The 57,671-nt window shown below is 43.9% G+C and carries 55 protein-coding genes (2 of these 55 only partly in view); 19 read left to right on the top strand and 36 right to left on the bottom strand.

From position 1 onward, the window contains the following. The 12 genes from ACTXGL_RS07145 to ACTXGL_RS07090 form a co-directional block, all read right to left on the bottom strand. Nucleotides 1-792 carry the 5' portion of a TatD family hydrolase gene (locus ACTXGL_RS07145; RefSeq protein WP_443526056.1) on the bottom strand. The gene continues 162 nt to the left of window position 1, outside the view, so 792 of the gene's 954 nt are visible here — the first part of the coding sequence; it begins with the start codon at nt 790-792; the stop codon falls past the left edge of the window. Between the two features lie 183 nt (nt 793-975). Continuing rightward, nucleotides 976-1,146, bottom strand: a complete 171-nt coding sequence (locus tag ACTXGL_RS07140) for a hypothetical protein (RefSeq protein WP_443525850.1) — start codon at nt 1,144-1,146, stop codon at nt 976-978. Between the two features lie 214 nt (nt 1,147-1,360). Beyond that, nucleotides 1,361-3,604 (bottom strand): type II secretion system secretin GspD, encoded by a 2,244-nt coding sequence (gene gspD, locus ACTXGL_RS07135; RefSeq protein WP_443525848.1) that lies wholly within the window; start codon nt 3,602-3,604, stop codon nt 1,361-1,363. Between the two features lie 78 nt (nt 3,605-3,682). Then, nucleotides 3,683-4,579 carry a type II secretion system protein N gene (locus tag ACTXGL_RS07130; protein WP_443525846.1) on the bottom strand — a complete coding sequence of 299 codons (897 nt, stop codon included), beginning with the start codon at nt 4,577-4,579 and terminating at the stop codon, nt 3,683-3,685. Continuing rightward, entirely contained in the window at nt 4,580-5,425 is an 846-nt protein-coding gene (gene gspN / locus ACTXGL_RS07125) for a type II secretion system protein N (RefSeq protein WP_443525845.1), read from the bottom strand. A gap of 229 nt (nt 5,426-5,654) precedes the next feature. Then, nucleotides 5,655-5,978 (bottom strand): H-NS histone family protein, encoded by a 324-nt coding sequence (locus ACTXGL_RS07120; RefSeq protein ID WP_201607544.1) that lies wholly within the window; start codon nt 5,976-5,978, stop codon nt 5,655-5,657. Nucleotides 5,979-6,323: 345 nt separating this feature from the next. Continuing rightward, complete coding sequence (locus ACTXGL_RS07115; RefSeq protein WP_201607542.1) at nt 6,324-6,761, bottom strand: BLUF domain-containing protein; 438 nt, start codon at nt 6,759-6,761, stop codon at nt 6,324-6,326. Nucleotides 6,762-6,818: 57 nt separating this feature from the next. Beyond that, nucleotides 6,819-7,337 carry a BLUF domain-containing protein gene (locus tag ACTXGL_RS07110; RefSeq protein ID WP_201607541.1) on the bottom strand — a complete coding sequence of 173 codons (519 nt, stop codon included), beginning with the start codon at nt 7,335-7,337 and terminating at the stop codon, nt 6,819-6,821. A gap of 140 nt (nt 7,338-7,477) precedes the next feature. Further along, on the bottom strand, nt 7,478-8,125 hold the full coding sequence (locus ACTXGL_RS07105) for a hypothetical protein (RefSeq protein WP_443525842.1): 648 nt from the start codon (nt 8,123-8,125) through the stop codon (nt 7,478-7,480). Nucleotides 8,126-8,738: 613 nt separating this feature from the next. Beyond that, nucleotides 8,739-9,362, bottom strand: coding sequence for a single-stranded DNA-binding protein (gene ssb / locus ACTXGL_RS07100; RefSeq protein WP_443525840.1), 624 nt, complete (start codon nt 9,360-9,362; stop codon nt 8,739-8,741). A gap of 374 nt (nt 9,363-9,736) precedes the next feature. Next, on the bottom strand, nt 9,737-10,294 hold the full coding sequence (locus tag ACTXGL_RS07095; protein WP_443525838.1) for a DUF3833 domain-containing protein: 558 nt from the start codon (nt 10,292-10,294) through the stop codon (nt 9,737-9,739). Nucleotides 10,295-10,443: 149 nt separating this feature from the next. Continuing rightward, nucleotides 10,444-11,808: an MFS transporter gene (locus tag ACTXGL_RS07090; protein WP_443525836.1), complete on the bottom strand. Its 1,365-nt coding sequence runs from the start codon at nt 11,806-11,808 to the stop codon at nt 10,444-10,446. Between the two features lie 699 nt (nt 11,809-12,507). On the opposite strand from ACTXGL_RS07090, the gene uvrA reads away from it, so the two are divergent. From uvrA to ACTXGL_RS07075, 3 genes are all read left to right on the top strand, one after another. Further along, complete coding sequence (gene uvrA / locus ACTXGL_RS07085) at nt 12,508-15,414, top strand: excinuclease ABC subunit UvrA (protein ID WP_443525835.1); 2,907 nt, start codon at nt 12,508-12,510, stop codon at nt 15,412-15,414. A gap of 319 nt (nt 15,415-15,733) precedes the next feature. Continuing rightward, nucleotides 15,734-16,003 carry a hypothetical protein gene (locus tag ACTXGL_RS07080; RefSeq protein WP_443525833.1) on the top strand — a complete coding sequence of 90 codons (270 nt, stop codon included), beginning with the start codon at nt 15,734-15,736 and terminating at the stop codon, nt 16,001-16,003. Between the two features lie 877 nt (nt 16,004-16,880). Continuing rightward, on the top strand, nt 16,881-18,182 hold the full coding sequence (locus ACTXGL_RS07075; protein WP_443525831.1) for a PDDEXK-like family protein: 1,302 nt from the start codon (nt 16,881-16,883) through the stop codon (nt 18,180-18,182). 137 nt (nt 18,183-18,319) lie between these two features. Here ACTXGL_RS07075 and ACTXGL_RS07070 read toward each other — a convergent pair whose 3' ends face one another. Continuing rightward, on the bottom strand, nt 18,320-18,601 hold the full coding sequence (locus ACTXGL_RS07070) for a DUF503 domain-containing protein (protein ID WP_443525829.1): 282 nt from the start codon (nt 18,599-18,601) through the stop codon (nt 18,320-18,322). A 131-nt stretch (nt 18,602-18,732) separates the two neighbouring features. On the opposite strand from ACTXGL_RS07070, the gene ACTXGL_RS07065 reads away from it, so the two are divergent. The 4 genes from ACTXGL_RS07065 (at nt 18,733) to ACTXGL_RS07050 (ending at nt 21,917) form a co-directional block, all read left to right on the top strand. Then, nucleotides 18,733-19,521, top strand: coding sequence for a threonine/serine exporter family protein (locus ACTXGL_RS07065; protein ID WP_443525828.1), 789 nt, complete (start codon nt 18,733-18,735; stop codon nt 19,519-19,521). Further along, nucleotides 19,522-19,974, top strand: a complete 453-nt coding sequence (locus tag ACTXGL_RS07060) for a threonine/serine exporter family protein (protein ID WP_319051469.1) — start codon at nt 19,522-19,524, stop codon at nt 19,972-19,974. A 176-nt stretch (nt 19,975-20,150) separates the two neighbouring features. Further along, nucleotides 20,151-21,506 carry a glutathione-disulfide reductase gene (gorA, locus tag ACTXGL_RS07055; RefSeq protein WP_443525826.1) on the top strand — a complete coding sequence of 452 codons (1,356 nt, stop codon included), beginning with the start codon at nt 20,151-20,153 and terminating at the stop codon, nt 21,504-21,506. A gap of 249 nt (nt 21,507-21,755) precedes the next feature. Further along, a complete protein-coding gene (locus tag ACTXGL_RS07050; RefSeq protein WP_319051467.1) occupies nt 21,756-21,917 on the top strand; it encodes a hypothetical protein in 162 nt (53 codons plus the stop codon). A 52-nt stretch (nt 21,918-21,969) separates the two neighbouring features. Here the strand turns inward: ACTXGL_RS07050 and ACTXGL_RS07045 are convergent, their stop codons facing one another. Beyond that, complete coding sequence (locus ACTXGL_RS07045) at nt 21,970-22,593, bottom strand: GNAT family N-acetyltransferase (RefSeq protein WP_443525823.1); 624 nt, start codon at nt 22,591-22,593, stop codon at nt 21,970-21,972. Nucleotides 22,594-22,679: 86 nt separating this feature from the next. Beyond that, nucleotides 22,680-24,323, bottom strand: a complete 1,644-nt coding sequence (locus tag ACTXGL_RS07040) for an FAD-dependent oxidoreductase (RefSeq protein ID WP_443525822.1) — start codon at nt 24,321-24,323, stop codon at nt 22,680-22,682. Nucleotides 24,324-24,557: 234 nt separating this feature from the next. On the opposite strand from ACTXGL_RS07040, the gene truD reads away from it, so the two are divergent. After that, the gene (gene truD / locus ACTXGL_RS07035; RefSeq protein WP_443525820.1) at nt 24,558-25,808 is read left to right on the top strand and encodes a tRNA pseudouridine(13) synthase TruD; all 1,251 of its coding nucleotides are present in this window, start codon (nt 24,558-24,560) and stop codon (nt 25,806-25,808) included. A gap of 109 nt (nt 25,809-25,917) precedes the next feature. On the opposite strand, the gene ACTXGL_RS07030 is transcribed toward truD, so the two are convergent. Further along, nucleotides 25,918-27,375 carry a GGDEF domain-containing protein gene (locus tag ACTXGL_RS07030; protein WP_443525819.1) on the bottom strand — a complete coding sequence of 486 codons (1,458 nt, stop codon included), beginning with the start codon at nt 27,373-27,375 and terminating at the stop codon, nt 25,918-25,920. A 290-nt stretch (nt 27,376-27,665) separates the two neighbouring features. Then, nucleotides 27,666-28,547 (bottom strand): PHP domain-containing protein, encoded by an 882-nt coding sequence (locus tag ACTXGL_RS07025; RefSeq protein ID WP_443525817.1) that lies wholly within the window; start codon nt 28,545-28,547, stop codon nt 27,666-27,668. Nucleotides 28,548-28,955: 408 nt separating this feature from the next. On the opposite strand from ACTXGL_RS07025, the gene ispZ reads away from it, so the two are divergent. From ispZ to ACTXGL_RS06995, 6 genes are all read left to right on the top strand, one after another. Next, nucleotides 28,956-29,507 carry a septation protein IspZ gene (gene ispZ, locus ACTXGL_RS07020; RefSeq protein WP_443525815.1) on the top strand — a complete coding sequence of 184 codons (552 nt, stop codon included), beginning with the start codon at nt 28,956-28,958 and terminating at the stop codon, nt 29,505-29,507. Between the two features lie 120 nt (nt 29,508-29,627). Continuing rightward, on the top strand, nt 29,628-29,945 hold the full coding sequence (locus tag ACTXGL_RS07015) for a YciI family protein (RefSeq protein ID WP_443525813.1): 318 nt from the start codon (nt 29,628-29,630) through the stop codon (nt 29,943-29,945). Next, nucleotides 29,942-30,379, top strand: a complete 438-nt coding sequence (locus tag ACTXGL_RS07010) for a hypothetical protein (protein ID WP_443525812.1) — start codon at nt 29,942-29,944, stop codon at nt 30,377-30,379. The genes ACTXGL_RS07015 and ACTXGL_RS07010 overlap by 4 nt, the downstream gene beginning before the upstream one ends. Nucleotides 30,380-30,514: 135 nt before the next feature. After that, nucleotides 30,515-32,587, top strand: coding sequence for an FAD-dependent 5-carboxymethylaminomethyl-2-thiouridine(34) oxidoreductase MnmC (gene mnmC, locus ACTXGL_RS07005; RefSeq protein ID WP_443525810.1), 2,073 nt, complete (start codon nt 30,515-30,517; stop codon nt 32,585-32,587). A 103-nt stretch (nt 32,588-32,690) separates the two neighbouring features. Further along, nucleotides 32,691-33,125: a secondary thiamine-phosphate synthase enzyme YjbQ gene (locus ACTXGL_RS07000; protein ID WP_443525808.1), complete on the top strand. Its 435-nt coding sequence runs from the start codon at nt 32,691-32,693 to the stop codon at nt 33,123-33,125. Nucleotides 33,126-33,204: 79 nt separating this feature from the next. After that, nucleotides 33,205-33,846 (top strand): hypothetical protein, encoded by a 642-nt coding sequence (locus tag ACTXGL_RS06995; RefSeq protein WP_443525806.1) that lies wholly within the window; start codon nt 33,205-33,207, stop codon nt 33,844-33,846. Nucleotides 33,847-34,088: 242 nt separating this feature from the next. On the opposite strand, the gene ACTXGL_RS06990 is transcribed toward ACTXGL_RS06995, so the two are convergent. The 6 genes from ACTXGL_RS06990 to ffh all read right to left on the bottom strand — a co-directional run bounded on the left by ACTXGL_RS06990 (nt 34,089) and on the right by ffh (nt 40,410). Beyond that, nucleotides 34,089-34,748, bottom strand: coding sequence for a DUF4112 domain-containing protein (locus ACTXGL_RS06990; protein ID WP_443525804.1), 660 nt, complete (start codon nt 34,746-34,748; stop codon nt 34,089-34,091). Then, a complete protein-coding gene (ubiA, locus tag ACTXGL_RS06985; protein ID WP_443526054.1) occupies nt 34,741-35,658 on the bottom strand; it encodes a 4-hydroxybenzoate octaprenyltransferase in 918 nt (305 codons plus the stop codon). The genes ACTXGL_RS06990 and ubiA overlap by 8 nt, the downstream gene beginning before the upstream one ends. A 290-nt stretch (nt 35,659-35,948) precedes the next feature. Beyond that, the gene (locus ACTXGL_RS06980) at nt 35,949-36,848 is read right to left on the bottom strand and encodes a class I SAM-dependent methyltransferase (protein ID WP_443525802.1); all 900 of its coding nucleotides are present in this window, start codon (nt 36,846-36,848) and stop codon (nt 35,949-35,951) included. 57 nt (nt 36,849-36,905) lie between these two features. Then, on the bottom strand, nt 36,906-37,748 hold the full coding sequence (locus ACTXGL_RS06975) for an undecaprenyl-diphosphate phosphatase (RefSeq protein ID WP_319051453.1): 843 nt from the start codon (nt 37,746-37,748) through the stop codon (nt 36,906-36,908). Between the two features lie 115 nt (nt 37,749-37,863). Continuing rightward, nucleotides 37,864-38,565 (bottom strand): tRNA (adenosine(37)-N6)-threonylcarbamoyltransferase complex dimerization subunit type 1 TsaB, encoded by a 702-nt coding sequence (tsaB, locus tag ACTXGL_RS06970; protein ID WP_443526052.1) that lies wholly within the window; start codon nt 38,563-38,565, stop codon nt 37,864-37,866. 300 nt (nt 38,566-38,865) lie between these two features. After that, entirely contained in the window at nt 38,866-40,410 is a 1,545-nt protein-coding gene (gene ffh / locus ACTXGL_RS06965; protein ID WP_443525800.1) for a signal recognition particle protein, read from the bottom strand. Nucleotides 40,411-40,926: 516 nt separating this feature from the next. Here ffh and ACTXGL_RS06960 point away from each other — a divergent pair. After that, nucleotides 40,927-41,718, top strand: coding sequence for a cytochrome C assembly family protein (locus ACTXGL_RS06960; protein WP_443525798.1), 792 nt, complete (start codon nt 40,927-40,929; stop codon nt 41,716-41,718). Between the two features lie 87 nt (nt 41,719-41,805). On the opposite strand, the gene purU is transcribed toward ACTXGL_RS06960, so the two are convergent. Together purU and ACTXGL_RS06950 are read right to left on the bottom strand one after the other, a co-directional pair. Beyond that, entirely contained in the window at nt 41,806-42,726 is a 921-nt protein-coding gene (purU, locus tag ACTXGL_RS06955; RefSeq protein ID WP_443525796.1) for a formyltetrahydrofolate deformylase, read from the bottom strand. Nucleotides 42,727-42,927: 201 nt separating this feature from the next. After that, nucleotides 42,928-45,054, bottom strand: coding sequence for an Ig-like domain-containing protein (locus ACTXGL_RS06950; RefSeq protein WP_443525795.1), 2,127 nt, complete (start codon nt 45,052-45,054; stop codon nt 42,928-42,930). A 483-nt stretch (nt 45,055-45,537) separates the two neighbouring features. On the opposite strand from ACTXGL_RS06950, the gene rpmB reads away from it, so the two are divergent. Together rpmB and rpmG are read left to right on the top strand one after the other, a co-directional pair. Further along, a complete protein-coding gene (gene rpmB / locus ACTXGL_RS06945; RefSeq protein WP_057761372.1) occupies nt 45,538-45,774 on the top strand; it encodes a 50S ribosomal protein L28 in 237 nt (78 codons plus the stop codon). 126 nt (nt 45,775-45,900) lie between these two features. Further along, on the top strand, nt 45,901-46,056 hold the full coding sequence (rpmG, locus tag ACTXGL_RS06940; protein ID WP_010201403.1) for a 50S ribosomal protein L33: 156 nt from the start codon (nt 45,901-45,903) through the stop codon (nt 46,054-46,056). Nucleotides 46,057-46,190: 134 nt separating this feature from the next. On the opposite strand, the gene ACTXGL_RS06935 is transcribed toward rpmG, so the two are convergent. The 11 genes from ACTXGL_RS06935 to ispH form a co-directional block, all read right to left on the bottom strand. Beyond that, a complete protein-coding gene (locus ACTXGL_RS06935) occupies nt 46,191-46,502 on the bottom strand; it encodes a hypothetical protein (RefSeq protein WP_443525793.1) in 312 nt (103 codons plus the stop codon). 250 nt (nt 46,503-46,752) lie between these two features. Then, nucleotides 46,753-47,064 (bottom strand): hypothetical protein, encoded by a 312-nt coding sequence (locus ACTXGL_RS06930; RefSeq protein WP_443525791.1) that lies wholly within the window; start codon nt 47,062-47,064, stop codon nt 46,753-46,755. A 113-nt stretch (nt 47,065-47,177) separates the two neighbouring features. Continuing rightward, complete coding sequence (locus tag ACTXGL_RS06925; protein ID WP_443525789.1) at nt 47,178-47,555, bottom strand: hypothetical protein; 378 nt, start codon at nt 47,553-47,555, stop codon at nt 47,178-47,180. A gap of 63 nt (nt 47,556-47,618) precedes the next feature. Then, on the bottom strand, nt 47,619-48,311 hold the full coding sequence (gene rpe / locus ACTXGL_RS06920; RefSeq protein ID WP_319051446.1) for a ribulose-phosphate 3-epimerase: 693 nt from the start codon (nt 48,309-48,311) through the stop codon (nt 47,619-47,621). Between the two features lie 100 nt (nt 48,312-48,411). Then, on the bottom strand, nt 48,412-48,693 hold the full coding sequence (locus ACTXGL_RS06915; RefSeq protein WP_443526050.1) for a TIGR03643 family protein: 282 nt from the start codon (nt 48,691-48,693) through the stop codon (nt 48,412-48,414). 223 nt (nt 48,694-48,916) lie between these two features. Continuing rightward, nucleotides 48,917-49,807, bottom strand: a complete 891-nt coding sequence (fghA, locus tag ACTXGL_RS06910; RefSeq protein ID WP_443525787.1) for an S-formylglutathione hydrolase — start codon at nt 49,805-49,807, stop codon at nt 48,917-48,919. 139 nt (nt 49,808-49,946) lie between these two features. Then, on the bottom strand, nt 49,947-51,401 hold the full coding sequence (locus ACTXGL_RS06905) for a C13 family peptidase (protein WP_443525785.1): 1,455 nt from the start codon (nt 51,399-51,401) through the stop codon (nt 49,947-49,949). A 335-nt stretch (nt 51,402-51,736) separates the two neighbouring features. Further along, complete coding sequence (gene htpG, locus ACTXGL_RS06900; protein WP_443525783.1) at nt 51,737-53,710, bottom strand: molecular chaperone HtpG; 1,974 nt, start codon at nt 53,708-53,710, stop codon at nt 51,737-51,739. A gap of 546 nt (nt 53,711-54,256) precedes the next feature. Next, nucleotides 54,257-55,072, bottom strand: coding sequence for a thioesterase family protein (locus ACTXGL_RS06895; protein ID WP_319051441.1), 816 nt, complete (start codon nt 55,070-55,072; stop codon nt 54,257-54,259). Nucleotides 55,073-55,107: 35 nt separating this feature from the next. After that, nucleotides 55,108-55,356 carry a hypothetical protein gene (locus ACTXGL_RS06890; RefSeq protein ID WP_443525782.1) on the bottom strand — a complete coding sequence of 83 codons (249 nt, stop codon included), beginning with the start codon at nt 55,354-55,356 and terminating at the stop codon, nt 55,108-55,110. Between the two features lie 56 nt (nt 55,357-55,412). Then, a complete protein-coding gene (gene ispH, locus ACTXGL_RS06885) occupies nt 55,413-56,369 on the bottom strand; it encodes a 4-hydroxy-3-methylbut-2-enyl diphosphate reductase (RefSeq protein WP_443525780.1) in 957 nt (318 codons plus the stop codon). Between the two features lie 375 nt (nt 56,370-56,744). Between ispH and gmk the strand changes: the two genes are divergently transcribed. Together gmk and rpoZ are read left to right on the top strand one after the other, a co-directional pair. Next, nucleotides 56,745-57,371 carry a guanylate kinase gene (gene gmk / locus ACTXGL_RS06880; protein WP_443525778.1) on the top strand — a complete coding sequence of 209 codons (627 nt, stop codon included), beginning with the start codon at nt 56,745-56,747 and terminating at the stop codon, nt 57,369-57,371. Nucleotides 57,372-57,544: 173 nt separating this feature from the next. After that, nucleotides 57,545-57,671: the 5' end (the start) of a DNA-directed RNA polymerase subunit omega gene (gene rpoZ, locus ACTXGL_RS06875; RefSeq protein ID WP_319051436.1), read on the top strand. The gene runs 134 nt beyond the window's last position; 127 of the gene's 261 nt are visible here — the first part of the coding sequence; it begins with the start codon at nt 57,545-57,547; its stop codon lies off the right edge, out of view.

The raw sequence follows: 57,671 nt of genomic DNA, 5'->3' as shown, positions 1-57,671 counted from the left end.
TTCATTATAGGGGCTTTGTCCAGACTCTGAATGCTCATCATGCGATGTTTGACACATCATAGGCGTCATATCTGGGCAGTCAGTCTCTATCACCAAACATGCTATACCATACTCTTCAACAACGGCTGTAATCGCACGGCGGAGTTTTTTGGCATTTGGATTGGTAATCTGACCGGTAACGCCCAGCTTAAATCCCAATTTTACAAAAGCCTTGGCCTCTTGTTCACCGCCGCTAAAGCTATGGGCAATACCGCCCAATTCATGTGCATCATAATCATGCGCTTTTAATATAGCGAGTGCTTCGGCATGTGCCTTACGAATATGTAGCATCACTGGCAATTTATGGGTCACTGCAATATCTAATTGCGCCTCAAAAAAGCGCTTTTGCCTAGCAAATACACTAGGCGCTTTCATCGCATCAGTAAATGTATCTAGGCCGATCTCACCAATAGCTAAAGGGCGGCGCTCTATCACCATCTGTGCCAATGCTATCATGTGCTCGTCAGTATGCTGTTCGATGTAAAAAGGATGCAAACCCAGCGCAATATGAGTATGTATATAAAGTTCGTCCTGATATTGAATATCGCTGGCAGAAGACTGTGATGCTTTTTTGCTCAGTACTTTGTTCAGTACCTGCTCAGTGTCGTACATCCGCTCAAAATACTGATATAAGTAACCTACCAACACTAAATGGCGTACACCTTGACTATAAGCACGCTGTACCTGCCAAGCTCGATCATCATCAAATACTGGCGTATCAAAATGAGTATGTGTATCAATGAGGGGATACATCCTGACTGATGTTTTTTTATCGAGAGTCGATGACTCGGTAGCCGCCATTGATATGCTCCAAAATAACTGTTTTAGCAAAATACCTTATCAATCATCATATTATACCAATGACTATATTAACAGCTGATGCGCTAACTATAAAACCCAATATAAAAAGCCTGCACTGCCTATTTAATACGTGATCTAATTAGCGTTCGTATCATCATGAGAGCTACTTTGATCACTGGCTTTGTTGCAGTCTTTATTGGATACCTCTGTGTCAGCGTTGCGGCTGCTGCGCCGAGGAATGAGCGTCAAAGCGGTAGCAATAGCGCTCAGGACCAGCCATTTCTTAAACATTTTATGATTTGCCATTTTGGCTCCATTTACTACCTGAATATAAATCATATCAACAGATATCGGATACGCGATATTATTCTACTAATGTTTAGTATAGTAGTGGCTATATTGTGAACACGCAAGCCAATGTACGACATAACTATACAATTATATCGTGCATTGGCTCATAGTAATTAAGGGACATTGGCGATCTACAGTAGCAAATAACTAGTAGCGAACTACGTTAGCTTTAACGACTTAGCGGATAGGTCGTTATACCACTATTAGGACTGTCTACCTTGGTAAAACCTTGAGAAGTTGAATTTGGGGTCTGATCACGCTTAGGAATGAGCGGGTTGAGTGGCATTAACTCGTAGTCTGCACTGACATCGCCATCCCAACCTTGTGTACCACTCAGTGGCAGTTGTTTAATCGTGCCGTTTTTGTCAATGACCAGCTGCAGTACACGCATCTGATTGAACTTGCGCTCAGTCACACTCGCTACCGCACCACCATCACGCAAGATAGTTGGCTGCAAAAATATGATCAAATTGCTCTTTTGGGTACTGTCATTATCAGAGCGGAATAATCTTCCAATTAGCGGAACATTACCAAGACCTGGAACTTTTTGTTGGCGCGTGGTGCTGTTGTCACGCATCAAACCGCCTAAAGCGATGGTTTGCTGATCATCTGCTAAAATCGTCGTATTAATAAGGCTTTTATTAGTGATTAAGCCACTAGCATTGCCAGTACTGCCTGGTACGACAGACGAGACTTCTTGAGACACCTCCAAACGTACTGTGCCGTTATCGCCAATGTGCGGAATGACATTAAGGTTGATACCAATGTCTTGACGGTCGATGGTCTGGAAAGGGTTGTTTGAATCATTTCCGCTAGTGGTGAATGAGCCTGTGACAAAAGGAACATTCTGTCCAACCAGAATACTGGCTTTTTCATTGTCTAATGTCAAAATAGACGGCATAGATAGTAGATTGGCACTGGTAGAAGAATCAAGTGCCTGCAAAATAGCACCATAAAACTCAGTATTCCCTTGACTGTCTGTTCGACTGTCACCGATACCGACCAATGCACCAACGATAGAGCTGGCAGCCGCACTTATACCCGTACTGCTCCCTGCCAGTGCAGCGGCAGCCAGCGTCGTTGCACTAGCGCCGACATTATTAAAATTTACAACGCCGTAACCGCTGTTGGCATTGCCAAGCGCCCACTGAACACCGAGCTGAGTCGCATCATCTCCTGAGACTTCTACAATAGCAGCCTGAATCAATACCTGCGCGCGGCGACTGTCTAATTGATTGACGGCATCTTCAATCTCAAACATGAGCTCAGGCGCAGCGTTTACGATAACGGCATTTTGCGTCTCATCAGCAATGATACTAAACGGTCGGCTCACGACGCCTGTACTCGCTACGCCTGCATTGCTGGTGGGTACCACTGAGGGGCTGCTATTATTAATACTTTCATTTGCAGCACTATTGATGGATGCGCCTATGCTGCTTGCATCATTCAAAGAGGCTGATTCTAATGTGGATGTTGCACCAGCGCTATTGATTGACTGATTGGCCAGCAACCCTCTTAGCATATCGGCAATGTGAGTGGCACTAGCATACTTTAGGCGAAAGACACGGAGGCCACTTAGGCGTCTTGTAGGCGTAGTATCGAGCTGATTGACCATCTCCTGAACTTTGGCAATCATCTCAGGACTGCCTTTGACCAGCAGTCTATCGCTTGAGGTATCAGCGATGACCTTTAGCTGATTGTTACTACCTTGCGCTTGACCGCTACCAGCATTTGCGACCAACGCACTAATGAGCTCCATCATACGTTCGGCATCGACGTGACGTAATGGAATCACTTGTAAACTATCATTGACGTTACTGTCCAAATCACGGATAAGCGCTGTCAGCTGATTGAGGCTATCTGCTCGATCCGATAGCACAAGCGCATTTACGCCAGGTACCGCAGCAGCGTGGGCTGACTGCGGCATCAGTGGTCGTATGACCCCTAAAACCTCCGCAGCTTGCGTATTTGTCAAATAGATCACTCGGGTTGCCAATGACTCCCCAACACTGTTGCCACGCAAATCAACAGCAACGCCAGATTGCTTGGCAACATTATCCGGCACTAGCTTGGTCGTCGTACCCGACTCAATCGCCGCAATACCATTGACCTGCATCACACTCAAAAACAGCTGATAGATTTCATCGCGGGATAAGGCTTTGTTGGAGATGACAGTTACGTTGCCATTGATACGAGGATCAAGGACAAAGTTTTGATCAGTGATGGTTGCCACTTCATTGATAAAAGCTTTGATATCGGCATCTTGTAAGTTGACCTTCCAACTCTCAGCACTCGCAAGGCCCATACTGGCTGCCCACAAAGGTACCGCTAGGCAGATAGGACGGCTTAGACGCATCAAGCGCTGCAGAACACGATGTAAAGGTGTGGCTGAAAATTGATGAAAACTTACCATATTTATAATTACCTACAATGATATTGCATAATATGTACTGAGTTTTTAACGAGCAACCTGTGCTAAAAATCCGCCATGCTAGAACTGCTGGCGAATCGTAATGACTTGCTCACCACGTTGAACCTCGATCTGTGCTTCACCTGCTTGCTGTACTTGCTGTAACACGCCCGCATCTTGAGCCGGATTATTACCCACGCTTTGTCCATTTACCGTCAGTACTTTGTCACCCGGCTCAAGCCCTAATCGGTTACGTAGTTTTGACGGCATCGCGGCTGTCACTTGATAGCTCTCACCTGACGCCATTACCCCCATTCTACTCAAATAACTGGCAGGGTTCTCTTGCAGCGCCGTGACCGCCTCCTCAATAGCTGACTGCGGACTACTTTCACTCGTCTCTGCTGCAGGCTCAGAAGGTGTCTCTTGCAATACCTGAGGAGCAGTTGGCAATAGGCTGTTATTAGGCAAGCGCTGATTACTAATGCCACCTGCCAGCATTTTGCTTTGATCTAGTATCATGGCATCCGGCATGCTAATGATGGTTTCTTTATCATCAGTATCAGCGATAATAACTGAATTCCAATCAACAGCGACAAGAATATAGTCGCTATCTTTTAGTCCATCACCGATTCGGTAGTTTTTTACCTCACCATTAATATTAAGTAATGCCGAAGACATAGTCTCAGGTATCGCTAGCAATACCCCTTTGAGCTCAACGTTGGGTGGTGGCTGGACTGCCGCCGCAATGGGATCGGGATCAGCAAATATCGCAAACAATCCACTGTAATCATTGGTAGACTTTGCATTACTTTGCAAAGGGGCTAGCGGTAATGCAGGTGCTAAGGGCGCTGCCAACAATAACCACAAAAGACGGGCGGCTGTCCAACATAGCCAAGCAATGGCGAGCAGCAACAACCATCCTGAAAAACGATTGAGAGTATTGACAATAGGTTTTAGGCTTGCAGTCATATTGGCCATTTAGTTTGCCCCTAGACCAGTTAGCAACGGTTGACGCACACTAACGACTGGCGTATCTTGCGGTGCCTGTCCTTTATACTCAGGCATGTTTTCTAGTAGGCGCTGGGTCAGACTGACATCCAGCATATTATCACCGTCTATATACAGATCACCCAGACGCTTATCCTGATCATTTAACAAGTTGATATGCAACAGGTTTCTATTGTTTTTTTGCTCTGCGCTCAGCTCAGCGCGTAATGCAGGCATAGTCAGATAAAAAACCTTGCCACCACTCGGATAGCCCACCTCACCGCCTACCCATGTCAGTTGCCCCTCTGCAGCACTGAATCCAGTAGTACTCTGAGTAGATGCATTGTTAGAAGTTTCTGATGTTACCTTGTTGTCGGCGTCATCAGATAAGCGCGTCAATGAGACGCCATTGACCTGAATAGGCGTATTGGGTAATTGCCAGTCAACGACACTTTTTAGAGTCTCAGGCGCGATTTTCCCACTCATATCGTCGACTTGCCATGAGTTAAAACCAAGCTTCACCTGTCCATTCAGTCTTGTTTGCTCTGTTTTTATGTTGATATCTGCGCCAAGCTTACCTGTGAGCAATTGCCATGGCTGCCATGACCAGTCGGCCATGCCTATGAGCGGTGTCGATGATATGGGAAGTTGCCAGATAGCAGAGCCCTGCCAGACATTGCCTGATACATGCTGTACATAGGGGGTATTGGGCGCGTATTTCTCAAGTAGCCACGCCGCTGGCATCTGCAACACGGCAAATAGTGCAAACAATACGAACCCGATCAGCCACCAAAGCTTACGAGGACGTTTATGAGACAACTCAGATACTTGGGTCACAGTTGCACAACTCTTATATAAGACCAAAACGTCATTATCATAACAAACAATGGCCTATAGATGACAGAAAAAAAGCCAGTATCTTTTTGCCAAAATAATGGCAACATAGATACTGGCTTCTCTGTTTTGCGGTGCTACGTCACTTACGACTAAATGCTTGTAAATAAACCACTATCTACAAGACTGCTAAGCTCGTCTGCGTGCCATATGACTACCTAGGTCTACACCATTAGATCGCAAAGTCTTCAAGATCACGACCTGCTGCGAGTGCTTCGACCAACCACGTTGGTTTACGTCCACGACCAGTCCAAGTCTCTTCGTTGTTATCCCCATTACGGTACTTAATACTGCGTTTTTTCTCTAACGTCTCACCAGCTTTTAAGATCTCTTCGATAGTCGCGTTGCTCTCTTTTGCAATTTTTTCGAACTGCATATAAGCGTCATATAAACGCTGGTGCTGTTTTTTGGCGATAAGCTGTTGTGCATTTTCAGTAATAGCACGTAGCTCGTCTACGTTTAAGTTGTCTAAATCGATTGCGTTGTTTTTGCTCATAATAAATCCAATTGTATAAAAGTTATTCACCTCAATAGAGCTATCATTCCTATTGAGGACCTGAATGAATATTCATTCATCATTAACACTGTTTTTAACTAAGTCGATATTACATCTTCAAAAATTTGCTTGATTATTCATTTATCAAAAACCATTCGTTGCTGTTTTGATATCTCGTCATACTATCAATTGAGCGTTATTGGCAATGGAGCATTATTGGCCACAACAAATATTCATTATACTAGATATAATCAAAGCCAATCGACTGTTATCCTAATTATTATCTCAAAATATTTTTGATTAACTCTAGGGTAATTGACTGCTATCGAGACCCAGATATTTTATCTATCCTTTTTGAGCACTCAGCTCATTCATCAAGCCATTGGCAGAGTCAGCATTCAGCAAATATGGATTGAACCCATTCGTAGTAGAGTATTTTAGATACACAGCAGCGTTCTCTTCGGTTGGAGATGCGTAATTCATAGACCACTTTGACCATTCTCTGTGCTTTAACTCTCGCGTTTCAATAACCTGTAAATCGTAATGACGCTCATCAGCAATCAGGCTATATAGCAAACGATTAATTTGCGCTCTTGGACCTTCTACGGTCTGCAAAAAATAATCTTTATTAAATGTCAACATGCCAGTAATGCCGTTGGCGGCGTTATTGATCTGTGCTTGCTGTAATATCTCATTGAAGTCAGTAGCCGATACATCTGGGTTTGCGCGACTGGCATAGGTCATGCTCATTAAGATGTGAGCATCTGTATTTACTGATGTCATATTTTTTCTCTTATAAAAAAGTTATGGAAGCAGGTAGACTCTATAGGCATCAACCAATTAGCCAAAAGCATACCAAGGTTTTTTCTTTTGAGAAGTACGCTGTCCTTCTTGCTCTTGAAGCTCCGATAACGTATCAATCAACATCATAATTTGGTTGGTACTCATCAGGTAAGGGTTGAACTCATTACCTGTCGAAAACTTTAGAGCAATCCCTTTGTTCTCATCGCTTGGAATCAAGTATTTCATTGACCATTTGTTCCAGTGACGCTGATCAACTTCGCGGCACTCAACGATCTGTAAAGAGTGGTGGCGATCGTCTTGGACAAGTTTTCTAAGCAGTGCATTGATCACTGGTCTTGCCCCTTCAATACTCTGCAAAAAGTAGTTGTGGTTAAATACTAGAGCACCAGTAATACCATTGCGCTCATTGTTTTGCTGCGCTTGTTCAAGAATACGAGTCACCTCACCGTTGAGATTATCATTGTTATAACGGCTAATATAAGTCAAACGTACAATGAGATGCTCTCCATGTTGCATTTTTTGACGATTTGACTCTGAAAGATCGACTGATTCCATAGGTTTTTCCAATTAGTTTGTTAGGCTTGTAAATATTTAATAGCTTGTAGATATTTAATAGTGTGTACATATTTGATAGCCCAATAAGCAAAGACAGCTTATTTACTTTTGATAATGAGCCAGTTGTTTTATCCACTCTACTACTGAGTTCTTTTAATAAACTCATTCATACCACGTGATAAATTTGCGTTGCTGCTCTTTTGTATCTCTTGTGCCAATCGCAGCAATTGTGAGCTGTCATTGCACTGCTCCAAACTTAACAGATAACCCCAAGCCTCAGCAGGTGGGGCGTTTTTTTCAATATAAGTCGCCAAGTCCGATTTTATCGTTCCATAATTGCTATCAGATACTTTTGACTTAAAAATACCGCCTAGCGATTTTTTACCAGCGTCTATAACGCTGCTAGGTGATTTACTATTAAAAGTACGATCGAACTCTGTCTCGGTACTGGTATCAAACGAGTTTTGTGTTGATTGAGATCGCAAGATCTCTGGCACTTGCGTGCTGCTAGATGCTTGAGGGTCTGTCTTGATACGGGCACGCGTATTTATGGTATTCGCCACTTCGATACACTCGAGCTCTAAAAGCAGCTCAAATAGAGGTGCAACACCACCAAAGTCAGCAAACATTTTGCTATTATCGAGTGTATCTAGGTAGTTTTGGTAGGTTCGCTTACCGTCGATCATAATCAACAACGTTCTTGCCTCTCTTGGTAACACACCAAGACTTTGAGACTTTATCTCTTCTCTACCCACATCACTTTTGCGAAACACATCACCGTCATTCATTCTTTATACTCTGTACTGGCAGTCAGATGAGCACCCTGCCTGTAAGATGCCAACCCAAATAATTTTATGTTTTAAACCATCACATGATCGAACTTTAATTGATTCGTATTTATTGCTAGATAACTTTTTAGTAGCAGCATCAATACTTAAAGTCGTGTGCAGTTTTATTTGAGCTGAGTATATCAATGTCATCGATAAACTGTTAGTCCCAATTAAACTGGATAGAACAAACGGTTTATATGAGGTATGAAAGGTAGTTTTTATAAATTTCAATATAAAAAATGATAATAAAAACAGTCATGAAAAGTAGTTTATGGCATTAATTTTATTTGCAGGTGGCTATTGTCCATTTACTTGTGGCAAAAAAAATAAAGATAATGAATGATTTAAAAATATAAAGTAGGCAAAAACAAACAGAAGTTTTATCTTTATGTATTTCTAAAGATAGATGCTTTTATATGTCTTAGCAATCAACTTGTAATATGACCAAAGCTGATATTAGAATTTTAGCAGTGACTGAGTTTTTAGTTATTTATGATTACACATTAAAAAACCCCGCCAGTGGCGAGGTTCTTTATCTATTTTTATCTTTACGTTCTATGTCTTATCATCATCAGAACGGAATATCATCATCTACAGGACCATCTGGCATTGCTGTAGGCTTAGACTGTGCTGGCTTTTGTGCTGATTGATTAAACTGATTTTGCGGCGCAGGTGCGTTTTGGTTACTAAAACTGTTTTGCCCACCATTCGCTTGGTTATTGTACCCGCCTTGCTGTGCTGGCTGATTATTACCTTGCTGACCATAGTTGTTTTGGCCATTTTGATTGTCATAACCCTGATTTGAGCCACCTTGGTTATTACCAAAACCACCGCTATTGCCTTGTCCCTGTCCACCGCCAGTCTGACCATCAAGCATCTGCATTTGCTCAGCGCGAATCTCAGTAATGTAACGATCTTGGCCGCTTTGGTCTTGATATTTACGCGTACGCAGACTGCCTTCGATATAGACCTTGCTGCCTTTACGCAGATACTGCGCGGCGATCTCACCCAGACGATTGAATAGCGAGATACGATGCCACTCTGTCGCTTCTCTCTTTTCGCCGCTTTGTTTGTCCGTCCACTGCTCTGATGTCGCAACTGAAATATTGGTCACGCTGCCACCATTATTGAACTGGCGTGCCTCAGGATCCGCTCCAAGGTTACCAATGATGATAACTTTATTAACTCCGCGCATGATACCGTCCTTTTATTGATGAATAATTTAATACGTTGTTTTAATCGTTATCTAATAGCAGCATTTGATGCTATCAACTCTTAGTAATATCAATTATATGAGTTTACTTTAACCAATTTTTATCGAAATATCTACAGTCTACTTAGGGTAGACGTCAATCTATGTCGCCTAAATAATTTCTCAAAACTATCGTAGTTCTACACTATTAGGGGTATTTTGCCGTTTTCAAGATGCGCTGAATACTGGGTACTTTTAAGCATATTTTATTGTGCTTAATAATTTATCGCATTATCCAAATTCAGCGCTATCCAGTTATAGTGCTATCCAATCGCAGCCCTATAAACCATTACTTGACAATAGTTATTTGACAGTAGTTATTTATCAGTAGCGTTTTGACGGTGCATACTCAGCGTCACACTGCCCAGCTCCACGCCAAACTTTGTCATCACTGAACGATTGAGCATGACATCTTCATTGATAAGATACATCCAATCGTCAAAATTGACCTTATAAGTCTTGTCTTCGACAGGTAGCTCTAATACATAGTTCCAATGCAACGTATTGCCTACCACCTCCCCTGTTGCCGCGCCTACGACGTCTCCAGCGGTACCAACCCAGCGACCGTCTGATTGTTCAGTCAGACGCCATATGCGCTGAGACTTTGTGCCATCTGCCCATGAGAACTTTTCATTTAAGACGATGACATCATCGCCTTCATGAGTTGCATCGATGTCGACATAAAAACGTTTTTTGACGTCACCATTGCGACCTTGGAACATTCCCCAACCCTCAATTTGACCTGAGAAAAACTCATGCATATCGAGCGTCGGCGTCGTGTTCTGATAGGCTTGAATATTCTGTGTCGCACAGCCAGAAGCCAATAGCGTGGCTGACAGTCCAAAACCCATCGCTAGCTTTTTAAACTTACTCATATCAATTCCTTGTAAATAGAGATAAAGGGTTAATGTCTACTTACTCATAATGGCCATCTATAGGAGTATTGTCTACTCAGCGCTGCACATTTATCTTCGTTTCTACAATAGTCTCGCTTCTACGAATTTATGAGTCTATAAATAACGTACTAAAGATCGAGTGGACTCTGTGCCAAACTTGACAGCTGCTGACGCGAGTCGTCCGTCAATTGCGTCTTATCTAATTTTAAATAAGCTACCTGCTCTTTTGCCATCACGACCAGCTCATCAACGCCATCTACCGCGAGCATTTGACGTGACCACTCTTGGATATTGATGTTTTTGGGTATCGTCACTGTCGTACTTGATAAATAAGGCGGCTGCGCAATCGGAAGAATGATCAATAGCGCGGCGCCCATAATGATAGCCAAGATACCCCATGCCAATAAGTTCGGCTGGTTTAGAAGTATACCACCCATCGCACCGCCAACGAACGCACCAAAGAACTGACTCGAAGAGTTAAGTCCCATTGCCGTTGCTTTATTGGCAACCGGTGCACGCTTAGAGATCCATGAGGGAATGGTGGCCTCAAGTAAGTTAAAGCCCATAAAGTACAGCAGCAAACCCAAGATGATGCCGACACCAACCTGACTGCCCAGCGCAAGTAGCGCCAATGCGGCGGTCATTAGCGCTATCGCTGCCAAGAACACCTGACGCATTTTGCGCTTCTTTTCGGCAATGATGATAAAAGGTATCGCGATTGCAAAACCAATGAACAACAGCGGCAAATATACCAGTCCTTGCTGACGTACTGATAGCCCCATCACTTCGCTCAGCTGATGCGGCAGTATGACAAATATAGCCGTCATCGTTAAATGCAAAGCAAAGATAGCCATATGTAAGCGGTTAAGATCGCCAATCTTGAGGACAGTTGCCAGTTGCTGACCGATGGTTTTATTGTCTAAATTGTGTTTGAGCACACGCATCGGTGTTGGCACGGCAAGCAGCAATAACATCGCCAATACGGCAAACCCTGATGTCAGCCAAAACAGCCCAGATATACCGAGCGAACCGACTAACAATGGACCAAAGGCAAAGGCAAGCATGATAGAGGTCGCAATAGTCAGACCCATGGTCGCCATTGCTTTGGTACGCATCTCCTCACGTGTCACATCGGCTAAGAGCGCCATCAATACCGCAGAGACCGCACCACTACCTGCTAGCGCCCGTCCAATAATTACCTCATATATGTCGGTTGCATTTGCCGCAATTATCCCGCCGATGGCAAACAATACCAATCCCAAAAATATAATGGGTTTACGCGGGAACTTATCAGCAGCAAGGCTCATTGGTATCTGAAAAATAGCTTGCCCCAAACCATATATACCGACTGCCAGCCCAATCAAAAACGGCGTCGCATGCGTATAATTGCTCCCATAAACAGAGAACACTGGCACAATCATAAACAAGCCAATCATTCGCAAGGCAAAGATACCACCGACCCCGAGAATTGCCCGTTTCTCTACGCTATTCATAATTGCCTCACTGGTTAATCACTGCTGGTTTTTCGCTGCTGGCACTTTTACTACACCATGATTTATCACTACTGGTTTATCAAGGCATTAGCCTACAAATCAAGCCCCCTAGTATAAGACATTCGCCGTTTGGTTGCCGAGACTTTTGGGTTTTTGTGCTGACGCTACCATTCAAGCGAACAGACCTTAGAGACGGCTCACGTTCAAGCCATTAATATTACAAGATTATTTTGTTACTAACTGCATCATATACCTTATTACACCTTGAATAATGCTGTCGCCATGACAATAAAGTAAGGCGTCGCAAACGTTATTAGCACTCGACTCAGACGATAATTTAAATGACAAACCCCTTCAAAAAATGACACTTTTGGTCAAAACCATAACAAACGATGCCTGTTACTTAACAGGGATTTGATTTAGATTTGCTTAGACGCACAAGGCAGATATACAGAATCAATTGCCTCGCGAAATAAATAGTAAGTAACCATATAAAGCACTGGTAGTCAGCAGCGAAACTATTAATAGTAAAATTATAAGTGGTAGCACAATTACAAACTGAAAACTTATTCGCATTTTCAACCAACCACTGCATATCTTTAATATGCCACTATCAAATAAACATTGTATTGATCTGTATTTAGCTTTTTATTTGACATATTTTCACTCCCCTTTTAGCAAATAGGAAACCCATAAACGATGGCACATGACCATATCGCAATACGCGGCGCACGTACTCATAATTTAAAAAATATTGATTTAGACATTCCGCGAGATAAGTTCGTGGTAATCACAGGATTGTCTGGCTCTGGTAAGTCTTCATTGGCTTTCGATACCCTCTATGCCGAGGGGCAACGTCGCTATGTCGAGAGCTTATCGGCATATGCGCGTCAGTTCCTCTCGCAAATGGAAAAGCCTGAAGTCGATAGCATCGAGGGTCTCTCCCCTGCGATTGCCATTGAGCAAAAATCAACCAACCATAACCCGCGCTCAACTGTCGGTACGATTACTGAGATTTATGACTATCTGCGCTTGCTCTATGCGCGTATCGGTACGCCGTACTGTCCTGAGCATGGCGAGCCGATGGTTGCGCAGTCGGTCACCGAAATGGTCGATCAGGTCATGGCGTTACCAGAAGACACCAAACTCATGATCTTGGCACCGGTGATTCGCGAGCGTAAAGGTGAGCATACTGTGTTGCTTGAGCAGCTGATTGGTCAGGGTTTTGTGCGCGTACGCGTCGATGGCGACGTCTATGATACCGATGAGCTGCCAACACTAGATAAGAAGAAAAAGCATACCATCGAAGTGGTGGTCGATCGCTTTAAGGTCCGTGATGATTTAGGTAACCGTGTCGCTGAAAGTTTAGAGACGTCGCTACGTTTAGGTCAAGGGCTGGTCACGCTACACTTTATGGATGGCAATCCAAAAGAAGGTGGTGACGATAACCAAGTCATGTCAGCCAAGCATTCCTGCCCTGTCTGTGATCGTGCGGTACCTGAGCTTGAACCGCGTATGTTCAGTTTCAATAACCCATACGGGGCGTGTCCAAGCTGTGATGGTCTGGGCAAACGCCAGTACTTCGCCGCTGAAAAACTCATTACCCATCATGAAAAATCGCTCAATCAGGGCGCTATTAATGGTTGGGACAAACGTCATGCCTACTATTTCGGTTTGCTTAGCACGGTCTGTAAGCATTTCAAAATCGATATGGATATGCCGTGGCAGGACCTTGCCAAAAAGCATCAAGACATCATCATGCATGGCTCTGGCAAAGAAAAGCTCACCTTTAACTTTACTGATGAGCGCGGTCGCAAAACCAACAAGACCGTACCATTCGAAGGCGTGCTGCCTTACCTAGAGCGCCGTTATGCTAAAACGCAAAGTAACCTCGTCCGTGATGAGCTGGCCAAATACTTAGCTGATACCACTTGTAATGTCTGCGATGGCGCGCGTCTGAACGAGATCTCACGCAATGTGCGTGTTGACGACCAGACCATTGCTGACATCGTCAAGCTCTCTATTGGCGACTCTGCGGAATATTATAAAACGCTAAAGATCGGCGGTCATAAAGGCGAAGTCGCGGAAAAAATCTTTAAAGAAATCAATGAGCGCTTAAACTTCCTCGTCAGCGTTGGTCTTGATTATTTGACCCTTGCCCGCTCTGCCGAAACATTATCAGGCGGTGAAGCACAGCGTATCAGGCTTGCCAGCCAAATCGGTGCAGGTCTCATGGGCGTCATGTACGTACTTGATGAGCCGTCAATCGGTCTGCATCAGCGTGACAATGATCGTCTGCTAAAGACATTGACGCGCTTGCGTGACTTGGGCAATACCGTACTGGTCGTTGAGCATGACGAAGATGCCATTCGCCAAGCGGATCACGTGATCGATATCGGTATCGGTGCCGGCGTACACGGCGGTCATGTCATCGCTCAGGGTACGGTCGATGACATCATGGCAAACAAGGAATCGCTCACTGGACAATATATGTCTGGCAAAAAGCGCATCGAGATTCCAGCCGTGCGTCATAAAGCCAAAACCGTGGATATGGAAGTCAAAGGTAAGGCTAAAGCTAAAAAAGTACCGATGACTATCGAGCTCAAAGGTGCATCAGGCAATAACTTGCATGACGTAGATCTGACCATCCCCGTCGGTATCATGACCTGTGTGACGGGCGTGTCAGGTTCGGGCAAGTCAACCTTGATCAACCGTACGCTTATGCCATTGGCAGCGACGCAGTTGAACAATGCTTCAACGCTGATTGCCGATAAGTTTGAAAGCATCAGTGGTCTTGAGCACTTGGACAAGATGGTCGATATCGATCAAAGTCCTATCGGTCGTACGCCACGCTCAAACCCAGCGACGTATACTGGTGTGTTTACTCCTGTACGCGAGATGTTTGCTCAAACGCAAGAAGCGCGCGCTCGTGGTTATAAGCCAGGTCGCTTTAGCTTCAATGTAAAAGGCGGACGTTGTGAGATGTGCCAAGGCGATGGTCTGATCAAAGTCGAGATGCATTTCTTGCCTGATATGTATGTGCCGTGTGATACCTGCGAAGGCAAACGCTATAACCGCGAAACCCTAGAGATTCACTATAAAGGTAAAAGTATCGCCGAAGTGTTAGAGATGACTGTCGAAGACGCGACTGAGTTCTTCTCAGCGATACCTGCGATCTATCGTCGTCTGCAAGCGCTCATGGATGTCGGTCTTGGCTATATTCGTTTGGGTCAGTCTGCGCCAACGCTCTCTGGCGGTGAGGCACAGCGTGTCAAACTGGCACGTGAGCTTGCCAAACGTGATACAGGACAGACGCTCTATATCTTGGATGAGCCAACCACAGGCTTGCATTTCCATGATATCTACAAGCTGCTACACATCTTGCATACCCTACGCGATAAGGGCAATACTATCGTGGTCATCGAGCATAACTTGGATGTCATCAAAACGGCGGATTGGGTGATTGATCTAGGCCCTGAAGGCGGTAAAGGTGGTGGCCTAATCATCGCTGAAGGTACGCCTGAGGAAGTGGCGGAAGTGAAAGGCTCGTATACGGGTGAGTTCTTAAAGCCCATGCTTGAGCAAGGGTTAAAAGACGTCAGCTAAGACAAATTAGTGAATAGTTGATAAAAGGCTACTCTTCAGAGAGTGGCCTTTTTTTGGCTGCTACAAAGTACTGTACACGCTCTGAGCTGCAATTCTAAATCGTTATATGTGTATTAGACCAACACCCATGTTGCTTTGCTGCGTTACCTTTCTTAATCTTTATTAAAGATACTTAAACGTTGATTGTATTAATATTTAAATAGTTAAACATCATGCGCAAATGTACACGATATAGAAATATCTGATTAAGAACGATATAGCACGTACGAAATGATGCTATTTGCTCTTGTACAATCTCTAAACCCTTTAAGGACTCTTTATGAAAAAATTAATGTTTGTTATTTTGGCATCTACTGTTGGCGTTAGCGCCTGTGCGTCAAGCGGCACATCAAATGGCGCAAGCGATCGCAACCATCAAAGACCTAATATGTCAGCAGACATGAAACAAGCTATGGATGACTGTGCTAAACGCATGAATGTAAAAATGTCTCATGATAGTCGCCCGAGTAAAACTGACATGAAAAAAACGGAAGCGTGTATGAGTGCGAAAGGGTACGAGAAACCTGAAGGTCAAGGTCGTCGTCAATAATTGGTATTTTTTAGAAAATCATCGATAAAAGGCTACTCTTTAGGGAGTGGCTTTTTTATTGTCCGAAACTTAGTTTTCGTACTTAATAATCACTCTTGAAATTATCTTTGTTACCTTCTCTTGCGTAAATTGTTGGAAGTATATTTAATAGTCTGTTACCGCTGAATATATGTTTTCAATCATTAAAATCATAGCCAATAATAGAGTCGTCCTGCTTGTAAACGCTACAAACTGTAGTTACAACTGAATCTATAAAAGAGTCATAAAATTTATAACTTTCTATGCTCATATTGTTTACAAAATCGCTTCTTGCTTGTGATATGGTAAAAGGTATAGCAAAAGTAGGAGTATATGATAGTGTGCTTGCTTTATTGCTTAAAGCATTTTCGGATTTGGTCTTGAAACTACTTATTTCATCTATGGTTGAAGGTAAAATTACAAAAGTCAGTGCTGATATAGTAGCTATTTCTTCTTGAAAGATGCGTAAAAATCAAAGCTAGCCTCCTTTTCAACTAAGAAACTATGACTTTTTGACTTATAAGTTACTGATCTCTATCGACTTCGATCATATTTTTTAAATCGTCTAAACTAACTATTTTAAAATCCGAATCATGAATGCCTAGTTTTGAATATCTATTCGAAACTTTATCAAACCTATCCTTACCAATATTTTGCGCTACCTTCTTAGTTATTTGACCTATTATGAAGAGCATAAATCCTTCAGGTGCTTTGTAATTAGGAATATCACTCATTATATATTTAGAGTTACTGCTTATAGTAGTTAACTCTTTGTCATGTTTTGGAAAGCGTGAAGGTCTATGTTAGTTTGATAGACTTAACTTGAGGATCTAACTTAAAACCACTAGGAAAGATGACTATGCTTAGTAATAGTTTCAAACAGAATATTTTAGCTTTACAAAAAAAGGAGCAGGAATTCCAGCAAAAACATGATAAGTCAAAACTAGATTTTAATATATTCACGATCCTACGTAAGACAGGTGAAGAAGTTGGTTTACATTCTCGCTTTCTCGCTGAACTACTGAATCCTAATGCTAGTCATAAAATATCAGATTTCCAAAAATTATTCATTGAAGCGGTATTGAATAATGCCATAGCGACACAAGAGTGGGATCGAGAAAAACTAGACTCAAAGGTCGTTTACAGTTGTGAAGTTGAATATAAATTCCATCACTCAAATCATGGAATAGCAGATATTATTTTCGAAGGCAAAGACAATGAGATCAAAAAAAATGTCATTATTATCGAAAATAAGATTTATGCTCCAGATCAAAAAAACCAGCTGGGAAGATATTATAGAGCTTGCCAAGAAATGGGTTATGATGATAAAAATATCTATATAGTATATTTAAATCGTTTTGGTGATGACGTATCACACTATGGCAAGGGTAGTATTAATAACGAAGACTATGGTGTAATTAGCTATAAAGAAGACATCTTTAACTTTTTGACGCTATGTAAGCAAAAGGTAGTAGATTATCCACATATAGAGCAGACTATCGAGCAATACATTAATACCGTTGCTAGAATTACAGGTCAAACAAGGAATGCGAAAATGAAGCAAGAGTATGTAGATTTTTTGGCAGATGACAATAACCTTAAGACAGTATATGAACTAAGCCAGAATTTTGAAACCGTTCAAAAGAATATTCAGAATGAGATGTGGAATAGTTTGTTGGCTTATTTCAATAAGAAAAATTTAAATTTTACTTTTTGCGATAACCAGCTGTCTCCTTATAGCCAAGAAAAAGCAGTAAAACAGTATTTTTCAGGTGGTGGTACGAAAGGTAAAGCTAAGGCATATGGTCTATGCTATAAAATAACCGAAAAAAACAATGTGGGAGTTTATTGTTATATTGAGTTAAATCATCGTTTATATTACAGCATAACGTTAGTAGACAAAGATGGACGTCTATCAGAATGTCCAAGCAATATGCAAAGTTTCGAAGCGGCAGTTGAGAAACTACCTAAAAATTGGAAGTATCAAAATAAGAAGCAAAATTTAGGTGGGCAAGTTTACCCACCACGGTCAATTAACTTTAAAAACCCTGATGATAATTTTTTCGATATTATCAATGAGGAAAGTCGAGAAGAATGGGTGACTGAAACAGCTAATGGTATTATTCAAATGATTGATGATGTAAAGAGCATTCATATGTAGAAAGCTTGACACTATTTTTGATAACTTAGCTAGGAGCGGTATTAAGATAATAGGAACGCCACTGGTTATTAGTCACCGCTCTAGCAGGCAACCAAGATATGAGCGAGAAGCAGGATTCTCTCCCCAAAAAGCCCAACCTAAACAAACTCCCTCTCAACATTCATTACCCTTGCATCTACCGTACGTTCTAGCTTTTCCTCAATTTGACTACATTGCGACTCGACCTCACGTTTAGACAGTCCAACGATCACAAACGTCCACTCGCTGGCATCATGGCGCGCGCGGCCGCCGCTTTCACAGACCGCGACGCTTGGCGTATTGCCAAAGCGCGCATGCAAGCCGCCCATACGCTGGCGTTTTTCTTTTAGCGAGCCACATCCGGGCAATGAAAACTTCACTGTCAAAATAGCGATATGCATTTTATGCTCCTTACCAAAAAAGCTTATACTGTATCGTATCACTTAATGGTATTTCTGATATTGTATGCGCGTCAGCATCCAGACCCTTTATAATAGCGTATCAGTCGCCAACTAATCTGCGTATCTCGCCCATGACCTCTATCAGCTACGTCAAGCAGCAGCGTATTACTCGACTATGCGTGCGCTGCGGCTTACTCCTTATGCAGTATGGCGCTGAGTCTGCCGTGGTGGTGGACTTATCCAAACGCTTAGGGCTTTCCTTGGGGATGAACAGCGTCGAATGCTCGCTGAACTTTAATGCTATCACCCTAACGACCATCTGCGATGAGCGCTGTATTACCACCACCCGAGATACGATCAATCAGAGCATCAATGTCAATTTATTGGTGCAAATTCAGCAAATCATTAATAAAACTGAAGCCACTATAGATAGTACCGACTTGATTGACCGCACGACGATTGCCTTTGATGAGTTGGATAAGACCGTGTATCCGACATGGCTAGTAAGCATCTTTGTTGGTGCCTCATGTGCCGCGTTTGCTTATCTAAATGGCGGCAGCTGGTCGATTACAGCAGTGACCTTTATCGCAGGTATGGTGGCGATGTTTACCCGTATTTACCTGTCCAAACACCACTTTAACCCTTTTATCACTGTTATTGTGACGGCTTTTATTGCCTCGCTCATTGGCGCGACGACCTATTATTTTGATATTGGCAATAATGCCGATATTGCCGTGGCCTCTAGTGTGTTGCTACTGATTCCTAGCTTTCCACTGATTAACTCGTTATCCGATATCCTAAAAGGCTATGTTAATATTGGCGTTGGGCGCGCGGTATTTACCTATATGCTTACCTTATCTGCTTGTGTGGGCATCGTAATGGCGCTAGTGTTACTACGCATACAGCACTGGGGGTTTTAGATGTGGTTTATTGAGACCGTTGTGCTGTCTTGTATCATTACCCTTGGGTGGACGCTGATGTTTAGCGTACCCAAACGCTATATCTTGCCGTGTCTGCTGATGACAGCGTTGGGATTTGGGTTAAAAACGGCGCTTGTTTATCAGCATGTCCATCTGGTGATCGCGAGCTTTTTTGGGGCGATGCTTGCCAGCTTTTTGGGTGTATATTTTTCTAAGAAATATACCCTACCGCCCAAAGCGCTCATCTCGCCCAGCGTCATCTGTATGATGCCGGGTATCGCCGCCTATAAGGCAATGGTCAGTATGGTGCAGATTGGCTATTTTGGTTATTCAGACGAATTATTTAGCCAAATGATGGTGTATTTGTTTGAAGCACTTTTTGTGACCTCCGCTTTGGTGCTAGGTTTGTCCATTCCGGGGCTGTTGTTTTATAGACGGCGCCCCATTGTTTGATAAATGTGGTCAAGTATATAGACCCTAGCCTACTCCTAGTTATGTGCTGTCCGCATGTAGGCTATTTGCCATGCCTTCAGCACAAAAAACTTGTAAGATGGATAGCACAGATAGCATGACCCGTTATGCTGGCATCCAAAACAATACGTACAACAACTCAGTAAAGAGACCTTATTATGACCAAACATTATGACTATATCGCCATTGGTGGCGGTAGCGGCGGTATTGCCTCAATCAACCGTGCAGCAAGCTATGGCAAAAAGTGCGCCATTATCGAAGCCGACCAGTTGGGCGGTACGTGTGTGAATTTGGGCTGCGTCCCCAAAAAAGTCATGTGGTATGGCGCGCAAGTTGCCGAAGCCATTCATAAATATGCGCCAGACTATGGGTTTGATGTCGATGTCCGAGATTTTGACTTCCAAAAGCTGGTACAGAGTCGTCAACAGTATATCGAAAATATCCACCGCTCTTATGACAATAACTTGGCCAAAAACGGCGTAGAAGTCATCAAAGGCTTTGCTAAGTTTGTTGATACCAATACCGTAGAGGTCAATGGTGAGCTCATTACCGCTGATCATATCTTGATTGCGACTGGCGGTCATCCTATTCGCCCAGATATCAAAGGCGCAGAGTACGGCATCGATTCTGATGGCTTCTTTGCATTGAGGCATTTGCCAAAGCGCGTAGCGATTGTGGGCGCTGGATATATCGCTGTCGAGATTGCAGGCGTGTTAAACAGTCTGGGCGCTGAAGTGCACCTGTATGTCCGTCAGCACTCACCGCTGCGTGCATTTGATCATAGTGTGGTAGAGGCTCTGCTCATAGAGATGGAGCAAGACGGTATACATTTGCATACCAACACCACGCTGACCGAGGTTCATAAAAACGAAGATGATAGCCTGACGTTATGTAGCAAAGACGGCAGCCTAGATACGACAGACTGTCTGATTTGGGCGATTGGACGCGCACCATCGACTGACAATATCAATTTGCAAGTGACTGGCGTTGCAACTACCGAGACTGGCAAGATCAAGGTCGATAAGTTCCAAAATACCAATGTTGAAAACATCTATGCCGTTGGCGATATTATCGAAGACAGTATCGATCTGACCCCAGTAGCGATTGCCGCTGGTCGCCGTCTATCCGAGCGCTTGTTCAATAATAAACCTGATGAGCATTTGGACTATACGTTGATACCGACCGTGATCTTTACCCACCCTGCTATCGGTACGATTGGCTTGTCTGAGATTGACGCGATTGAGCATTATGGCAAAGAAAACATCAAATGCTACAAATCAACATTTACCTCTATGTATAGCGCAGTGACTCAGCATCGTCAAAAATGCATGATGAAACTGGTATGCTTGGGTGATGAGGAGAGGGTTATTGGTCTACACGGTCTTGGGTTCGGTGTCGATGAGATGATTCAGGGTTTTGCCGTCGCGATCAAGATGGGCGCGACCAAAGCTGATTTTGACAATACAGTCGCTATTCACCCGACTGGTTCAGAAGAATTTGTGACAATGCGTTGAGCGCTAAGCATCGAGCACTATTACTCATAATCTTATTGAATATAAAAAGGATGCCGTTTGTGCATCCTTTTTATATTCTGATAGCCGATATCTCTATTTTTTAACATCAAAAAATACAGATAGTAAATACAAAAGAGTCACTTACTGACAGTACAATCCCAATACTGCTATGATGCGATGAATACTAACCGTTGAGAGATCACTGTGTGGCAGGTGTACTTATTTATATTGCCGATTGGCATCGGAATCATGACCTTAGCAGCGAGCCTATTGTTTTTGTTTGCTTATCTGATGTCTGATGACAATGCCACGCGCTTGCCAGCATTTAACTGGTTCAAGCGCTTGATCATTGTGGCATTTTTACTATTAAGTTTGGGGTTGTTTATGACCTTTGGACACTTTTGGGGTTAAATGAGGCCTTGATGTTATTGTCGTTTCAAGTGACTTGTTGCTAGACCTACATTTAGCTCACTATCTTTTCTAACTCCAACAGCTCTAAGTCTTCACGCTTGGGCTCGCCATTATTGCCATCGTTTGGAAACGGCATTTTGTTGCCATTGAACTGATAACCGCGGCGCTGATAGTATGCCAAGAGCTCAGGACGATGACTCAAGATAGACATGGTCAGACGGCTGGGCTGGTTCTGTGACTGCAAGTGACGATCTGCAAAAGTCTCTGCCGCTTGTAAGAGGACGTTCCCTATGCCCTGCCCTTGTAGCTTAGGATGTACCGCAAACATGCCGATATAGGCTTTTTTATTAGCGTCAGCATCTGTTTTGATATCGACAGCGATACAACCAAGTAGCTCGCCCGTCTCTTCTGCCTCACGCTCGCCTGTTGTTGTTTTTGGATAAACAAAGTAATAGTGGTTAGGGTCATTGATAACGGCAGCAAGCTCGGCTGACGTGGTTCTAATACCACCAATCAAATCTGCCTCATTGGTCCAGCCAGCTGTCTCTCGGTAGCAGCGATTTAATAAGCGCTCAAGTGCAGCGATATCATCCAATGTGGCTTTACGTAGAAATACGGATTCTTTATTGGAAGAGTCTATATGTATGTTACTGTTATTTATATTATTTTCGCTCATATTATAATTTCCCTTTTTACTCATATAAAAAAACTGGCTTAGTTCCCTAAGCCAGTCTAAATATTAATACGTATTGCTTTGTAGTACTAGCGCGATAATACCTGCGCTTGCTCAATAATATCAAACCCTGCATTGAGCTGCGCGCGCGTTGGCGCATGACCACGGCGCAATAGCTCAGAGAACGCGACCAATTCTTTGTCACGTCCGAGCGTACTCGCTGCGCTAGCTCGTGTGTTCTCGCTGTCGTCATCGAAGTAATATTCGATATAGTCGAGCGTATCTGGCGTGCCAAATAGGATATTGTGCTCTGGGGTCTCGGCATGACCGCTATAGCGTAGGCTCTTGCCATACTGCATGGTCCAGAAGAATGGAATGCGCGCCTCCAATGAGTCGACATTGTCATCACCTAATATAGCAGCTGCCGTGACCATGCCGTGCTGCAATGCCACACGCCAATGTTCGATGCGCATACGGCCCATCTGATTGCTAGCTTTGGCGATGTCGCCTAGCGCATATACCCCATCGCGCAGCTGTAGATGGTCATCGACCTGTACGCCATCTGGGTCATTAACCTCGTTCAGTATCTCTGTGCGCGGTGAGACGCCAGTACCTAAGACCACGATATCGGCATCAATGTGCTCACCACTTGCCAGCGTGACACCGCCCACATGTGAAAAGGCTTCGTTATCTTCGTCTTGGTCAGCTTGACGGTCAATCTTGGTAATTTCATTGACGGTGGCATCAAATACAAAGTTAATGCCTTTTTCTTCATGCAATTTGATCAGCGCATTACTCACAGTCTCCGATACGATATTGCCCATCACGCGGTCGTCTTGCCCAATCACCGTAATAGAAGCAGTCGTGTCTGCCTGCGCTAATGCAGAGGCAACCTCCATACCGATGAAGCCTGTACCAATGATTACCACGCGCTGATCATGACTGGCCGCTTTAATCAGTTTGGCATCTGCCATACTGCGCAACGTGTAGACGCCATCGATATCTGCCCCAGTAATGGGCGGAATGCTAGGTGATGCACCTGTCGCCACCACCAAGAAATCCGCAGTCTCTCGCTCGCTAGTGCCGTTTTCATTTTCTATGACGATGGTCGCCTCATTGGGCAATACTTCGCTGACCGTTTGATTAAGTCGCAACTCGATATCGTTGTCTTTGGCCCACGCTGCGCCGCCTAATAGCAGTTTATCTTCGGCCATATTGCCAGCTAAAAATGCTTTTGATAGTAAAGGGCGGTTATAAGGTGCGGTATCCTCTTTGCTAATCAATGTAATCTTGCCACCATAGCCACCGTGACGTAATTGATTGGCTGTCATAAATCCTGCACCGCCGCCGCCCACGATAATGGTATGTGTATCTGTGAGCTGATCGTTATCTGTCGATTTGTTTATCTGAGCTGAGGTATCAACGGTCACATTGTCACCATCACTTATGAGCTCATATTGAGTCAAACCCTCTGTTGCTATCGGCTCTAATAACGACCCATCACGGGTATCAAAACTCGCATGATGCCAAGGACAGACGACTCGATTGCCGCAGCGCAGACCGTTGCCCAAATCAGCCCCAGCATGTGGGCACTTGCCATCAAATGCGCGGAACTCATCGTCATCACGAGTGATTAAAATGATACTATCGTCTTCTTGCTTATAAGATTTCATGCCACCACTTGAAATATCAGATTTACTAATGGTGACTGTGTTGATCATCGCCTTGGTCATAATGCTTCCTTAACAGTTATAATAATGTCCTAATAACAGCGCATTGAAAATGACCAGACCGAGCCTGACAATTTCAACTTACTCTATTGTCTAAGTATGCTATGTACTGATAGTAGCAAGACCGCATCACACACGATGTTTTTTTGTATGTTACCTGCGTTGCAAAACGTAATTGCTCACCCGATTGCTTATGTTATCCCTCTTGCTTATCACCACAAAATAAAAGACCAGATTATGACTTCTCAAGACACCTCTACTGATATCAACAATACCCCTACCTCTGCCACTCAATCTGCTACAGTTAGCGATTCAATCGACCGTTTGGATCTCACGCTTATCGATATTGCAGCGATTACTGACACTGCGAGACTGCCGCAGCCTAATCGCCCGCCGATACAACAAGCCACCTATAAAGCAAGTCCTGCAGATTTTGTGGTCAATGAGATACTGCCGCTAGAGTTTACGGGCGAAGGCGAACACTTGTGGCTGCATGTAGAGAAGTCAGGTATGAACACCGCATATCTGGCAAAACTACTATCAGAGTGGGCAGACATCCCTCTGCGCGATGTGGGTTACTCAGGACTGAAAGACCGTCATGCGTTGACGACCCAGTGGTTTAGTCTGCGCATACCCAAAAAACAATTACCGCCTACCGAGTTTGCACCGATAGACGTTGGCGAGCACGAATCCGTCACTATCCTTGCCCAGCACTGGCATAATAAAAAGCTTAATCGTGGTACCCACCGTGCCAACCACTTTATTATTACCTTGCGTGATATTCACCTCGCAAAGTCTAATGAGGACGATACAGCAGCGCCTGAGCAATTACAGTCTGCTAAGCAGCGTGTCGAGCAGTATTTGCAGTGCATCAGTGACAGCGGTGTGCCCAATTACTTTGGTCCGCAGCGTTTTGGTTGGCAAGGCAATAACATCAAAGAAGCGTTGTCTCTGTTTGCCCGCCCACCGCGCGAGCATCGTCCGCAACCAAAAAAGAGTAAGCGTGCGCCGAGAGAACAAAACACTATGGAGCTATCTGCAGCACGCAGCTTGATATTTAATGAGATACTGGCAGCGCGCGTACGTGATGAGAGCTGGAATAAAGGGCTAGCAGGTGAAGTGTTTAATCTGGACGGTTCAGGGTCTATATTTACCAGTGAGACCTTGGATGAGACATTGCGTGCACGCCTTGATAGTGGCGATATACATCCCACTGCTGCCATGTGGGGCACCGACAATGATAAAGTCAGTAGTAGTGCCGCTGAGCAAGAAAAGAAAGTAATTCAGCACAGCGCATTACTCAAACAGCTAGCAACGGGATTAGAGCAGCGTGATATAAAAGCACAACGACGCGCGCTGAGACTACCTATTGAGCAGCTAAAATGGCAGTGGTCTGATGATCAGACGCTGGTATTGAATTTCACATTGACCACAGGTAGCTTTGCGACAAGTGTATTAGCAAGCGTGGTACAGCAGCTTGAGTCATGATTGCGTGATTGACTGATATATAGCAGGATTCACATAGCGGCTACTTTTACGTAACGGCTATTTTTATATAGTTGCTTTTTTATAGTAGCTACTAGCCATAACGTAACCACTAGCGTTTTTTATAGAGCGTGTGCGTCCCGCCAGTTGTGTCGTTGAGCATTTTATTGGCGCTCACGACTTGGTTGCGACCACGATGCTTGGCTTCATATAGGGCTTTATCCGCAGCACTGATAAGCCGCTGACAGATGTCGCTTGGCAGTTTTTGCATGGATGCCATATTTTCAGCTCGTTGGGTGGCAATTGGTTTAATGAGCGGCACTGTCTCTGATTGAGGCAATATTCTTTTCTGCAAAATGGATTTGTATGTTTTGGCGATACACGCTCTTTCTTCATGAGTTAAGGTATACAAACCAAAGCTTGCTGTGACATTAAATTCAAACATGTTATTGAGACTAATCGCCTTGTCAGCGATGCTCAATCGCAACTGCTCAGCAATCACCATAGCGCTATCATGCTGTGTGTTTGGTAGTACAATCAAGAACTCTTCACCACCATATCGGCTAATGATTGCTTCATCCGATAACGACTGGGATAGCGTCTGAGATACTTCAATCAAAACCTGATCGCCCACATCATGACCATAGTTGTCATTGATCCGTTTGAACCAATCCAAATCCAACAGCATAACGCTCAAATCTTGATGATCTTGTACTGTTGCCAAGGTATACTTCATCTTTTTTAGACCATAGCGGCGGTTTTTTAGCTGGGTAAGTCCGTCTTGATTGGCATGTTGCAAGGTTTCTTGTCGGCTATCATCTAACACCAATAGCAAAGAGCGAAACATATATACAATAAAAATTGCTTTGGGTAGCGCCAGATACAAATGCGTTGAACGCCAGAAGAAAGCTGATGAGCGCTGCACCTCACTGATGCTTTCCCACTCTAATATATTGTTTTCAAAAGCCGAAGCAGCGATGGCATTTTCAATCGCCATGAGCTCGTTGTAAGTCAGGTAGTTATGTGTATCTATCAGAGGATGGATAACTGTCAACTGGCGCAAATTGGGTAAACTAACACCAAAATAAGGTACGATAATAGCTATTAGCATTAGGCTTATTTGTAGCCAAAACATCCGCCAAGCATAGCGACGCTTGATCAGCATCATCCCTAGCATCGCACCGCCGACCACTGAGACACCTGCAAACAAGCTGCTATAGCCTATGACGACGATGACAGTGGCAATATAGAAGGTATAGATCAAAACTAAAGCAATCTGCCACTCATCCAGAGCGTCGTTTTTATTCTCCGTATGCGGCAGATATTTGTACATGCACAAAAAAAACAAGCCCGTCAAACTGATGCCAAACCACAACGGATACAGATAATGTATATTGACATAGCTCTCAACGGCATCTTGTTGCAACCAAACCAACAAACACCATAGCCAATGTAGTGACACTTCCATGACAATAAATAGCGCCAACAATGACGTTCGATCAACCGCTTGCCACTCAAAAATCATTTGAGAGAGCTTTTTGTATCCAAGATGAGAGATCGATACAGCCATAAACGGGCTACCACAGAAAAATTAAACGCCCTGAATTTATAGGCGTTGAGACCAAACTAAAAGTTGTAATATCCTTGATAAACTCTATAACTAACGCTTCAAGTGTTACAAGTTCTGTCTGCATTATCAATCTGTTTTATGCATTTATTTATCAATAATTGTTTTATGGTTGTAATAATGCCTAATTATAAGTATTGAGTCTTGCCAGCTGCTTAATCAGTCACCTAAATAGCCAGCACCAGTATCTGACATTGTTCTAACAAGACGATAAAAATAGAATATTTTTTGGATCAAGACAGCGTTTTAAATGACTCCCAAACGCCTTGCTGATCTGCATTTAATACAGGCACATCTCCCAAGCGTCGCCATGGCATATTGCTGCCATGAAAGTCACTACCGATTGAGGTGACAAGATTGTGCTCAGCAATACTACGATCAACCATTCTACGCGTACTTACCGGCTCACTGGTCGCTGGTAGCTCACAAGCATCACCGCCAAGCTGTGCAAACTCCTGTATCAGCTTACGGACTCGTGTGGCTGATAGCTGATAACGCGTGGGATGGGCAAGTACTGCTTTACCCCCACAAGCATGGATCAGATCAATACCATGCTGCATCGTCAATGCCTCGATTGCCACATAGGCAGGCTTGTTATCTGCCAAATACTTATCAAAGGCTTTTTGGACGGTTTTGACCTCGCCTCGCTCAAATAGCACTTGCCCAATATGAGCCCGTCCAACAGCTTGCGGATTACCACCTGCCTTATTGAGAATCGCTTGCCATAGCTCATCGAAGTCAATATCCAACAGCTCGCTGAGCTTTTCGGTAATACGCTGACCACGTGTCGCCCGACTGTCTTGTAATTGCTGCAAAGTCGCGTGCATTTTGTCGCGATCAGCGAAATCTAGCCCAAGCACATGAATGATCTTGTTGGTAGATTTGTTCTTCCCGTAGCCGCCGCTCAGTGTATGTTCACAGCTGATTTCAACCCCATTGATCAGTTGCATATCATAGGCAGTAGCAGCGGCTCTTGCTTCGTCAATTCCTGCCAGCGTGTCATGGTCAGTTAATGCCAGAATATTGACACCCGCGGCGTGAGCGCGACTGACCACTTCAGTTGGCGCATAAGTCCCATCCGAGCAGGTACTGTGGCAATGTAAATCGTATTTCATAAGTTTAGCCTTAATTTTTCTGAGTACTATGGTTTTTCTAAGTACTATGATTTGTTTGAATATTATATTTTTTTGAATGCTATAAAGTGCAAGGTAAGTTCAGTGGCAAACGTCAATGCTGCTATCACTAATTACTATTGTTATTATTGTTACAAATAACGCCTCGGACAGCTGCTAAACGTGAGAGTTATCATTGCCGTATTTAATCGTTATGTCTAACTTATGACGTTATATTTGCCCAGTCGCTTATTTCCTAGCTGCAAGTACTGGTCAAAAGTCATTAGCCACCGTAAGAAAGGGGTACTCGATAGGTTGCTTATATCGAAGTATTATCATGCTGATTGCTTTTTTTTGGTGCGGTAGACGTGTAAACTACCCCATACGTTTTTGTTGGACACCATCTTTGCTATGAAAGCATTATTAGACTTTATCCCCTTGATTGCCTTTTTTATCGCTGCTCGTTACAGTGGTATCCTGGCAGCGGCAGGGGCTTTGCTCATCGCCACTATCATCGTTTATGCCATTCACTTTATTCGCCAAAAAGGCAAATTTGATAAGCAGCAATGGGTCGTCCTATTATTAACCATTTTATTTTGCGGTGGTACGTTGCTGCTGCGTGACGACATCTATCTGCGCTGGAAGTCGCCCATTATCAACGGTATCTTTGCGTTAACGCTATTTGTTAGTGCTGCTATTAATAAGCCCTTGATGCAGCTTGCAATGAAAGAGGTATTTACCCTGACAATCAGCGGTTGGAAAAAGCTGACCGTCGCTTGGGCATTGTTTTTTGCGCTTATGGCTGTATTACATTATATCACAGCGTTCACAATGTCAGATGAAGCGTGGATTAACTTCAAAACTTATGGCTGGATTCCAATCATGCTGGTGTTCGTCGTGGCTCAGTTTGCTGTACTGAAAAAACACCTAAATCCTGCATTGACAGATAAAGCCACCAAATAACACAGGTTGTCTTATGATGACAATCAAGCTACCGCTAAATATCAATAGTAACAAACCTTTAGCGTTGTAAAATGTCTTTTGCATCAATTATCATGCTCTATTACTCACTAAGGAAGTCTCATGTCTTTATTTGTCATTATTGGCCATGATGTGGCCAACAGCAGCGCGCAACGTCTGATTACTCGTACAGAGCATATTGAGCGGTTACAGGCTTTGAGTCGTGAAGACCGTCTGGTTATTGCAGGTCCAACGCCTATTGAACATGGAAAAAACGACATGTCAGGCAGCCTTATTATTGCTGATTTTGACTCTATCGAATCGGCGCAGGCATGGGCAAATGATGAGCCCTACTTACGTGATGGCGTATATAGCCATGTGGATATCAAACCTTTTATCCAAGCATTGCCAGCGCCAACTGACAAAGTAGCTGCATCGTGAGTTGGAGCGTCCATTATTTGAACAATCGATTCTCAAAAAACAGCGTGGCCAGCCTATTGCTATTGGCAGCTGCCTCAGCGCATGCCGCGCCAATAGTGACTGAAACTAATGTCACCGAACCATCAGCGACGCCGATGACAACCCAACCTGCAGCGGGCACTGGCGCAACCAAAAACTCTGCGCTAGATATCAATGATACGTTGGCTGCACAACTGCAACCGTCCTCGAAAGCACTGTCAGCTGCCAATCAAGAGCTGCTCAGCCGTAATGCGCAATTGCAGCGTCAAGTGAACGACTTACAGACCCAAGCGAACGTCTTAGTGTACGAGAGTAAAGGTCAGCTGTTTTTGTATGGTGCATTTACGGTATTGATTAGCTTGTTGGTCGGTATTTTTATCTCGTGGCTGGTGTTTGTTCGCCGTGAGCGCTGGTAGGCTAGTTGCTATACGTGACTTTCATGACTTTAGCTTTCGATTATCTTTTTCTGCTATACCATACTGTACTTTGAGATATCAGCTCTATCACCAACAATACCCTGACGATACAACTACTGCAGCTAAGAACCTCCCATGTCTATCGCTAACCCTCAAAATGCTAAGTTCTCAAACGTTATCACGCCTGCTAAGATTGATTGGCAGATGGATGATACTGGCAACATGGTGCCGGTATCTGATGAGTTTGGGGATGTGTATTTTTCGCATGCGGATGGTCTAGCAGAGACACGTCATGTGTTTTTGGCACACAATCAGTTGTCAGAACGTTTGACCCGCCTTGCACCAAAACAATGCTTTACGATTGCGGAATTGGGATTTGGTACTGGGCTAAACCTACTGGCAACCTGGCAGTTATGGCGACAGCTGCGCGACACTCATTCACACCTAGCAGATGCGCGTCTCCACTTTATTACCACTGAAAAATTTCCTATACCATATGCAGATCTGACTCATATACTTGCTTTATGGCGTCAGCGCGCCCCCGAGCTCTCAAGATTTATCGAATTACTTTTGGCAGCATACCCGCCACTTATTGCAGGTTGTCACCGCTTAAGTTTTTCTTATGACAATTTAACCGTCGATATGTGGTTTGGGGATGCCGCGGATAGCCTGAGCAAACTGGCAGTCAGTCATCAGTATTCGTCTGTGCCTCATATCGATGCTTGGTTTTTGGATGGCTTTGCGCCTTCTTGCAATAGCACCTTGTGGGCTGACAGTATCTTTGCACAAATGCAGCGTCTATCAGGCCCGCGCACTACTGCCGCCACTTATAGCTGTGCCGGCATCGTCAAACGCGGACTGAAAGAACACGGTTTTCAAATTAAAAAAGTAAAAGGCTTTGGACGAAAACGTGAGATGCTCACGGCTGTGATGATAGATGCAGACGGTTTTGATGCTAGTCATGACAATGTTAATGTTAATATTGATCAAGATATTGATCGTGACGATAAATATCAAAAAACGACCCGCACTATATTCGATCACACCGTCGTCATTGGGGCTGGTGTCTCAGGGCTACTCACGGCTTGGTCTCTTGCCAATCGCGGCATTACTGTCACCTTATTAGATAAATCAGCACCCTTAGCAGGAGCTTCAGGCAATCCGCGCGCATTACTTGCGCCCAAAATGACACCGATTCATCACGTCGATGAACACCTGCACACTATCGGTTATCTGTATAGCAATAGACTCTATCGAGACTTCAACCAGAAAGCCTCGCAGATTGATACAGCGCCAGTACTGGAACCAACTGGTGCACTCGATTTATTGATAAAGTCTAATGTCGGTACCGAGCAGATTGCAGACTATCCTAATGAGATGGCAACTACCCTGCCCGCTAAACAGGCGCAGGATCTTACTACGCTAAAAAATCAGAACTTATTAGATAATCTATATTTGCCTGAATCTGGGTTGGTCAACCCGCAAGCGTTAAAGAACATCATACTGACGCATCCACTCATCCGCTTTCAGCAGTTAGAAGTGAATAAAATTACCGAAACTGAGCAGCAAGTTCGTATCGAAGGCATTGATAAAAATCATGACACTATCACTGCTGATAATATCGTCATTTGCGCGGCGTTTGAGAGTCATCAATTGGATGAGCGGATATTTGATTGCCGTAAGATTCGTGGGCAACTGTCTTGGTTTATACCTACCGTAGAGCAGATGGCAAACCTGCCCAAAATACCGCTGAAATATAACGGTTACTGTGCGCTATTTAACGCACAAACAGGCGATAGTGAGCTGAACACTGTCATCGCTGGCGAGCCCTATCTATTACTAGGTGCAAGCTTTATACGTAACGATACGGATACTAATGTAAGAGATGAAGAGCATCAGATTAGCCGAGACAAGCTGATCACTGCTATTCCCGAGATGGCGTCTATTGTCCCAGTAGATACTAGTAAGTGGCAAGGACGTGCTGGTATTCGCACTCAGACGCCTGACTATCATCCAATCGTAGGGCAGCTGGCACACAGTCAGCGAATTTGGACCATGAGCGCGATGGGCGCAAAAGGCTATGCATTAGCACCTATATGCGCTGAAGCATTAGCAGATATGATGCTAGGATCATTTGCACCGCTATCTGAGGCGATGCTCGCACGCCTATCTCCCAATCGTACACGCTTACAAACACCGCTCGTTTGAGGTAACCTAATATGATATCTACGTAAAGACCGTACTATTCACGGTTCGTACTGTCGTGTGGTATCTTTACTCAACGTTGGTTCCAACAATGAGACACTATCCTATGAGCTATCACCAAACGACCATCACGCTACCCGCCTATGCCCGTGGCATTCATATCATCACTCCTATTATCGAAGATGCAATTACTCAGCTGATACCTCGCACTGCCAAGGTAGGGCTGGTTCATTTATTTCTACCGCACACATCAGCCAGTCTCACTATCAATGAAAATGCTGATCCAGATGTCAGATTAGACACTGAAGAGTGGCTCAATAAAATTGCACCGGAGAATCAGCCACAGTATCGTCACACCTTGGAGGGCTCTGATGATCTACCAGCTCATCTCAAAAGCATGATGCTGGGCGTCAGTTTAACCATCCCACTCATCGACGGTAGGTTAGGACTGGGTATGTGGCAAGGGATCTATCTATGTGAGCATAGGAACATGACTGGATATGGCGGACAGCGCAAGCTGGTTATTACCATCAATACGTAATAATATACGGTGAGTAGATAGCAGGTTAATGCTTGCATATTACCTCATTGACATCGCGCGCTAACGGATAAACCCGACTATGATAGCTTTTATATTAAGATCTCTAGGCTTTGCAAACGCTAAACCTGACTACTTCAAGACCACTGCTGTTGTTTTGAGTGTACTGCTATTGACTGCCTGCCAAGAAACGCCAGAACCTGATACATCAAATGAGCCTGTCGCTGAGACATCAACACAAACCGCGCCTGTCACGACAAATATCAATGTAGATGAATCTGACGATAACGGCGTGAACAAACCCCAAGACCAAGTACAGACTGACACTGATTCAGAGCGCGATATGAGTTTGGCTGAACTAGAACAAAATCTAGAAGGCACTGCCCCTGCTACGAACAGTGCTGCTGCACCTAATCCAGAGCAAGCCATTAAAGGTGCACAAATCACCGATGTCCGTTATAAAAATGACGCGGGCGATAGCTTATCGGTCGTCTTTGAGACCTCAGCTGCAGGACTACTCAACGCGATTGTCACCCGTCCTAACCAACCGAAAATCACGCTCAGCGCGCCAGAAGGTCAAGGGAACAATCCCACTTATCGCTCAACTGACGGCAGTATCCAACTAGTGAGTCATGCAGGAGGTGGCACCATTGATTTTATCCAAAACGATACCGTGACCAGTTTTGATGCTATCAGTGCTGAAGCCGAAGTCATCACTGAGTAACGCTTCATACTCTCTTTTATTCACGGCTTTACTCTTTTATTCAACCCTTTATTTTGAACCAAAAAAGGCAGCGAACGCTACTATCGTTGCCGCCTTTTCTATGGTTGTGTATTCATAACTGCTTACTGGACTTTATTTATACGACTCAGTTTTTTGATACGTGATTATAGTTAACCGAGCCTAGTCAGTTTAGTAAAAACAGTCAGTTGAATAAAAACAGTCAATTAACTAAAACCAGCCGATTAACTAAAGAGTCCGACCAGCCAACTTATTATCGTCCATACACCCCAGCCGATGAATACAAGCACGATTAGCCCCAGCATATCAGGGATATGCAAGTACAGCCAAGCCACGATAGGATTGCGCCAAAAAGCGCCGAAGCGGCTATGCTGCTGTTTGTCCTCTAGTGACTGATGCAAAAAAGGCCGATCCATATGCATGGTTTCAGTAATACCATACTCATGGTGTAAATGCTCGTGCACGATACCCAGCGTCTTGCGACTAGGACGAATAAAAACATCTAGCAGCGTACCGATACCTGGCACGATACCCACGACCATATCAATCAGTGCCAATCTCACAGCGGGCGTCATTTTATGGGCAGGCACACCCAACTGACGACCTAATATAAAAGCATAGCTGGTCAATGCCAGCCCCGCCAAATCACCTGCGAGAGGAATGGTTGAGAGCGCCGCATCGGCACCCATGCCCTGTTTGGTAAAAGGCACTCGTACTAGCGAATCCATCGTATTGGCAAACTTTGCTAATTTACGCTCAGTGGCGATCGCTTGCTCGCGCGTCAGTCCATGCTCAGCAAGTTTTTCCTGATAATCTATGACTGACTTGTTCGCCCCAGATGTTTTTTTTGCTTTAAATCTCGGCAATTTATTGAACTTATCCATTTAGCGTCGTCCATATACACGTCACTGCTACAAGCGCAAAAACATAACGCCCTACCCAAATATTGGCTAAGAATGCCTGAAAACAAGCCTGTGCATGACGACTGGCACACGCACTATTCTGTTTGGCAAACATCATCGCCACCAATGCCAATCCGAATATTGGCGTAATACCTAGCGTGGTTGGCGCAAAATAGTGCCACATCACCGTGCCCATAATGAGCAAAAATAGCATTTGAAGTATTGAGATGATAATCACATCATAGCGACCGAATAATATTGCTGTTGACTTGACCCCTATCTTAAGATCATCTTCGCGATCTGCCATGGCGTACTGCGTGTCATACGCTACTGTCCAGCACATATATGCTAAAAATAACAACCAACACCATATATCAGGAGCACCTTGCACCGCCACATAAGCCATTGGTATTGCCCATCCAAAAGCCGCTGCCAAAAATACTTGCGGCAAATACGTATAGCGCTTCATAAATGGATAAATGAACGCCAATATGACTGCGCCAAGCGACCAATAAAATACAGCAATCGGTAAGGAAAATAGCAAACTGGCGCTTAGCAACACTAATACCAAAAACGCAGCAATGGCTTCTTTACCAGATAAACGTCCATCTGCTAATGGACGACCTTTAGTTCGAGTCACATGTCCATCTACTTTGCGATCAGCAAAATCATTAATCGCACAGCCAGCGGCGCGCATAAAAATCGCCCCAAGCGCAAATATCACAAATATCTTGAGGCTTGGCAAGCCTGCTGTCATTCCTTGCTGCTGCGCCTGCCCCATCGCTGCTAACATCACGCCCCATAACGTTGGCCACAGCAATAGCTCAATACCCACTGGCTTATCAAAGCGTGTCAGCTGCATATAAGCGTAAAGCTTGTCCTTGAGCGTCATGGAAGAGCTGGTTTGTGTCATAGTATGATGGTCTCTATGCTTGTCGCTTTGATTGGTCTACGTCGACTAAAGCTTGAATGGTAAGAATGCTTCATTGATACGATATTTTTATTTCGAATGCTTTGATGTTCATGTTAAGTGTTTTTAGGTACTGTAATCCTAAGTATTCTAATTTTAAGCACTTGAATGCTAAGTACTTTGATGGCTGCTGCTTTAATATTAAACCCTGTAACATTAAAGGCGGTAATGTTAAGCCATTCAGCAAATTGCCTATTTGAACAAAGTCTTGGTTAAACGAAATACCCATCAAAGCGTACGGCTTCATTATGCCAGCTTTCACTAGCAGGCTGTTCAGCAAGCAATGGTGCAAATTGAGGACGCTTTACGACCACGCGACCCTGCCCTGACAAGTTTCGACTCACCACTGTCTGCGCACCATTTAACAGTTGTCGCTCTTCATCTGGCGTTGGTGGATGAGCCAACTGGTGCAGCGCTTGCATGTGCTTACCTACTTTTGCACCTTTGCCTGTTTTGGTATCTTGATAGCTATCCTCTGGAAACATAGGGTCTAGGTATACCACATCAATTGCAGTCGTATCATCTACTGCCAACTCAGTATCCAGTCTGACAAAATAACTGAGTGCATCGGTATTAATAATTTGTAGACGCCCCATAAGCTTCTGCCAATTGGGGTACGCACTCATACGCTGCTGCTCTGCAAGTAAAAGTAGCGCCATCAAAGGTTGCTGCTCGAGCATCGTCACGCGTGCACCCGTACTACCCAATATCAAACTATCATGACCAAAGCCAGCCGTTGCATCGATAACCTGACTGTCTGCTGTGATTTTTGCTGCTTGTAATAGCAGTTCAGACTTCCGGCCAGCACTGACTACGCGGCGCTGCAACTTGTCCCATTCAGGTGCCACACTGAGCCCATCACTGAGCCATGACAGCTTGTTTTTCTCATCGAGCCATAATATAGGCTTAGAGGTTGTTTCGCTCAATTGCTGCCGACGCTTTTGCGTGAGTTTCTCTGTGGAGAGTTGAGTGTCCAAGACAATTGGCAGTTCGTGCTCGTCTATCAATGACAGCAGATGCTCAATTTGTGCGTGCTGACTATCATTGACATAGAACAGTTGACAATGTACTACAGCATACGTTTTACTGTGTGTTTGAGGCAGAGCTGTCATAACCATCATCCTTTTGCTACTGATTTTATCGGTACTGCCTGACACCATCATGCACCTCTAGCCTGCCATTTGATAGCCAAAACCCCAAGCCGCTACCAATACGATGACACCTGTGATGATGCGCAACCAAGCAAAGATAGTAAAATCACGACGGCTCACCCATGCTACCAGTAAGCGAATACAGAGTAATGCCACCACGAATGATACGATAGTTCCGATACCCAGTACCAACCAGTCTTCACTATTACTCAGGACATCTCCATGCTTGAGCAAATCTAATAATGCTGCGCCGACGATGACAGGGATACCCAAAAAGAAGGAAAACTCTGCAGAAGCCTTGCGCGAAACCCCAAGCCATAACGCGCCAATAATCGTAGCGCCTGAGCGCGACGTCCCTGGTATCAATGCCAGACACTGAAATAGTCCAATCATGAGTGCCGTTTTCATACTGACATCTTCTGCCTCTGCCGCGATGACTGTCTTAGGACGTTTTTCAACATAAAATATCAATAGACCACCGATGATAAGCATGATGGCTACAACAATAGGGTTGAATAGATACGCTTTGATTTCATCGGCAAAGGTAAAGCCAACGATCATGACAGGGATGGTCGCGACAATTAGGCTCAGTCCCAGCTGCCTTGGATTGGTCATGCCGTCTGCTTTACCTGTTATGAGGCCCATTAGCGCTTGCCACAGTCTACCCCAATAGTCATATATCACCGCCAAAATAGCGCCAAGCTGTACGACGACCACAAACAGATCAACTTTTTCTTTGGTCCAAAACCCCATGACATCTGCTGATAAAATCAAGTAGCCCGTGCTAGAGATGGGTAAAAACTCAGTGATACCCTCAACGATACCCATGATGACAGCTTGAATTAATAAAATGATATCCACGGTGACTTTCCTAAAAATAGAGGGGCCCAAAAACAGGCTGAGCTAAGAACAGACCGATTGGCTGTCCTATGTTGACGTTGGTCTTATAGTAATTGGTATTTTTCCACAGTAAGATCTATGCTTTACCTTGCTCTTTTAGTGTTTTCCAAGCTTGATTACGTAGATATTTTGGTAGAGCCTGTGCAGCCTCAGTACCACCAGACTTTGCAAACTGGGCTATACCAAGCTGTCCGATAATGACCGCATCTGGCCAGACATCTTCATGGTAAGCTTGCTGGTCATGTAGCGCTAATAGCGTCGCACCATTACCCGCAATAGGTAGGTTTAGTGCGGTTTGGCGATCATAATCTAATAGCTGTTCTGTACTGTCGCTACTATCATCCAATACTGGCTGCATGATACCGTGATCTGACTGATCATCTACAGCTACTTCATACTGTCCAAAATAGACTTGCTGCATACGCGCATCAAGGGCGCTGTATATATGTGTTAGACCGTATTTCTGATACGCACATTGTGCAATCGCTTGTAGACTAGAGACGCCCACACAAGGCAAGTCATGTGCGACCGATAGTGCCTGCACAACTGCCGTGTTGATACGGATACCACTGAACGCCCCTGGACCGCGATTGAATATCAATGCTTGTATATCAGCAAGACCTAGCTGCGCCTCAGATAGTGCAGCATCAATCATCGGTAAAATCTGCTGAGTCTGCTGGCGTTTACCTGTTTCGGTATGGCTCGACAGCACCTGCCCACTCGAATCTAAAATCGCGATCGAACACTGATCGAACACGGTATCCATTGCTAAAAACATCACAACCTCGGCTTATACTTTTGGCAGTCTAGGGCATGTCAGATTTTGATGAGTATTTACAATCATTATTAATGGTCATTATTAATCGATATACTGCAAAAATCCTGACAGGGTAAAACAGCGCCTATCATAGCATTTAGGTCACAAAAATTTTATTACTTTCTACGTTTTCCACATTTTATTCATCGGTTATTATTCGTTGGTCGTAATTTAAGGCTAGCAATGAAAAAACCCCAAAGCTTAATTGGCTTTGAGGCTTTGGATTTTTGAACAAGTGACTTAAAAATAAAAAGTACTAATTTAAAAACGTGTTTTGAACTTTTTTGGCGCTTGGTTTTGCATGTCTTGCATTTGCTTTTGCATCTCTTCAGTGCTTGGCATGTTATTTGGATCAAGTCCCATCTGTTTTGCCATTTGCTCTGGGTTCACGTCTTTAGCGCCGCCTTGCTGACCGCCGCCAAACAAAGGACCGCCACCACCGCCAGCGCTGCCGCCACCCATGAGCCCTTGCATAGACTTCATCATTTTACTAATGCCCTCAGGCTTTGAGATCATTTTCATCATTTTTGCCATTTGCTTATGCTGCTTGAGCAAACGGTTGACGTCTTGGATTTCACGACCTGAACCTGCAGCAATACGACGCTTACGACTTGGGTTAATTTTGTCAGGGTTTTTGCGCTCAAATGGCGTCATTGAATTGATCAATGCTTCCATCTCGCGCACTTTTTCTTCTGGCTTGGCGTCTTCGACGGCTTTTTGCATATCCGAGCCGCCCATACCAGGCATCTTATCTAAAAAGCCTGCCATGCCGCCCATGCTTTTCATTTGCTGGAACTGGGTCAATAGATCCTCAAGGTCAAAATCACCGCCCTTTTGCATCTTTTTCGCCATTTTTTCGGCTTTATCACGGTCAATTTTTTGCTCAACTTCTTCGACCAAGCTCAGTACATCACCCATACCAAGGATACGCTGCGCAATACGCTCAGGATGGAACAGCTCTAGCTCGTCTAGTTTCTCGCCGCGACCCAAGAACTTAATTGGTTTACCTGTGATAGCACGTACAGATAGCGCTGCACCGCCGCGAGCATCGCCGTCAGTCTTGGTTAAGATAACACCCGTCAGTGGCAACGCGTCGTTGAAGGCTTTTGCAGTATTGGCAGCATCTTGACCCGTCATTGCATCAACGACAAATAGTGTTTCAGATGGGTTGACCGCAGCAGTTAGCGCCTTAATCTCATCCATCATAGTATCGTCGATATGTAGACGACCTGCGGTATCGATGATAAGGATATCTTGATACTGGATCTTGGCTTCTTCAATCGCACGCTTTGCGATATCGATTGGATTCTCATCCGTGCTTGAGTTCACAAATTTAGCATTTACTTGACCGGCGACTTGCTCAAGCTGTTTGATCGCCGCTGGACGATAAACGTCGGCAGAGACCAGCATGACTTTTTTCTTTTGGCGTTCTTGTAGATACTTGGCCAATTTACCAGCTGTGGTTGTTTTACCCGCACCTTGCAAACCTGCTAGTAAATAAACAACAGGCGGTTTGCCTGTCATCTCTAGCTGCTGGTTGGCACTGCCCATCATTTCGGTCAGCTCGTCGTGGACGATTTTGACAAACGCTTGACCGGGTGCTAGCTCTTTGAGCACTTCAGCACCTAGTGCTTGCTCTTTGACGCGTTTTACAAAGTCACGAGTGACAGGCAGTGCCACGTCAGCTTCTAACAGCGCCATGCGTACTTCACGTAGGGTGTCTTTTATATTGTCTTCGGTCAATTGTCCCGTGCCTACGATATTGCGTAGACTCGACGACAAGCGTTCTGTTAAGGTATCAAACATAAATAACTCTCAATTAAAATAGTTTTCAATTAAATAAAACGTCATTAAAATAATGCTAAATCAAACCAATCAAATGGTTCGTAAATACTATTAGGATAGATTATAAAATACTGGGACACTCTGTCATAACAAATCAGATAAAAATCATATTATCAGTACTATAGCATCAACACGATGCAAAAATTATAGTCGTTTCGCAAAAGGCTCGACTCTTATTAGTTTTAGGTAACTGGTTTATATAGTCAGTTCAGTATAATTTGGATACAAGGAAGGCAAGTGAAAGTACTACAAGTCGTAGACTAAGCGAGCCTGACACCGTATCCGATTTATAGGGGATTGACTATACTTTGCTTAGGGTGTCTTATATGATGATGTATCAGGAATAAGAAATATGGCGCTCAACTGGCACCCATTTTATGATAAATTGGACGATTATTCTAATCATTCTGATAATACCACTTTAGCAATACATTGAGCAGTCAGTTTACGCTCAGTTCAAGACGAGGCTTTTTATCTGTGCACCTTGCATTTTTACTTGCTAGCATGGCTTATGTCTTAGTCAGCCTTCACATTGGTTGGGCGCTGACTCAGGATAAACCTATCCATAAAAGCGTCAGTTTGAGTCTATTACTGGTCGGCATGGCTGCACACGCAATATTGCTCTATCCGTACGTCGTGACCCTGTATGGTCTGAATTTTAATTTATTTAATATTATCAGCCTGACCAGTTTGTTCTTTTTATTCTTTTATCTGCTGTTCTGTTTGTACCGACCTATCCTTAGTCTTGGTATCTTGGCTGCACCCACAGCACTCGTAGGCATGACTGTCGGCTATGTTGGCCGCGCGCCTTACCAACCATTAACTGATGTCAGCATCGGACTTGAGATTCATATTCTGTTGTCATTAGCGGCCTATTGTGTGCTGTTGATGGCTGCGGTTCAAGCGCTATTTTTGCGTCTGCAAATACGCGAGCTCAAGCATCATACCATTCACCGCTTTTGGGTCAATAAACTGCCCTCACTGCAGAGCATGGAGAGTTTATTATTCGATATGCTTTTGGTCGGGTTTGTCTTGCTCAGTATCGCGCTAGGCATTGGATTTATATACGTAGAAGATTTGATGGCACAACACATCGTACACAAGACTGTCTTTAGTCTGCTGTCATGGTTATTATTTGGTACATTGCTATTTGGCAATTGGCGCGCAGGATGGCGAGGCAAACGTGCCGCTAACATCACCATTTACGCTTTTATTCTGTTAGCGATTGGCTTTGTGGGTAGTAAGTTTGTTTTGGAGATGCTGATATAACACTGACATAAAATGTCATGTTATAAAAAAGGCGGTCAGTCATTGTTGCGACTGGCCGCCTTTTTTAATCACTAATTTAGATATTTTTTAGTTAAAAACCACTGTCTTGTTGCCCGCCACGATCACACGATTCTGCACATGCCAATTGACAGCGCGAGCCAATACGTTGCGCTCTATGTCACGTCCAATAGCGCGTAGCTCTACCACACCTTGGCGATGCGTCACGCGGTGTACGTCTTGCTCAATGATCGGCCCTTGATCCAGTTCTGCGGTGACATAATGCGCCGTTGCACCGATGAGTTTGACGCCTTTATCGTAAGCTTGGCGGTAAGGATCTGCCCCCACAAACGCAGGTAAGAACGAATGATGAATATTAATCACTTGCATTGGCCAGCGTTTGACAAAATCTGACGATAATATCTGCATATAACGCGCCAGCACTAATAAGTCATTACCTGCCATCAGCTTATGGATTTGCTCTTCTGCATCTACCTTATTGTCTTTGGTCACTGGTACATGATGAAAACTAATACCAAAGTTTTCGACCGCTTGCTGTAAATCAGGGTGATTGCTGACCACGCAAGTGATCTCGCAGTCCAGCAAGCCGCGCTGATGGCGCCATAGTAAATCTAACAACGCATGATCGAACTTTGAGACCAAGATACCGACTTTGGTTTTAGTGGCATTGTTATGTAAGCGCCAATCCATATCGTGGCGCTTGGCAACAGTATGGGCAAAACTGGCTTCAAAATTATCGATGATATCGCTCAAGCCTGCTAAAGCGAACTCCAAACGCATAAAGTACTGACCACCTTCATGTGCCGTTGAGTACTGATCTAATGTGATGATGTTGGCACCATAACGATGAATAAATTCTGATACTGCTTGGACGATACCCGCCTGATCTTTGCATTTGATGAGTAGCGTTGCTGTATCGATAGCACTAGGAATCTGCTTACTCTGAGAAGCGATGTTTGATGGTGAAACTGTTTTGGTGTTGTCTGACATAATACGCCCAATATAAAAAATGATGACTGATCGCTGAGAATGGCTGTCAGCGTAGTAAACCGGTTATTTTAATCTTTTTTGTGATATTTTGCTGAGCGAGTTAGTTGTTTTTGGTTATTTAGGATGATTTAGCTATTTAGAATACAATGCAAAAACCCCCAACGTAGGGTTGGGGGTTTTTAGTTTGTTACTTTACTGCCTCTAGTTGACTATAGTATAGGTCACTGCAGTAGTAACATTGTTAGGACTAGTGACAGACACTCTAAAGAAATCCCCAGCCTCACATTGATCTAAGGCATAAGTATTAATCGTCCCTGTATTATCTCCAGGACTACCAGGGGATACTATTGCTGGTACTTCTTCAGGTCCTCCAATCATCTCTACTTCACAACTCCCGCTATCCTCTCCGTCGGTTTTATCAACCACAGAGCCAGAAATCGTTGTGCCAGATGGCATTGGATTCAATTCATAAAAACCACCACTATTGATACGAATATTAACTCGAGTATCTCCTTCAGTAATGATCTGAGATTGTAGAGGAATACCTATGTTGTTCAATAAAGTAAAAGTAGGGTTATTGCCGCTTGATAATAACTGAATACGCTCATAGCGAATGATAGCATCAAGCTCTGTATTACAAGTCATTGGTTTGTTTGGAGACACAAAGTTATCAATAAAGTTGTTTTCGAACGCTTCTTTTATTTGTTCACTAGAAGACGGGAATTTCAACTGTATGAACTGACCAACATTGTTTTCACAGGTTTGATCGGCTTGTGTCGTTAACGGATAAGTAAACTCACCGATTTCAAAAGTACCATTCTCGTTATCATCACGGAAGGTATCACCGATATTATGCACAAAAATATCACCTTCATCCCATGCATTATTTTCATTTTGATCGATGTAAGCTTTCTCTCCTTCAGCTACCGCTAATAGACTCACACGACCATCGCCAGGACGCGGATTCTGTGTTGAAAATGTGACCTCACACTCTCCGTCAGCAGTGTTACAGCTCGCAGGTGACACTTTGCCACCCTCAGCGGTGAAATTCACTACGGTACCATCTGGCACGGCATTACCGTTGCGGTCAACCAGTCTTGCTACTACTGGCGTACTGTCACCGTCTAAGCTCCAATCTAATACGTTCTTGCCAAACGATAAACTAATACCATCTTGAGTCACTCTAGAGCTGGCAATAGAGATACCCTTTGATAACGCATTGATACGAGTATCACTGGCTAAGGTGGCCTTGATCTCTACGGGTCCAGGTGTTGTACCCGGGTAGATGTTGACTGAGACTTGACCGTTCTCATCAGTTCTAGCTGTAAACTGTTGATTATTACCTAACACACCAAACGTTAAGCCTAACGGTGATTTTTCTAGCGATAAGATAACTTCTGAATTAGCCAGTGGTGTCGTATTTGAAAATACTGTGAACTCAACTGCGCCTGTTGCCGAAGACCCACTACCTTGAATGCCTAGTGTTAGATCATTGGCCGTATAGACAATAGAGGTTGCTTCAGGAGCCTGTATAGAAACACTAGCCGATTGAGTGACGCTACCAGTACTGGCTGATATTCGCACAGCACCACTACATAAAGTATTATCGACGTTAATGGCTTTGTACACAAAATCAATCATACCATTTTCATCGGAAGTAACTTGCTCAGGTAGCTGACCGCAAGCAGCATTTAGGTTGACCAGTACACCACTAATGGCATTACCACTTGTATCAGTGGTTTTCAAAGATACCGCCGTCTGTCCACCTGCCGTCAGCTGTAAGTCAGTAATCTGTAATGCACTTAGATTAACATTGGTAGCTTGTACCAAAAAAGTTAAATTGCTAATAGCGGTATTGTCATCATTACTAGCATTTGCAGTAATGACGTAAGCGCCAGATACATCAGGTGCATTAGGCTTCAAAAATATACGGGCTTCGCCATCGCTGTTGGTCAAAGTAGCACCCGATGTCGTCTGTGATAAATCAACGCCTGGTGCATCAATTGAGAAGGTTACTTTTGTATTGGCAAGAGGTTGACCATTGTCATCAGTGACTACCACTTCATAGTAAGCACCTTCTAGCCCAATAGAGGTTATCGTATTATCGTCTACATCGACTAATTGACTGCTACTGATATTTAAAGCACCTATTGGCTCTTCAGTACCACCGTCATCTCCATTATCTCCATCAGGCTGTTCTACACCCAAATCAGGCGCCGGTGCAATCGTATCAGTGCCATCACCGCCGCCACAACCTGCCAGGGCTAATGATAATGTGAGCGCTGTCAGTTGAAATAGCTTAGAAGTAGGTAGCGAGTGGTATGACATGGTTTTAACTCCGCATGAGCAGTGATTTATCAAACAAAGAGGCAATAATCATTACACAGAATCAAGAGAGACTGTTGATGATACATGGTTTTACAGTAATGCCAGTGTATTAACAGATTGTATTAAATATATAACAGCAACTTTACTGACTTTTGTTATAACTTACAACTAAAAATTAATCTTTGCTATTAGATAATCAACAACATAGCGCGCTCATTTCAGGGTATAATAGCCATCCTTTAAACCAACGTTTATCATAAAAATATTTGAGTATTCATCTATTTTATGGTATAAATGTCGGCTTTAAAATTTTCTGAATTGGTCAGCCTGTTATTTGCCTTTAGATAACAGCAAAACCAGCTCAACCTTCATATAGTTTTGTTTGGTGCAAAGCTGCCGCTTGCTGTGTCCATGCCGCAAAAACGTGCAACTTGCCCAGACTGGTATGAGAAAAACTCATACCTCATAGATTAGGAGTTCGCCATGTCTCGAGTTTGCCAAGTGACTGGAAAGCGCCCTATGGTGGGTAATAATGTTTCGCATGCAAACAACAAAACCCGTCGTCGCTTTCTACCAAACCTTCACAACCATCGTTTTTGGGTAGAGTCTGAAAACCGCTTTGTACGTCTACGTGTGTCTACCAAAGGTATGCGCATCATTGACAAACTTGGTATCGATAAAGTGTTAGCGGATCTACGCGCACAAGGTCAAAAAGTTTAAGTTAAAAATAGCAGTCAAGTGATGACTCTCATTACTTGACTGCCGTTTTGCTACATTATAGTTAGCGACTTGCCTTTTCGACACGTACCTATCGTTTGAAGACCCCTCATTTACAGGAAAGCTATCATGAGAGATAAAATTAAATTAGTATCAACAGCTGGTACTGGCTATTACTACACCACTACCAAAAACAAGCGCACTATGCCTGGTAAAATGGAAATCAAAAAGTTTGATCCAAAAGTACGCCAGCATGTGATCTTTAAAGAAGCTAAAATCAAATAATCTCCATTTTGTAAATGGTAATATTTGAAAAAAAAGGGTTTATCAATTGATAAACCCTTTTTTTATGGCTGCAGCTTGGTGTATCACTTGATAATACCTGAAAGCCTCAATCAGTATCGAGAGATAACTAAAGATCAGCTATAGTGTGTTGGTTCTTTATCATACACGTGAGCATGCCACTTACTCATCTGCTTTTGCATAATGACCTGAATCGCTGCATGAATCATATGCTGACCAACAGCCTGAGTATCGCTACCCAATAACTCTTTGAGCTTATCAGAAAAATCAATAGTCATTAAGGGTTCTTCGTCTTGTTCTGCATCACGTAACAACAATCTACCATCTTCAGATTCCACCAGCTCTAATGTGGTCTCCTTAGCAAACCCTGTAAATTGATCGCTACCATCGTTGTCTACTTCTATATCATTATCGATATCATATGTCATTAACTGCTTCCTTATTATCCCGCTTATGATTTGCAAAAATTAAAACTTGCAAACGAATTATTCATTGCAAACAAGCTACTCACTACAGACATGGCACTTGAGAAATGGTACTCGGCAAATCTATTTTCTTACAGTAACGCGGGTAAATCTGTCTTACTTATACAATGGACGCTTTGATAGTTAAATTCAAGGGTTGTCATACAAGTCTTTGACATCAGTACCGTTTTGGTATGACAGAGCTTGCCTCCAGTTAACGCCAGTAGCGCAGCTTTGCTAGCGTAAATAAGAAAGCCACAAACATACCTAAGTAGTAGACGAGCTTGAGCTCAAGCGTGGGATCACGATATTTGAAAGGTAGTGCAACGGTGGCCGTCGCGGTGGGCAGTATCAGTAGCATAAGTAGCCAGTTTTCAATAACATTTAGCCAGCCCTGTAGATCTGTTCCATTACGCAATGACGCTAGCCCCATTAAGAGGCAAGCTATAATTAAACTGGTAAACAAGCCATTTGGTAAGTCTTTAGGATAGATAATATTAGCAATACTGGCTGGTACGATTCGCATATAAAATTCCAGCCACACTTATAGAATATGGCTTAATGATTAAAAAAGTATAAAAGACAGCTTATAAGGGTTTTGCAACGCAATATCTAGAGGCAATCGCCACTGTAGCCTGTTCAGCTATAAGTACCCATCAACCATAGCATCGATACACAAGCCGTCAACCAGCCAAGTGTTAATGCGTTTCTGGTCTCAATATGCATACCTTTGACTTTGTTCAATACCCGCGAGCCAACCCAAAAAAACAACGGTATGCCCAGTACAAAGGCAGGTACAATCACAGCAGCATGACGTAGTACTGTACCTACATCATCACCAATCATCAGACGAAAACCATAACCTGCCAGACTCAAGACAAGTGCAAACGTAGCCAAGCCAATGGTAATGCCTTTTGGCACTAAGCTACGTCTCGGAAGATCGTTTTGAACTGGCAGCTCACTGCCTGTTGCTGGATTAGGCGATGTTGATGACTTAACGGGTCTTTGCGTGTCCATATCTCACCTTTGCATGGTTTGTCGTTACCATTATACAGCCTACCTTAGGCTACTTAACTGACTTTATTCGTTGCCGTTGGCCAGTGCTAGCTCTGCGCGCATGGCATCAATCGCTTCTTTATAATCTGGCTGATTAAATATCGCAGAACCTGCGACAAACATGTCTGCACCTGCTTCAGCAACCGCACGGATGTTGTTGGCTTTGATACCGCCGTCCACCTCTAGTCGGATATCGCGACCACTGGTGATGATACGTTGACGTACCTGACGTACCTTATCTAGGGTACTATCGATAAATGACTGTCCACCATATCCAGGATTCACGCTCATCAATAAAATCTGATCTACTTTATCCATGACATAATCAAGATAATGTAGTGGTGTTGCTGGGTTCAATACCAGACCACACTCAGCACCGCCATCTTTGATCAGTTGCAGCGATCGATCGATATGAGCGCTGGCTTCTGGATGAAAGGTGATGATACTAGCACCTGCCTCCAAAAATTGCTCAATCATGCTATCAACAGGCGAGACCATCAGATGTACATCAATTGGCGCTTCCACACCATAGTCTCGTAGCGCTTTACAAATCATGCTGCCAAACGTCAAGTTGGGTACGTAATGATTGTCCATCACATCAAAATGAATCACATCGGCACCCGACTCCAATACGCGCTCGACCTCTTCACCCAAACGTGCAAAGTCAGCTGAGAGTATCGATGGGGCAATAAGATAAGGTTTAGCAGGACTGATCATAGTAGGGCTACCTAATTTGTGTTTATATCAAATGTAAATCAATTAAAAAATCGTATTAATGGGCTTGTTGTTACTCTATACCTTTCGCATACTCAGTTAATCAGCGCGGCTTGTATTGTGTCTTGCAATAGGCACGGCCCACGTCAAAAGAACGCTTTGCCTCATGCTTGGTAGCACGGTTGCTTACTCGCTCACGCCATAAGCGAAAAGACGATGGCTTGAGCTCTTGACGCATGAGCTTGATAACGCCTGTTTCATCGAGACCGTAGCTATGCTCTATCGCACCGAATGGTGTTCTATCTTCCCACGCCATTTCTATTACACGCGATATTTGTGTCTCATCAAGTACTCTATCGCCTGCATCATTGAGCGTTTTTGCGATCAGCTCGTCTGACTTATCTTGAGTCACTTGATCATCGTTACTGCGCTGTTTATGTTTTAGGGCGGCATCCATGTCGGCCTGCATTATTGCCTTTGTAGCGTCAGTATCTACTGACTTTTCTTGTCCATTGGAAGCTGTCAAATCTTGATAACTTGCCATAAAAATCACCTTTTGGGCATGAATGAGAGAGCAAAAAACGTATCACGTTAGCTGATATGGCACCTTAGCTCAATTGCGCCATATGCCAGTGATGTTCGATATGTTCATTGATCACTGTCTGAATAAAATAATAGCTGTGGTCATGCCCCGCCTGATAACGCAATGTTAAGGGCTGTTTGGCTTTTGCACAAGCCTCTTGTAGTTTGGAAGTTTGTAGTTGTCCTTCGTCTAAAAAATTATCAGCCGCGCCTTGGTCAACCAAGATACTTGCATACTGCTGACCGACCTTTTCAATCATCTGTGCCGCATCTGCTTGAGACCATAGAGCCTTATTATCACCGAAATACTCTGTATAAGCCGCCTGCCCCCAAGCAGACTCGCTAGCGGCACATACTGGCGATAAGGCGGATACACTGACAAACTTGCTCGGATACTTAAATCCCAATAGCAGCGCGCCATGACCACCCATAGAGTGCCCTGTGACACCAATGCTGTCTATTGGGAACTCTGAGCGTAATAAGTCATATAGCTCATCAACGATATAGCTTTGCATATTAAAGTTGTCTGACCACGGCGCTTGGGTCGCATCAACATAGTAGCTTGCGCCCTGCCCGACAAAATAGCGCTCGTCGTTTGGCACCTCAATATCATCACTACTGCGAGGTGAGGTGTCGGGTGCAATCAGTATCATACCAAGCTCACTGCATTTCTGCTGAAAGTGCGCTTTGTGAGTGACGTTATCAGCATTGCACGTCAGTCCTGATAAGTACAGTATGGCAGGGCAACGTCGCCCAGCCAATGCTTCATCAGGTAGATAAATACTAAACGTCATCGCCGTTTTGGTCGATGTCGACTCGTGGCTATAATAATGCTGCTCACCGTTAAAGCAACGATTCACACTTTTTTGGGTCATCTGCTTGTTGTTGGACAAACTACGACTATAAGCATTGTGCATGAGTGATATCCTTTTTATTCAAAATAAAACCAACGGTGATAGATAGCGATGATAAATAATAAACGCTCGTGATTTGATATTATATCCACAAGATTTTGAGTTGCGCTGTATCTGTATTTAATCGCTCTATTAACTTCATTTACGGACTGGTTGGCACGCTATCAGGTACAGTATCAATAGTAACAGAAGCCGCGTTACTCGTTATACTAGCAACTGATGGACGTGCTTTATCAAACAATACTTGCTCAAACGCCGGTAGTGCCGTCTCCATCAAACTACCAATCACCATTTGTGGTTCTGATGGCTCAAATCCCATATAAAGCTCACGCTCTTGTACACGGTATGCTGCATCCTTAAAAGCAGATTCAAAGCTGCTGTTTTCACGTAGACTCTCAGCAAAAAAAGCTTGACCAAAATAAGTCATTTCAGCTGTATTGGTACAGCCAAACGATGCCTTGTCAGTGGCTGAGGCCGTAATCACTACGGTAGTCGGCGATGCCAACTCGTCAATGAACGACCCCGAATAGCACGCAGATATCACAATCACTCGCCAGCGAATACCTGATGCATCCAGTGTCTCGCGTAACCATGTGGCATCTAAATTGTCCATCGCGAGTGGCGGATTTTCTAATTGAACAATATCTTCGTTGCCATGTGACGACAGTGTCAAGAACAACACATCTTCATCAGCGTTCATTTGCTGACCAATTTTCTTTAATCCACGTGCAATACTGGTTCTGGTAGCAATTGGCTCGTCCAGCCAACTGTAAGTATTGTTAATCAAGGCCAGTGAGTGCCCACTGGTACCAAAACGCACATCGAACAGCTCACGCACTTTATTAATTTCAGAACGAAAGACGTTCTGACCAGAGAACCCAGCCACACCCATAAAGTACCAGTCCGTTTTGCCATCGATACTCGGGTCGATACTGTTTAGCGCCTGCTGCAATAGACGCGGCTGCTCATATAACGCCGCCTCTTCTAATACAGGCTCTACTGGAATCTGCTTAAAAATGGGCTGGTCAGCGACATTACGTTGCCAGATAGTCAGTAACGCTACCGCACCTACCAGTATGATAATGCGCTCCCACCACGGTATGCGCAAACGGCGGGAAAAAATCCATAATAAAGCAAGTGTCTGCCATAGGAATAATACCAAAAATAGTACAGGTAAAAATGAATAACTCCACTCAGGCAACCAACCATAGCTACCAGAAAACTGTACTAAGCTTTGTAATAAAGCGGATAGCGTATCAGCAACCAACCATAGTACGACTGGTACAAATACCAGCGATTGGTTGCTCGCGCGCCTTGCTAAAATAATACCGCTGAGCAAAATAATCATTGGCCAAATCAAATAACTGACCAATCCTTGCTCATTAAATAGGCTACCACTTTCAGCAGCCAACCACGAAAACAAAACATTACTGCTGAGTGCCAATATAGCGAATACAGCAAACTGTATAAACGTAGGCTTGACCCAAGAAAATGCTCGTGTCGAGCCCACTAGCATCCACAAGGTTGCAATAATATTGGCAGCAAAGTTGAGCGAAAAACGCTGGAGCGATACGGTTTTTAACGACGTAAGTGACAAAGACGTAGACCTCTAGCCAGCCGAGAAAAATAAAATGACCCAATGATAACTATTCTAGTGTAGCTGCCGTCTTACGCAATCGTATTACGATTCTGTTACGGCTCTAGACATCGATTTATATTGAATTCACGATGGAATATTTATAGAAGACGACTAGCACTTCCTAATAGTCTAGCTCGCTAATCTATCGCGATTGTAACGGATTGTCGGTCAAGACGATAAGCATGATTTGTAAAACTCGCCTAAATTTAGACATCACCGAAACATTACCATGAATACTAATAAAAAAAGGAGGCCTTGCTAACAAGGCCTCCCTTCATATTAACGACCAGATACTATCTCATCAACAGCTCGTTGACGCGCTTTAGATAAGCAGCTGGATCTTCTAACTGACCCCCATCTGCTAACAAGGCTTGATCAAAGATCACTTGCGCCAAATCATCAAACTGCTCGCTGCCCTCTAACTTCTTAATGAGCGGATGATCGGGGTTGACCTCAAGGGTTGGCTTGCTCGCTGGTACGTCTTGACCCATTTGCTGTAGCATCTGAATCATTTGTGGTGACAGCTCACCTTCTCCAACGACTAAGCATGCTGGGCTATCAACCAAACGCGTTGATACTTTGACGTCTTTAGCACGCTCACCTAGCGCAGTTTTAAGCTTATCAACAACAGGCTTTAACGTTTCTTCTGCTTTCTCTGCTTCAGCTTTTTCGGCTTCGTCCTGCAAGTCACCCAAATCTACTGCACCTTTGGCGATGTTTTGTAGCGGTGTCTCGTCAAATGACGTCAAGAAGTTCATCGCCCATTCGTCGACACGGCCGGTCATCAAGATAACTTCGATGCCTTTTTTCTTAAACAGCTCAAGTTGCGGGCTGTTTTTTGCTGCTGCTAAATTATCAGCGGTGAGGTAGTAGATGGCTTTTTGCCCATCTTTCATGCGAGCTTTGTAATCTTCAAAACTGGTCTCGAGTCCATCTTGCGTGCTGGTTGCATAACGCAATAGCTTGGCGATACGTTCTTGGTTACCTGCGTCCTCACCCAAACCTTCTTTGATGACATCACCGAACTCTGCATAGAACTTAGCAAATTTCTCTTGCTTATCACTGTCTTCGCTATTGGCAAGGCTTGCGAGCAAGGTCAAGATACGACGTGCGTTACCATCACGGATAGATTTCACATCACGTGACTCTTGAAGTAGCTCACGGCTCACATTTAAAGGCAGGTCTGCTGAATCGATAACCCCCTTCACAAAACGCAAGTACATTGGTAGCAGTTGCTCAGCTTCATCCATGATAAAGACACGCTTCACATAGAGCTTGAGACCATGCTGCTGCTCACGAGTATATAAATCTGCTGGCGCTTTTTCAGGGATATACAGTAGCTGCGTATACTGTACTCGGCCCTCTACACGGTTATGCGTCCAAGCAAGTGGATCAGTCATGTCATAAGAGATGTTCTTATAGAAGTCGACATACTCATCGTCTTCGATCTCAGAGCTTGAGCGCGTCCATAATGCGCTGGCCTTGTTGATGGTTTCCCACTCGTCAGTAAGTACCATCTCGCCGCCGGCAGGTACCTGATCATCAGAGCTGTCGTTTTCGTCTTCTTTTACGTCTTCTTGCCAGATTTCTTTACGCATCTGAATCGGTAGACTGATATGGTCAGAGTACTTGTTGACCAAACGCTTAATCTTGCTGCGGTCTAGGTAGTTGTCTTCGCCCTCGCTATATTCTTCTTTTAGGTGCAAGGTAATCGCTGTACCGCGCGTATCTTTAGTAATAGGCTCAACAGTGAAGCTACCGGTACCGTCAGATACCCAGCGTACGCCTTTATCCGCAGGCTCGCCTGCTTTGCGTGATTCGACACTGATAGTGTCAGCGACGATAAACCCTGAATAAAAACCGACACCGAACTGACCAATCAGTTGACCGTCTTGTTTTTGCGATTCAGACAATTTGTCCAAAAATGCCTTGGTGCCTGATTTGGCAATCGTACCTAAATTTTCAATAGCATCCGTTTCGTTCATACCAATACCATTATCGGTAAAGGTAATGGTTTTCGCGGCTTCGTCAACAGCAATGCGGATTTTTAGCTCGCCATCATCTTCATAAAGGCTGTCATCATTGGTCGCTTCAAAACGCAATTTATCACAAGCGTCCGATGCGTTAGAGACGAGCTCACGGACAAAAATATCTGCATTAGAATATAATGAATGCGTTACCAAGTGCAGTAGTTGCGCCACTTCTGCTTCAAACGTATGTTTTTTTAATTCTGGATTCAGACCTTCAGCTTGGGTTGCTTCACTCATAAAAACTCCTTTAAATTCTATGAAAGACCTATTATCAAATAACTGACTATAGCTGTTCTAACAATGCTCACAGCTTACCGTGTGCATTACCGTTAGACTGTCTATACTAATAAGGGCAGCAAAAAAAAATTCAAGCGTAACAGTCTTATTCAATAAAAAACACCGCCCATATCTATCAAGGCGGTGTTCTGCTTATTTATCAAAACGCTTTCTAAGAACTATCTGCTCACACAAGTGCCCATATGTAGACACAGGTCGTGTAGATACAAGTCACTATTCTGAATAAGCTTCTATCAATAAGTCCCAAATCGTCGTTAGTTTTTTTGAAAACTGAATATGCGTGTTCATAGCACCCTCCTTGTCGATTAATATCGTTTTCTTGGATACTATTAAAACGGGTTTTCAATTATTTGTATAATTAATTGATTGTATATTATCGTTTCATTTTACAAATTATATAATCCATATCTTTGACAAAAGCTGAGCTTGTACTGGTGTTTTTATTTATAGACCGACTACACAGTTATCTAAAAAACTATCTAACGGTTAGCGCGGTATCGGACGGATAGTGAGTATTTGCTCACTGCGACCAAAAGGCCCATACACGTCGTGTAATACTGCACTGGTAAGACCAATACCATCATCACCGTACTGCTGTACTGCTTCGATACCCAACCAGCGTCCTTTGGGTTCGCGATGCATGTGTATTTGCAAGTCAGTATTGGGGAACATCCATTCTAGTTTGGACAGCCCCAGTCCCAATCTAGGGACAACACCATTCGCAGTATCCACCATACCCAATAGATGGACCACATCATCGGTTGGCGTATCTTCTACCATCTGCACGTCATTGGTGATCCATACCATACCGCGTCCGGGACGACGATCTTCTGTGGTTACTAGGCGTACGCTTTCGATAAAGCCTCCTGGCCAGCCTTTCATCTCGTCCCAAACGGGCAAATCTTCAGGCTGATGCACTGAAGCTTGATCCTCTAGTCCTGCTATCTCACTGGTGTCTTGAGTCAGGAGTCGCCATGCTCGTGCGATGATAGCATCACGACCACGACTGCTCATTACCGCCTCTATCAGCTCAATGGTTTTGCCTGGTCGAATACAGCGAGTGGTAATGGTAAAGTCATCAAGCGGTATCAAGCCCAATATATCCAGACTTACGCGAGCTATGCGAGTATTGGGCTGCGGTGCAAAACCTTTAAGCTCAGCAGTCAGGAGACCTGTCGCTGGCGCCATGTGCTGCTCATGCTCATTCCAGGCACCTTGTGCATGCTCGGTTGGCTGATAGTGCGCTACACTGGTACCATTTTCTTGTTGTTCACGTTTGATAAATTTGTAATAAGCAGTCATAGCTATCCTATATTTAACACTTTCTTGTAAAACTTTTATTTATGGGTAAGCTCTTGTTTTCTTAACACAAGAATACCGCGAGCTTTTTGTATAAAGAACAATAAACAGATCATAACGACTGCGAGTGCCGCATAAAAAAAGCTCTTTTCTGCCATGAATTTTATAATATTCATGAATAGTACAAACACCACCGCGACCGTCACGAGCATGTTGAGCTTTAATTGCTTATTGACGTCAGCGAGCGTGGCTTCTGCCAATACAAATTTGCCTTTGGGTTCTTTCATGCGGCCTTATCCATATCAATAATATTTCACGCAAATACTTGTTGTTTAACGACTGACTATTTACCAACTTGGGTAACAGGAATGCGCAAGGCTTTTGGCAAACTAAACGTTACGTTTTCCTCGATACCGGATAGCTCACTAGGAAGATCGCCACCCCAGTCTTGCAGCTGCTGCAGCACTTCTTGAATGAGCACCTCTGGCGCTGACGCACCAGCAGTAACACCGATACTCTGCACACCATCTAACCAACTGCGATTCATCTCGCTGGCATTATCGATTAAATAAGCACGGCAATTCATACGCTCAGCCAGCTCACGTAAACGATTGGAATTTGAAGAGTTTGGCGAACCCACAACCAAGACCACTTCGCAGCGACTGGCAAGATCTTTTACCGCATCTTGGCGGTTTTGAGTGGCATAACATATATCGTCTTTTCGGGGTCCTTGGATACTCGGGAACTTGTCACGCAGCGCATCAATAACGCGAGCAGTGTCATCCATCGATAGCGTCGTTTGAGTTACAAATGCCAAGCGTTTGGCATCTTGTACGGTTAAAGCCGCAACGTCGCTTTCATCTTCGACAAGATGAATCTGCCCACCGTTTTTCGCATTAAACCTACCCATAGTGCCTTCTACTTCTGGGTGTCCAGCGTGTCCTATCAAAACCGCGTCCATGCCATCTTGGGCAAACTTGGCCACTTCAATATGTACCTTTGTCACCAAAGGACAAGTCGCGTCAAATACAGTGATATCACGGCGACCTGCTTCATCTTCCACCGCTTTAGAGACCCCATGTGCAGAGAAAATAACCACCGAACCATCTGGCACTTCGTGAAGCTCTTCGACGAATACTGCGCCCCGATTGGCTAAATCTGATACGACAAATTTATTATGTACGACTTCATGACGGACATAGATGGGCGGCTCAAAACGGGTCAACGCTTCGTTAACAATCGCGATCGCACGGTCTACACCAGCACAAAACCCACGAGGATTGGCAAGATAAATTTGCATAAGAAGGCCTATCATTGGATAATTTATATGTAAAGCTTATGCATCAAAGCTTTCATTCAAAAGTTGGGGCAATTTCAATGCTCTACTTTAGCATAATTTGCTTTTATTGCCCTCAAAAATAGCAGTACACTCATTGCAATATTTTAGTTATAAATATCGACATACTGATTGCATATTGCAAAACTCGCTTTCACTCACACAAAAGCCGTTTATAATAAGACAACTATTATGATTTATATCGCCATACATGATGGCGGTTTTTCTTTTTTCCAGCCTTTTCTGCTGACTGGAATATTTTTAGTCTGTGATTAGCACACTTTTTTATTTTATTAACACATTCCATTTGTTAGCACATATTTTATTGGGACAAATTGTATGACAGGTTCATTATTTATTATTACTGCCGCTTCGGGTACAGGCAAAACCTCACTGGTGAAGCAACTACTGGCAACCACTAACGACTTAACCGTCAGTATCTCGCACACGACTCGCAGCCCGCGCCCAGGCGAGATTGATGGACATCACTATCACTTCACAGATGTGGATAGCTTCGTAAAAGCTATTGGCGAAAATAAATTTTTAGAGCATGCAGAAGTATTCGGAAACTACTATGGCACCTCAGAGCAGAGCGTACGCTCCCAGCTTGCGGCAGGTATCGATGTGGTTTTGGAGATTGACTGGCAAGGCGCCACCCAAGTCAAAAAAATATTCCCTGATGCGACGACCGTTTTTATTTTGCCGCCTAGTATTGATACCTTGCGTCAGCGCCTATCAACTCGCGCACAAGATACCAGCGAAGTTATAGAACGACGTCTGGCTGGTGCTGTTCATGAAATGGCACAGTACGTCAATTCTGACTTTGTGATTATTAATGATAATTTTGAAGTGGCTTTGGCTGAGCTAAAAGCACTTATTATCGCTGATAGGCAAACGCTTGCTCGTCAGCAGCAGCGCTATCATCGTACGATTAGCAATTTGCTAAACAAGTCAGCAGCGGAGTAAACTTAGCATCAGCGACTAAAGCTGCTTGTCCGATAAGATCATATAAAAAGCAACTACGCAGCTTAGCAAAAAATGCTATAATATGTAGCTATCCCCCTTTATGTATTTGATATTATTTTTATTGAGTGGCGGTCAAAGTCCGTGACTGATAAAAACAACCGAGGTAGCTATTTATGGCACGAGTAACGATTGAAGATTGTTTGGATAATGTTGATAATCGCTTTGAGCTAATTTTGGTCGCAAGCAAGCGTGCCCGTCAATTGGCGAAGGGTATTTCTGAGCCATTGGTAGATGTTGACA

Source organism: Psychrobacter sp. T6-6 (assembly GCF_052258185.1).
Taxonomy (GTDB): Bacteria; Pseudomonadota; Gammaproteobacteria; order Pseudomonadales; family Moraxellaceae; genus Psychrobacter.
The sequence above is the reverse complement of the archived record's forward strand: the minus strand, read 5'-3'. Positions and strand labels throughout refer to the sequence as shown.

What these genes read in the sequence shown, in the direction of transcription:
- ACTXGL_RS06935 (WP_443525793.1), bottom strand. Translation starts at nt 46,502, where the DNA reads ATGACATATGATATCGATAATGATATAGAAGTAGACAACGATGGTAGC.
- truD (WP_443525820.1), top strand. Translation starts at nt 24,558, where the DNA reads ATGACTTCTCAAGACACCTCTACTGATATCAACAATACCCCTACCTCT.
- ACTXGL_RS07015 (WP_443525813.1), top strand. Translation starts at nt 29,628, where the DNA reads ATGTCTTTATTTGTCATTATTGGCCATGATGTGGCCAACAGCAGCGCG.
- ACTXGL_RS06990 (WP_443525804.1), bottom strand. Translation starts at nt 34,748, where the DNA reads ATGGATAAGTTCAATAAATTGCCGAGATTTAAAGCAAAAAAAACATCT.
- htpG (WP_443525783.1), bottom strand. Translation starts at nt 53,710, where the DNA reads ATGAGTGAAGCAACCCAAGCTGAAGGTCTGAATCCAGAATTAAAAAAA.
- ACTXGL_RS06950 (WP_443525795.1), bottom strand. Translation starts at nt 45,054, where the DNA reads ATGTCATACCACTCGCTACCTACTTCTAAGCTATTTCAACTGACAGCG.
- ACTXGL_RS07070 (WP_443525829.1), bottom strand. Translation starts at nt 18,601, where the DNA reads ATGCATATCGCTATTTTGACAGTGAAGTTTTCATTGCCCGGATGTGGC.
- ACTXGL_RS07050 (WP_319051467.1), top strand. Translation starts at nt 21,756, where the DNA reads ATGACCTTAGCAGCGAGCCTATTGTTTTTGTTTGCTTATCTGATGTCT.
- ACTXGL_RS06995 (WP_443525806.1), top strand. Translation starts at nt 33,205, where the DNA reads ATGATAGCTTTTATATTAAGATCTCTAGGCTTTGCAAACGCTAAACCT.
- rpmG (WP_010201403.1), top strand. Translation starts at nt 45,901, where the DNA reads ATGAGAGATAAAATTAAATTAGTATCAACAGCTGGTACTGGCTATTAC.
- rpe (WP_319051446.1), bottom strand. Translation starts at nt 48,311, where the DNA reads ATGATCAGTCCTGCTAAACCTTATCTTATTGCCCCATCGATACTCTCA.
- tsaB (WP_443526052.1), bottom strand. Translation starts at nt 38,565, where the DNA reads ATGTTTTTAGCAATGGATACCGTGTTCGATCAGTGTTCGATCGCGATT.
- ACTXGL_RS07140 (WP_443525850.1), bottom strand. Translation starts at nt 1,146, where the DNA reads ATGGCAAATCATAAAATGTTTAAGAAATGGCTGGTCCTGAGCGCTATT.
- ssb (WP_443525840.1), bottom strand. Translation starts at nt 9,362, where the DNA reads ATGCGCGGAGTTAATAAAGTTATCATCATTGGTAACCTTGGAGCGGAT.
- ffh (WP_443525800.1), bottom strand. Translation starts at nt 40,410, where the DNA reads ATGTTTGATACCTTAACAGAACGCTTGTCGTCGAGTCTACGCAATATC.
- ACTXGL_RS07105 (WP_443525842.1), bottom strand. Translation starts at nt 8,125, where the DNA reads ATGAATGACGGTGATGTGTTTCGCAAAAGTGATGTGGGTAGAGAAGAG.
- ACTXGL_RS07000 (WP_443525808.1), top strand. Translation starts at nt 32,691, where the DNA reads ATGAGCTATCACCAAACGACCATCACGCTACCCGCCTATGCCCGTGGC.
- ispZ (WP_443525815.1), top strand. Translation starts at nt 28,956, where the DNA reads ATGAAAGCATTATTAGACTTTATCCCCTTGATTGCCTTTTTTATCGCT.
- ACTXGL_RS06980 (WP_443525802.1), bottom strand. Translation starts at nt 36,848, where the DNA reads ATGACAGCTCTGCCTCAAACACACAGTAAAACGTATGCTGTAGTACAT.
- ACTXGL_RS06925 (WP_443525789.1), bottom strand. Translation starts at nt 47,555, where the DNA reads ATGGACACGCAAAGACCCGTTAAGTCATCAACATCGCCTAATCCAGCA.
- gorA (WP_443525826.1), top strand. Translation starts at nt 20,151, where the DNA reads ATGACCAAACATTATGACTATATCGCCATTGGTGGCGGTAGCGGCGGT.
- ACTXGL_RS07025 (WP_443525817.1), bottom strand. Translation starts at nt 28,547, where the DNA reads ATGAAATACGATTTACATTGCCACAGTACCTGCTCGGATGGGACTTAT.
- rpmB (WP_057761372.1), top strand. Translation starts at nt 45,538, where the DNA reads ATGTCTCGAGTTTGCCAAGTGACTGGAAAGCGCCCTATGGTGGGTAAT.
- ACTXGL_RS07065 (WP_443525828.1), top strand. Translation starts at nt 18,733, where the DNA reads ATGACCTCTATCAGCTACGTCAAGCAGCAGCGTATTACTCGACTATGC.
- purU (WP_443525796.1), bottom strand. Translation starts at nt 42,726, where the DNA reads ATGTCAGACAACACCAAAACAGTTTCACCATCAAACATCGCTTCTCAG.
- gspD (WP_443525848.1), bottom strand. Translation starts at nt 3,604, where the DNA reads ATGGTAAGTTTTCATCAATTTTCAGCCACACCTTTACATCGTGTTCTG.
- ACTXGL_RS07090 (WP_443525836.1), bottom strand. Translation starts at nt 11,808, where the DNA reads ATGAATAGCGTAGAGAAACGGGCAATTCTCGGGGTCGGTGGTATCTTT.
- ACTXGL_RS07130 (WP_443525846.1), bottom strand. Translation starts at nt 4,579, where the DNA reads ATGGCCAATATGACTGCAAGCCTAAAACCTATTGTCAATACTCTCAAT.
- ACTXGL_RS07045 (WP_443525823.1), bottom strand. Translation starts at nt 22,593, where the DNA reads ATGAGCGAAAATAATATAAATAACAGTAACATACATATAGACTCTTCC.
- ACTXGL_RS07040 (WP_443525822.1), bottom strand. Translation starts at nt 24,323, where the DNA reads ATGACCAAGGCGATGATCAACACAGTCACCATTAGTAAATCTGATATT.
- ACTXGL_RS07030 (WP_443525819.1), bottom strand. Translation starts at nt 27,375, where the DNA reads ATGGCTGTATCGATCTCTCATCTTGGATACAAAAAGCTCTCTCAAATG.
- gmk (WP_443525778.1), top strand. Translation starts at nt 56,745, where the DNA reads ATGACAGGTTCATTATTTATTATTACTGCCGCTTCGGGTACAGGCAAA.
- ispH (WP_443525780.1), bottom strand. Translation starts at nt 56,369, where the DNA reads ATGCAAATTTATCTTGCCAATCCTCGTGGGTTTTGTGCTGGTGTAGAC.
- ACTXGL_RS06890 (WP_443525782.1), bottom strand. Translation starts at nt 55,356, where the DNA reads ATGAAAGAACCCAAAGGCAAATTTGTATTGGCAGAAGCCACGCTCGCT.
- ACTXGL_RS07075 (WP_443525831.1), top strand. Translation starts at nt 16,881, where the DNA reads ATGCTTAGTAATAGTTTCAAACAGAATATTTTAGCTTTACAAAAAAAG.
- ACTXGL_RS07095 (WP_443525838.1), bottom strand. Translation starts at nt 10,294, where the DNA reads ATGAGTAAGTTTAAAAAGCTAGCGATGGGTTTTGGACTGTCAGCCACG.
- ACTXGL_RS06930 (WP_443525791.1), bottom strand. Translation starts at nt 47,064, where the DNA reads ATGCGAATCGTACCAGCCAGTATTGCTAATATTATCTATCCTAAAGAC.
- mnmC (WP_443525810.1), top strand. Translation starts at nt 30,515, where the DNA reads ATGTCTATCGCTAACCCTCAAAATGCTAAGTTCTCAAACGTTATCACG.
- ubiA (WP_443526054.1), bottom strand. Translation starts at nt 35,658, where the DNA reads ATGACGCTCAAGGACAAGCTTTACGCTTATATGCAGCTGACACGCTTT.
- ACTXGL_RS07060 (WP_319051469.1), top strand. Translation starts at nt 19,522, where the DNA reads ATGTGGTTTATTGAGACCGTTGTGCTGTCTTGTATCATTACCCTTGGG.
- uvrA (WP_443525835.1), top strand. Translation starts at nt 12,508, where the DNA reads ATGGCACATGACCATATCGCAATACGCGGCGCACGTACTCATAATTTA.
- ACTXGL_RS07120 (WP_201607544.1), bottom strand. Translation starts at nt 5,978, where the DNA reads ATGAGCAAAAACAACGCAATCGATTTAGACAACTTAAACGTAGACGAG.
- fghA (WP_443525787.1), bottom strand. Translation starts at nt 49,807, where the DNA reads ATGCACAATGCTTATAGTCGTAGTTTGTCCAACAACAAGCAGATGACC.
- ACTXGL_RS06895 (WP_319051441.1), bottom strand. Translation starts at nt 55,072, where the DNA reads ATGACTGCTTATTACAAATTTATCAAACGTGAACAACAAGAAAATGGT.
- ACTXGL_RS07115 (WP_201607542.1), bottom strand. Translation starts at nt 6,761, where the DNA reads ATGACATCAGTAAATACAGATGCTCACATCTTAATGAGCATGACCTAT.
- ACTXGL_RS07110 (WP_201607541.1), bottom strand. Translation starts at nt 7,337, where the DNA reads ATGGAATCAGTCGATCTTTCAGAGTCAAATCGTCAAAAAATGCAACAT.
- ACTXGL_RS07080 (WP_443525833.1), top strand. Translation starts at nt 15,734, where the DNA reads ATGAAAAAATTAATGTTTGTTATTTTGGCATCTACTGTTGGCGTTAGC.